Annotated in this window: 34 protein-coding genes and 1 pseudogene (1 of these 35 only partly in view); 15 read left to right on the top strand and 20 right to left on the bottom strand. The window is 71.6% G+C overall.

What is annotated here, in order from left to right; all coding sequences use genetic code 11:
• Positions 1 to 341 precede the first annotated feature (341 nt).
• On the bottom strand, positions 342 to 1,349 hold the full coding sequence (locus HNR57_RS20375) for a stage II sporulation protein M (protein ID WP_184561425.1): 1,008 nt from the start codon (positions 1,347 to 1,349) through the stop codon (positions 342 to 344).
• A gap of 128 nt (positions 1,350 to 1,477) precedes the next feature.
• On the opposite strand from HNR57_RS20375, the gene HNR57_RS20370 reads away from it, so the two are divergent.
• On the top strand, positions 1,478 to 2,446 hold the full coding sequence (locus HNR57_RS20370; protein WP_184561424.1) for an RDD family protein: 969 nt from the start codon (positions 1,478 to 1,480) through the stop codon (positions 2,444 to 2,446).
• A 38-nt stretch (positions 2,447 to 2,484) separates the two neighbouring features.
• On the opposite strand, the gene HNR57_RS20365 is transcribed toward HNR57_RS20370, so the two are convergent.
• The 10 genes and pseudogenes from HNR57_RS20365 to HNR57_RS20325 form a co-directional block, all read right to left on the bottom strand.
• Complete coding sequence (locus HNR57_RS20365; RefSeq protein ID WP_184561423.1) at positions 2,485 to 3,099, bottom strand: hypothetical protein; 615 nt, start codon at positions 3,097 to 3,099, stop codon at positions 2,485 to 2,487.
• A 134-nt stretch (positions 3,100 to 3,233) separates the two neighbouring features.
• Positions 3,234 to 4,691, bottom strand: a complete 1,458-nt coding sequence (ahcY, locus tag HNR57_RS20360) for an adenosylhomocysteinase (protein ID WP_184561422.1) — start codon at positions 4,689 to 4,691, stop codon at positions 3,234 to 3,236.
• A 325-nt stretch (positions 4,692 to 5,016) separates the two neighbouring features.
• Positions 5,017 to 5,991 carry a cation diffusion facilitator family transporter gene (locus tag HNR57_RS20355; RefSeq protein WP_184561421.1) on the bottom strand — a complete coding sequence of 325 codons (975 nt, stop codon included), beginning with the start codon at positions 5,989 to 5,991 and terminating at the stop codon, positions 5,017 to 5,019.
• A 154-nt stretch (positions 5,992 to 6,145) separates the two neighbouring features.
• Positions 6,146 to 7,297 carry a mannose-6-phosphate isomerase, class I gene (gene manA / locus HNR57_RS20350; RefSeq protein ID WP_184561420.1) on the bottom strand — a complete coding sequence of 384 codons (1,152 nt, stop codon included), beginning with the start codon at positions 7,295 to 7,297 and terminating at the stop codon, positions 6,146 to 6,148.
• A 52-nt stretch (positions 7,298 to 7,349) separates the two neighbouring features.
• The gene (locus HNR57_RS20345; RefSeq protein WP_184561419.1) at positions 7,350 to 8,477 is read right to left on the bottom strand and encodes an SIS domain-containing protein; all 1,128 of its coding nucleotides are present in this window, start codon (positions 8,475 to 8,477) and stop codon (positions 7,350 to 7,352) included.
• 111 nt (positions 8,478 to 8,588) lie between these two features.
• Positions 8,589 to 8,759 (bottom strand): Trm112 family protein, encoded by a 171-nt coding sequence (locus tag HNR57_RS20340; RefSeq protein WP_184561418.1) that lies wholly within the window; start codon positions 8,757 to 8,759, stop codon positions 8,589 to 8,591.
• A 70-nt stretch (positions 8,760 to 8,829) separates the two neighbouring features.
• Positions 8,830 to 10,194, bottom strand: a complete 1,365-nt coding sequence (locus HNR57_RS20335) for a phosphomannomutase/phosphoglucomutase (protein ID WP_184561417.1) — start codon at positions 10,192 to 10,194, stop codon at positions 8,830 to 8,832.
• A 103-nt stretch (positions 10,195 to 10,297) separates the two neighbouring features.
• Positions 10,298 to 10,606 (bottom strand): annotated as a pseudogene (locus tag HNR57_RS20330) (L-lactate permease); the annotation flags it as partial.
• Complete coding sequence (locus HNR57_RS40305; protein WP_281403894.1) at positions 10,588 to 10,710, bottom strand: hypothetical protein; 123 nt, start codon at positions 10,708 to 10,710, stop codon at positions 10,588 to 10,590. The gene HNR57_RS40305 and the pseudogene HNR57_RS20330, both read right to left, overlap by 19 nt.
• Before the next feature lie 94 nt (positions 10,711 to 10,804).
• Positions 10,805 to 11,227: a DUF3499 domain-containing protein gene (locus tag HNR57_RS20325; protein ID WP_184561416.1), complete on the bottom strand. Its 423-nt coding sequence runs from the start codon at positions 11,225 to 11,227 to the stop codon at positions 10,805 to 10,807.
• Between the two features lie 294 nt (positions 11,228 to 11,521).
• Here HNR57_RS20325 and HNR57_RS20320 point away from each other — a divergent pair, with 294 nt between their 5' ends.
• Positions 11,522 to 11,977 (top strand): metallopeptidase family protein, encoded by a 456-nt coding sequence (locus HNR57_RS20320; RefSeq protein ID WP_184561415.1) that lies wholly within the window; start codon positions 11,522 to 11,524, stop codon positions 11,975 to 11,977.
• Positions 11,978 to 12,001: 24 nt separating this feature from the next.
• On the opposite strand, the gene HNR57_RS20315 is transcribed toward HNR57_RS20320, so the two are convergent.
• From HNR57_RS20315 to HNR57_RS20305, 3 genes are all read right to left on the bottom strand, one after another.
• Positions 12,002 to 13,534 (bottom strand): DUF5719 family protein, encoded by a 1,533-nt coding sequence (locus HNR57_RS20315; RefSeq protein WP_184561414.1) that lies wholly within the window; start codon positions 13,532 to 13,534, stop codon positions 12,002 to 12,004.
• A complete protein-coding gene (locus HNR57_RS20310; protein WP_184561413.1) occupies positions 13,531 to 17,262 on the bottom strand; it encodes a glycosyltransferase family 2 protein in 3,732 nt (1,243 codons plus the stop codon). Before HNR57_RS20310 ends, HNR57_RS20315 begins: the two co-directional genes overlap by 4 nt.
• A 162-nt stretch (positions 17,263 to 17,424) precedes the next feature.
• Positions 17,425 to 17,688 carry a WhiB family transcriptional regulator gene (locus HNR57_RS20305; RefSeq protein WP_010034659.1) on the bottom strand — a complete coding sequence of 88 codons (264 nt, stop codon included), beginning with the start codon at positions 17,686 to 17,688 and terminating at the stop codon, positions 17,425 to 17,427.
• Positions 17,689 to 18,346: 658 nt separating this feature from the next.
• On the opposite strand from HNR57_RS20305, the gene HNR57_RS20300 reads away from it, so the two are divergent.
• The 4 genes from HNR57_RS20300 to HNR57_RS20285 all read left to right on the top strand — a co-directional run bounded on the left by HNR57_RS20300 (position 18,347) and on the right by HNR57_RS20285 (position 22,245).
• Positions 18,347 to 18,853 (top strand): cysteine dioxygenase, encoded by a 507-nt coding sequence (locus HNR57_RS20300; protein WP_184561412.1) that lies wholly within the window; start codon positions 18,347 to 18,349, stop codon positions 18,851 to 18,853.
• A gap of 35 nt (positions 18,854 to 18,888) precedes the next feature.
• Positions 18,889 to 19,848, top strand: a complete 960-nt coding sequence (cofD, locus tag HNR57_RS20295) for a 2-phospho-L-lactate transferase (protein ID WP_184561411.1) — start codon at positions 18,889 to 18,891, stop codon at positions 19,846 to 19,848.
• Positions 19,845 to 21,164 (top strand): coenzyme F420-0:L-glutamate ligase, encoded by a 1,320-nt coding sequence (locus tag HNR57_RS20290; RefSeq protein WP_184561410.1) that lies wholly within the window; start codon positions 19,845 to 19,847, stop codon positions 21,162 to 21,164. The genes cofD and HNR57_RS20290 overlap by 4 nt, the downstream gene beginning before the upstream one ends.
• A 79-nt stretch (positions 21,165 to 21,243) precedes the next feature.
• Positions 21,244 to 22,245: a DNA-3-methyladenine glycosylase family protein gene (locus HNR57_RS20285; protein WP_184561409.1), complete on the top strand. Its 1,002-nt coding sequence runs from the start codon at positions 21,244 to 21,246 to the stop codon at positions 22,243 to 22,245.
• Positions 22,246 to 22,450: 205 nt separating this feature from the next.
• Here HNR57_RS20285 and manB read toward each other — a convergent pair whose 3' ends face one another.
• Complete coding sequence (gene manB, locus HNR57_RS20280) at positions 22,451 to 23,533, bottom strand: mannose-1-phosphate guanylyltransferase (protein WP_184561408.1); 1,083 nt, start codon at positions 23,531 to 23,533, stop codon at positions 22,451 to 22,453.
• Positions 23,534 to 23,677: 144 nt separating this feature from the next.
• Positions 23,678 to 25,159 carry a peptidoglycan recognition protein family protein gene (locus HNR57_RS20275; RefSeq protein ID WP_184561407.1) on the bottom strand — a complete coding sequence of 494 codons (1,482 nt, stop codon included), beginning with the start codon at positions 25,157 to 25,159 and terminating at the stop codon, positions 23,678 to 23,680.
• Positions 25,160 to 25,308: 149 nt separating this feature from the next.
• On the opposite strand from HNR57_RS20275, the gene HNR57_RS20270 reads away from it, so the two are divergent.
• From HNR57_RS20270 to HNR57_RS20250, 5 genes are all read left to right on the top strand, one after another.
• Complete coding sequence (locus HNR57_RS20270; protein ID WP_184561406.1) at positions 25,309 to 26,079, top strand: TIGR03089 family protein; 771 nt, start codon at positions 25,309 to 25,311, stop codon at positions 26,077 to 26,079.
• A 193-nt stretch (positions 26,080 to 26,272) separates the two neighbouring features.
• A complete protein-coding gene (locus tag HNR57_RS20265) occupies positions 26,273 to 27,376 on the top strand; it encodes an LCP family protein (protein ID WP_313674186.1) in 1,104 nt (367 codons plus the stop codon).
• Between the two features lie 242 nt (positions 27,377 to 27,618).
• On the top strand, positions 27,619 to 29,361 hold the full coding sequence (locus HNR57_RS20260) for an LCP family protein (protein WP_184561404.1): 1,743 nt from the start codon (positions 27,619 to 27,621) through the stop codon (positions 29,359 to 29,361).
• 232 nt (positions 29,362 to 29,593) lie between these two features.
• On the top strand, positions 29,594 to 31,339 hold the full coding sequence (locus HNR57_RS20255) for an LCP family protein (protein ID WP_184561403.1): 1,746 nt from the start codon (positions 29,594 to 29,596) through the stop codon (positions 31,337 to 31,339).
• Between the two features lie 224 nt (positions 31,340 to 31,563).
• Positions 31,564 to 33,225: an LCP family protein gene (locus HNR57_RS20250; RefSeq protein ID WP_184561402.1), complete on the top strand. Its 1,662-nt coding sequence runs from the start codon at positions 31,564 to 31,566 to the stop codon at positions 33,223 to 33,225.
• A 134-nt stretch (positions 33,226 to 33,359) separates the two neighbouring features.
• Here HNR57_RS20250 and HNR57_RS20245 read toward each other — a convergent pair whose 3' ends face one another.
• Entirely contained in the window at positions 33,360 to 34,397 is a 1,038-nt protein-coding gene (locus tag HNR57_RS20245) for a glycosyltransferase family 2 protein (RefSeq protein ID WP_184561401.1), read from the bottom strand.
• A 127-nt stretch (positions 34,398 to 34,524) separates the two neighbouring features.
• Here HNR57_RS20245 and HNR57_RS20240 point away from each other — a divergent pair, with 127 nt between their 5' ends.
• A complete protein-coding gene (locus HNR57_RS20240; RefSeq protein ID WP_184561400.1) occupies positions 34,525 to 36,003 on the top strand; it encodes an LCP family protein in 1,479 nt (492 codons plus the stop codon).
• A 7-nt stretch (positions 36,004 to 36,010) separates the two neighbouring features.
• On the opposite strand, the gene HNR57_RS20235 is transcribed toward HNR57_RS20240, so the two are convergent.
• Positions 36,011 to 36,568 carry an acyl-CoA thioesterase gene (locus HNR57_RS20235; RefSeq protein ID WP_184561399.1) on the bottom strand — a complete coding sequence of 186 codons (558 nt, stop codon included), beginning with the start codon at positions 36,566 to 36,568 and terminating at the stop codon, positions 36,011 to 36,013.
• A 119-nt stretch (positions 36,569 to 36,687) separates the two neighbouring features.
• Between HNR57_RS20235 and HNR57_RS20230 the strand changes: the two genes are divergently transcribed.
• Positions 36,688 to 37,983 carry an LCP family protein gene (locus HNR57_RS20230; protein WP_184561398.1) on the top strand — a complete coding sequence of 432 codons (1,296 nt, stop codon included), beginning with the start codon at positions 36,688 to 36,690 and terminating at the stop codon, positions 37,981 to 37,983.
• Between the two features lie 60 nt (positions 37,984 to 38,043).
• Here the strand turns inward: HNR57_RS20230 and HNR57_RS20225 are convergent, their stop codons facing one another.
• The gene (locus tag HNR57_RS20225) at positions 38,044 to 38,409 is read right to left on the bottom strand and encodes a four-helix bundle copper-binding protein (RefSeq protein ID WP_184561397.1); all 366 of its coding nucleotides are present in this window, start codon (positions 38,407 to 38,409) and stop codon (positions 38,044 to 38,046) included.
• A 253-nt stretch (positions 38,410 to 38,662) separates the two neighbouring features.
• On the opposite strand from HNR57_RS20225, the gene HNR57_RS20220 reads away from it, so the two are divergent.
• Positions 38,663 to 39,856, top strand: coding sequence for a phospholipase D-like domain-containing protein (locus tag HNR57_RS20220; RefSeq protein ID WP_184561461.1), 1,194 nt, complete (start codon positions 38,663 to 38,665; stop codon positions 39,854 to 39,856).
• Between the two features lie 40 nt (positions 39,857 to 39,896).
• Here the strand turns inward: HNR57_RS20220 and HNR57_RS20215 are convergent, their stop codons facing one another.
• A complete protein-coding gene (locus tag HNR57_RS20215; protein WP_184561396.1) occupies positions 39,897 to 41,054 on the bottom strand; it encodes an acyl-CoA dehydrogenase family protein in 1,158 nt (385 codons plus the stop codon).
• Between the two features lie 188 nt (positions 41,055 to 41,242).
• Here HNR57_RS20215 and HNR57_RS20210 point away from each other — a divergent pair, with 188 nt between their 5' ends.
• On the top strand, positions 41,243 to 41,986 hold the 5' portion of the coding sequence (locus HNR57_RS20210) for a UDP-glucose dehydrogenase family protein (RefSeq protein WP_184561395.1). It continues 600 nt past the right edge of the window; the window shows 744 of its 1,344 coding nt (coding positions 1-744); its start codon is at positions 41,243 to 41,245; its stop codon lies off the right edge, out of view.

Raw genomic sequence — 41,986 nt, 5'->3', positions numbered from 1 at the left:
CTTGCGTTTCCGACTCTATCAGATCTTTCCGATCCGATTTCCTCGGTGCTTTCCAGGTTCCCGCTTCCGCGTTTCCCTTTCCGGCGGTTCCGACTTTATCAGAAGTTTCGGGCCGGACTGACCGGCCGCTCATTTCCGATTCATCGGGAGAGGCTTCAATGAAATCAGGGTTTCAAGAAGCAAGTAGATGTTCACTCTGACTGGTCTGGGGCTATGGCCCATCTCCAGGCAACTGTTCTAATCTACCTCCCCGCACTCGCCGTGTCAACGGCTCCTGTGGGGCGAAGAGGAGACTAGCAGCTGAACGGAGGTGGTCGCACATCCGCCTGCGGGCGGGACGATCAGGCGGCTGTGGGGACGGTCGCGCTGCGTTCCGCTGCCTCGACGTCCCCGGTCTCTCCCGCACGGGCGGCACGGCCGCCCAGGACGTAGACGTAGGCCAGGAAAGCCACTTCGGCGGCGATCCCGATGGTGATGCGGGCCCAGGTGGGGAGGCCGGACGGGGTGACGAAGCCTTCGATGGCGCCGGAGACGAAGAGGACGAGGGCCAGGCCGATGGCCATGCCTATGGCGGCCCGGCCTTCTTCCGCGAGCGCTGTCCGCCGCGTCCGGGGGCCGGGGTCGATGAGGGTCCAGCCCAGGCGCAGGCCGGTGCCGGCCGCGACGAAGACCGCGGTCAGTTCGAGGAGGCCGTGCGGGAGCACCAGGCCCAGGAAGGTGTCGAGGCGGCCGGCCGAGGACATCAGGCCCACGCCGATACCGAGGTTCAGCATGTTCTGGAAGAGGATCCAGAGGACCGGGAGCCCCAGGAAGACCCCCAGGATGAGGCACAGGGCGGCGGCCCAGGCGTTGTTCGTCCAGACCTGGGCGGCGAAGCTCGCCGCCGGGTGGCTGGAGTAGTACGTCTCGTACTGGCCGCCAGGGCGGGTCAGCTCGCGGAGTTCGCTGGGGGCCGCGATGGAGGCCTGTACTTCGGGGTGGGTACCGATCCACCAGCCCAGGAGGGCCGCGACGGCCGTCGACAGAAGCGCGGTGGGTACCCACCAGTGGCGCGACTTGTAGACGGCGGCCGGGAAACCGTGGGCCAGGAAGCGTGTGACATCGCGCCAGGAGGCGCGTCGGGTGCCTGTCACGGCACTACGCGCGCGTGCCACGAGTTGGCTGAGCCGACCGGTCAGTTGTGGGTCGGGGGCACTGGACTGGATCAGGGAGAGGTGCGTCGCCGTGCGCTGGTAGAGGGTGACGAGTTCGTCGGCTTCCGCGCCGTTGAGGCGGCGCTGGCGGCGGAGCAAGGCTTCGAGGCGGTCCCACTCCGCTCGGTGGGCGGAGACGAAGACGTCGAGGTCCATCGGGGTGCCTGCTCCTCGGCTGGTCGTCGGAGGCTCGTCGTGGATCAGCTTGTCGTACTACGGTGCGATGCGCCCTCAGCTTGGCAGACTGGCCCTGTCGGGGGCAGGGCAGGGGAAGGACGGCAGGCGTGAGTGAGCTGGTGACGGGCGAGGCTGTGGCATTGGAGCTGCGCCCCGCGAGGCTGCCCAGCAGGGCGCTGGCCGTACTGCTCGATCTCTTGGCGGCCATGGCGGTCTACGTCGCGGTGACCATCGTGCTGGTCACCTCCACGGCTTCACTCGACGAGGCGGCGCAGACGGCGCTGTCCATCGCGTCGTTCGTTCTCGTCCTGGTGGGCGGGCCGATCGCGGTGGAGACGCTCAGTCACGGGCGGTCGCTCGGGAAGATGGCGTGCGGGCTTCGGGTGGTGCGGGACGACGGGGGTCCGATCCGGTTCCGCCATGCGCTGGTGAGGGGCTTGATCGGCGTGATCGAGATCCTCATGACCTTCGGGATCGTCGCCTGTATCGCCTCGTTCGTGTCGGCGCGTGGGCGGCGGCTCGGGGATGTGTTCGCGGGGACGCTGGTCGTGCGGGAGCGGATTCCGGTCACACGGACCGGCTTTGTGCCGCCTCCTCCGCCCTGGCTGGCGGGGCGGTTCTCGGGGCTCGATCTGTCCGCGGTGCCCGACGGGCTGTGGCTCGCCGTCCGGCAGTACCTGACGCGCATGCAGCAGCTGGATCCGCAGGTCGGCTGGTCGATGGCGGAGCGGCTGGCGTCGGATCTCGCCGAGCGGACGGGCGCTCCGGTGCCGCAGGGTGTGCCGCCGGCGGCTTATCTGGCCGCGGTCGTGCAGGAACGGCAGGCGCGGGAGGCCCGGCGGGCCTTCGGGAGCGACTCGGCCCCCGCTGCCGCGTCCGCCGCGGCTCCGGCGACGAGCGGCCCGGCGGGTACGGGCAAGCCACCGGCTGTGGGCGAGACACCTGTCGGCCCTGCGCGGCTGGTCGGGGCGCCCGAGGTGGTCGCCGAGCCGTCCGGCGGGGAGCGGCGGCCCGCGGAGTCACCGGGTGTTCCGGCGGGCGAGCGGCCCGGCACCGGGTTCGTGCCACCGGCGTAGGAGAGGGCGGAGCAGGCCTGCCGGGCTCGGCTGCCTGCTCAGGTGAACACCGACGGCGGTGACTCCAGGTCTTCGAGCTCGATGCCGGGGGCCGCGAGTACCACGTCCCCGGCGATGTGCACGGTGTGCTGCTCGCCCGTGTCCAGGGCTGTGACCTGGTATTCGTCCACGGTCAGGGGGTCGTTGTCAGTGGCGTGTGCTTCGCTTTTCAGCAAGGTCCAGGACTGGTCCACGGTGCGTGGGGCGAGGACCGGGTCCGTGAAAGCGACGAGGCGTACGCGGGTGGCTGCCGTGGAGGGGGTGAGGCGCAGGAGGCGGGCGGTGGCGACGAGGAACGCCGGGGACGTGCCGGTGAAGGCGTGGGCGCGCACATTGCCTTCGGTGGCCTCGGTCCCGGTGGGATCGGTGCGGACCCAGGTGACGCCGTCGAGGGCGGCGCCGCGGACCTGCCAGGCGGCGGCGTGCAGTTCGAGGCGGAGGGGGCGGCCCAGTTCGTCGAGGGTGAGGTCGACGGAGCCGTGGTGATCGCCTGCGGGGGTGGTCAGCTGGGAGACGTAGCGCCAGCCGGAGGGGCCGGGGGCGCACTGGAAGTGCTCTTCCGCGAGGGGGGTGTGATCGTGCGGATCGTGGAGCGAATAGCGGCCGCGGGGCATGGGGGTCCTGGGTCTTGACGGGCTGGACCGGTCGCCGGTCCGTCAAACGGGGCAGGCCCCCGGCACGGGGGTGCGGGGGCCTGCCTCGGAGATCTGAACCGGTAGCCGGCTGACCGGCAGCGGTGCTGCTCAGCTCAGTAGCGGTAGTGGTCCGGCTTGAACGGGCCCTCGACCTGCACGCCGATGTACTCGGCCTGCTCGGGGCGGAGCGTCGTGAGCTTCACGCCGAGCGCGTCGAGGTGGAGGCGGGCGACCTTCTCGTCGAGGTGCTTGGGCAGCACGTAGACGCCGGTCGGGTACTCGTCGGGCTTGGTGAACAGCTCGATCTGGGCCAGGGTCTGGTCCGCGAAGGAGTTGGACATCACGAACGACGGGTGGCCGGTGGCGTTGCCCAGGTTCAGCAGGCGGCCCTCGGACAGGACGATGATCACCTTGCCGTCGGGGAAGGTCCAGGTGTGGACCTGCGGCTTGACCTCGTCCTTGACGATGCCGGGGATCTTGGCGAGGCCGGCCATGTCGATCTCGTTGTCGAAGTGGCCGATGTTGCCGACGATGGCCTGGTGCTTCATCTTGGCCATGTCCGAGGCCATGATGATGTCCTTGTTGCCGGTCGTGGTGATGAAGATGTCGGCGGTCTCGACGACGTCTTCGAGGGTCGCGACCTGGTAGCCGTCCATCGCGGCCTGGAGGGCGCAGATCGGGTCGATCTCGGTGACGATCACCCGGGCGCCCTGTCCGCGCAGGGACTCCGCGCAGCCCTTGCCGACGTCGCCGTAGCCGAAGACGACCGCGGTCTTGCCGCCGATGAGGACGTCGGTGGCGCGGTTGATGCCGTCGATGAGGGAGTGGCGGCAGCCGTACTTGTTGTCGAACTTCGACTTGGTGACGGCGTCGTTGACGTTGATCGCCGGGAACAGCAGGACACCGTCGCGCTGCATCTCGTACAGGCGGTGGACGCCGGTCGTGGTCTCCTCGGTGACGCCGCGGATCTCGGAGGACAGCTGGGTCCACTTCTGGGGGTTCTCGCCCAGGGTGCGGGTCAGCAGTTCGAGGATGACGCGGTGCTCGTCGGACTCGGCGGTGTCGGGCGAGGGGACCTTGCCGTCCTTCTCGTACTCGACGCCCTTGTGGACGAGGAGGGTGGCGTCGCCGCCGTCGTCCAGGATCATGTTGGGGCCGCCAGTGGGGCTGTCCGGCCAGGTCAGCGCCTGCTCGGTGCACCACCAGTACTCGTCCAGGGTCTCGCCCTTCCAGGCGAAGACCGGGACGCCCTGGGGGTTGTCCACGGTGCCGTTCGGGCCGACGGCGATGGCGGCGGCCGCGTGGTCCTGGGTGGAGAAGATGTTGCAGGAGGCCCAGCGGACCTGCGCGCCGAGGGCGACCAGGGTCTCGATGAGCACGGCGGTCTGCACGGTCATGTGCAGGGAGCCGGTGACACGGGCGCCTGCGAGGGGCTGCGCCTCGGCGTACTCCTTGCGGATCGCCATCAGGCCCGGCATCTCGTGCTCGGCGAGGGTGATCTCCTTGCGGCCGAACTCGGCCAGGGAGAGGTCGGCGACCTTGAAGTCCTGTCGGTTCTCGACAGTCGTCATTGCGAGCTGCTCCTCGGGGTTGGGTCGAGGGTGGGTACGGCTGGTCTGCGCGGCGGCGGACACAGGAGTGCCCGAAAGAGGACACAGGCATGCCCGCGTACGCGCAGCGCAGTCCGTCGGAGGCCCTCTCTCCCTCGGCCGGTCCGCGTGGGGACCGCCCGACCGCCATCAGCAGCGACGTCTGGCTCCGTCCCAAGCTACACCGGGGGCGGGGGCGAACCCCAGCCCGCCCGTGAATCCCTCAAGCGATCGTCCGGCGGGTCCGGGGACGGCGACGGGGCCCGCCGGGTGGTCCGGCGGGCCCCGTGGGCGCGAGCGGCGGAGGTCAGTGGGCCGCGGGGGCCGGGCCTCCGGGGGAGGCCTCGGGGTCGGGGCCCTTGGCCGCCTCGGCCTCGCTGTAGACGTCCGGTTCGAGGTAGATCACGCGGGCGATCGGGACGGCGTCGCGGATGCGGGCCTCGGCGGCGTCGATGGCGGCGGCGATCTCGGTCGCCGTGTCGTCGTGCTGGACGGCGATCTTGGCGGCGACGAGGAGTTCGTCGGGGCCGAGGTGGAGCGTGCGCATGTGGATGATGCGGGTGACGGTGGTGCCGTCGACGAGCGCGGCTTCGATCTTCTGGGTCTCCTCGGTGCCGGCGGACTCGCCGAGCAGCAGCGACTTGGTCTCGGCGGCGAGGACCAGGGCGATCACGATGAGCAGGATGCCGATGCAGAGGGTGCCGATGCCGTCCCAGACGCTGTCGCCGGTGAGCAGGGCGAGGCCGACACCGCCGAGGGCGAGGATGAGGCCGACGAGGGCGCCGAGGTCCTCCAGGAGGACGACCGGGAGCTCCGGCGCCTTGGCGTGGCGGACGAACTCCTTCCAGGAGCGCTGGCCGCGCAGGGCGTTGGACTCCTTGATGGCCGTGCGGAAGGAGAAGGTCTCGGCGATGATCGCGAAGACCAGGACGCCGACCGGCCAGTACCAGTTCGTCAGCTCATGCGGGTGCTTGATCTTCTCGTAGCCCTCGTAGAGGGCGAACATGCCGCCGACCGAGAAGAGGACGATGGAGACGAGGAAGGCGTAGATGTAGCGCTCGCGGCCGTAGCCGAAGGGATGCTGCGGGGTGGCCTCGCGCTTCGCCTTCTTGCCGCCGACCAGGAGCAGCGCCTGGTTGCCGGAGTCGGCGAGTGAGTGGACGGACTCGGCGAGCATCGACGACGAGTTGCTGAAGATGAACGCCACGAACTTCGCTACCGCGATCGCGAGGTTGGCGGCCAGTGCCGCCACGATCGCCTTGGTGCCGCCTGACGCGCTCATATGTTCGCGATGTCCCTTCGTACGCCGTTTCTCAGGGCCGGGACGCCGCCGTGTGCGGCGTCCGTGGCTTTGCCCGTGCTTGACGGTGGGCCATTGTTGCAGCCCGTTCCGGCCGCGGTGTCTCAGGTCACCAGCACGGGGGGCGTCGAAACGGTCAGGCGATGACGGTGGCCCGGAAAAGCGTTCCCGTTCCGGACACTTCGGCCTTTTCGCCGGCCGGGACGAAGACGGACGCGCCGGGGGTCAGCTCGTGCTCGCCGACGCGGACCGTACCGGCCGTGCAGAGCAGGATCTGCGGGGTCGGGCGGGTGAGGTCGTGGGCGGTGCCGGCTTCGGGCAGGACGTAGCGGGAGAGGCGGAACTCGTCGATGGGGGTTTCGTAGACCTCTTCGCCGTCCGGGGAGGCCTCGGGGCGCAGGACGCCGGGGTCGCTGGGGAGGAAGCGGACGATGCGCAGGAGTTCGGGGACGTCGACGTGCTTGGGGGTCAGGCCGCAGCGCAGGACGTTGTCGGAGTTGGCCATGATCTCCACGCCGAGGCCGTTCAGGTAGGCGTGCGGGACGCCGGCGCCGAGGTAGAGGGCCTCGCCGGGCTGGAGCCGGACGTGGTTCAGCAGCATCGCGGCGATGACGCCGGGGTCGCCCGGGTAGTGGTGGGCGATGTCGGCGTAGGGGGCGTAGGCGCCGCCGAGGCGGTCGCAGGCGGCGGCCGCTTCCGCGACGGTCCGGGACATCTCGTCGGGGTCGGCGGTGAGGATCGCCGTGAGGACCTCGCGCAGGGCGGCGTCCTCGGGATGGGCGTGCAGCAGGTCGACGTAGGGCTTGAGGGAGTCGACTCCGAGGTCGTCGAGGAGGGCCGCGGCCTCCAGCGGGGCGCGGAAGCCGCACAGGCCGTCGAACTCGGTGAGGGCGCAGATCAGTTCGGGCTTGTGGTTGGCGTCCTTGTAGTTGCGGTGCGGGGCGTCCACGGGGATGCCGCGGCGTTCCTCGTCCGCGTAGCCCTCCTTCGCCTGGGCGAGGTCGGGGTGGACCTGGAGGGAGAGCGGGGCGCCCGCGGCGAGGAGCTTGAGGAGGAAGGGCAGCCGGGGGCCGAACTTGGCGACGGCGGCGGGTCCGAGTTCCTTCTCGGGGTCGGCGCCGACGACCTCGACGAGTGTGCCCCGGTCGGTGCGCGAGGGCGCGCCGGGGTGGGCGCCCATCCACATCTCCGCCTGCGGTTCGCCGGTCGGTTCGACGCCGAGCAGCTGCGGGATGGCGGTCGGGGAACCCCACGCGTAGGGGCGGATGGTGTTGTCGAGGCGGTCCATGGGTTCTCTCTGGGTGTGCGGGGTGCGGGCGCTCAGGGTGTCCCGGGCAAGATCAGGCCCTCGAAGCGAGCGCCAGGTAAACCGCGGCGAAATCCGTGATGGCGATCAGTTCCGCGAGGGTCTCCAGTTCGTCGCCGGCCTCCGGTTCCAGCTCGCTGATCGGTGTGTCGTGGCTGAGGGCGAGGTCGCGGGCGCCGGGGGCGGCGGTGAGGCCGCCGATGGGGCGGTCGCGGAGCAGGACCACGCGCGCGTGCAGGGCGGGTGGTTCCTCGACGCGGTCGCGGAAGAAGTCGTCGGGGTCGGCGCTGGCGGCCAGTGGTCCGGCGAGCAGGGCGCCGTGGGCGGCGAGCGCCTCGGGGAGTTCGGCGACGACCGCGGGGGTTCCGGACAGTTCGGCGAGGGCGGCGGCGAAGCGGCGGCCGGCCGGGCCGGCCGAGACGCCCTCGGTCCAGACGACCGGGAGTGCGTCGGCCAGTTCGGCGGCGAGGGTCTTGGCGGCGTTGCTGTACGTGGCGATGGCCGGGCCGCAGCGTTCGGCGACGCGGTCGAGGCGGTCGGCGACCTTGCCGAGGGCGTCCGGCGGGGCGGCGAGCACACCGGTGCGGTCCAGGAGCGCGAGCAGCGGGGTGAGCAGGGCCCACAGGACGCCGGGGGCGGACGCGGCGAGGGGCTCGTCCTGGTCGTACGGGGCGGTCGCCATGGGGACGAACAGGCCGTGCGCGCCGGCGACGGCGTCGGCGAGCGGGGTGCGGGCGGGGGCCACGGCGACGACGGTGCAGCCCCGGCGGTAGGCCTGCTCGGCGAGGAGGGACAGGCCGGGTTCGGTGCCGTCCGGGGTGGTGATCAGCAGGAGGTCCACGGAGCCGACCCAGCCGGGCAGTTCCCAGCGCAGGGCGCCGGCGGCGGGGGCGACGCCGGTGGGGGCGAGGCGGGTGACCGGGCTGCCGGCGCCGGCGAGCGTGCCGATGAGGTCGGCGGCGTGGGTGGCGGCGGCACCCGGGCCGGCGATGAGGACCGCGCGGGGGCGGCCGTCCGGCTTGAGGTCGCCCACGCCGGCCTCGGCGGCGTGGCGGGCGGCGGTGCGGACGCGGGCGCCGGCTTCTGCGGCGCCGCGGAGCAGTCCGCGGTGGTCGGCCTCGGCGAGGCCCTCCGGGGAGTCGAGCAGCGATTCGTCGAGCATGGGCGGCAGCTTCCCATCGCCGGGGTCCGTTGTCGGGTGTCCTGGATCGTGCCCGCTGTGCCGGGGGCTATGTGCACCGGGGTTTTGCGCTGGTGCGTGCGCCCCCGCCGGTCACGCGGGTCGGCGGGCCTCGTCGACGAGCAGGACGGGGATGCCGTCGCGGACGGGGTAGGCCAGGCCGCAGCTGCTGTCGGTGCAGATCAGTTCGGCTTCCTGCTCCTTGAGGGGGGCGTGGCAGGCCGGGCAGGCGAGGATTTCGAGGAGGCCGGATTCGAGGGGCATGAGGGGTTCCTCCGAGGTGCGGGCGCGTGGGGTCGTGCCTGGTCAGGTTACCGCCGGTGCGGGTGGGGCCTCAGCTCCTGATGATTCCCAGCACCTCGTCGCGCACCCGGGCCATCGTCGCGGCGTCCCTCGCCTCCGCGTTCAGGCGCAGCAGCGGTTCCGTGTTGGACGGGCGGACGTTGAACCACCAGTCGGCGGAGGAGACCGTGAGGCCGTCGAGCTCGTCGAGGGTGATGCCCTCGCGGGTGCCGTACGCGGAGCGGATCGCGGCGAGGCTGGCCTGCTGGTCGGCGACGGTGGAGTTGATCTCGCCTGAGCCGGCGTAGCGGTCGTACTGGGCCACGAGGGAGGAGAGGGGGCCGTCCTGGCCGCCGAGGGCCGCCAGGACGTGGAGGGCGGCCAGCATGCCGGTGTCGGCGTTCCAGAAGTCGCGGAAGTAGTAGTGGGCGGAGTGCTCGCCGCCGAAGATCGCGCCGGTGCGGGCCATCTCGGCCTTGATGAAGGAGTGGCCGACGCGGGTGCGGACCGGGCTGCCGCCGTTCTCCTCGACGACCTCGGGGACCGACCAGGACGTGATCAGGTTGTGGATGATCGTGCCCTTGCCGCCGTGCCGGGCCAGTTCGCGGGAGGCGACGAGGGCGGTGATCGCCGACGGGGAGACCGGTTCGCCGCGCTCGTCGACGACGAAGCAGCGGTCGGCGTCGCCGTCGAAGGCGAGGCCCAGGTCGGCGCCCTCCTCGCGGACCCGCTTCTGCAGGTCGACGAGGTTGGCCGGGTCGAGGGGGTTGGCCTCGTGGTTGGGGAAGGTGCCGTCGAGCTCGAAGTACATCGGGACCAGGTCCAGGGGCAGGCCGGCGAAGACCTCGGGGACGGTGTGCCCGCCCATGCCGTTGCCCGCGTCGACGACGACCTTCAGGGGGCGGTTGGAGGTCAGGTCGACCAGGGAGCGCAGGTGGGCCGCGTAGTCCGACAGCGTGTCGCGGCCGGTGATCGTGCCCGCCTTCGCGGCCGGCTGCGGGGCGCCCGACTCGCTCCATCCCTCGACCAGTTCGCGGATCTCGGCAAGGCCGGTGTCCTGGCCGACCGGGGCGGCGCCCGAGCGGCACATCTTGATGCCGTTGTACTGGGCCGGGTTGTGGGAGGCGGTGAACATGGCGCCAGGCAGGTTCAGCGCGCCCGAGGCGTAGTACAGCTGGTCGGTCGAGCAGAGGCCGATCTCCGTCACGTCCGCGCCCAGCGCGGCCGCCCCGCGCGCGAAGGCTCGCGACAGGCCCGGTGAGGAGGGCCGCATGTCGTGCCCCGTCGTGATGGCGCTCGCGCCGGTGACCCGTACGAAGGCCGCTCCGAAGAGCTCGGCCAGGGACTCGTCCCACTGGTCGGGGACGACTCCGCGTACGTCGTACGCCTTCACGACCTGCGACAGATCAGCAGCCACGGCCAACCTTCCTGAAAAAGTACCGTCGGTCCGCACAAACTACCTCCGCCCACCGACAGCGCGCCGGGCGGACGCCGAGAGGACTCCCAGCCGTAACCTCAGGTCAGGGCAGCATCCAGCCCAGGACCGGGGTGCTCTGGCCCACCACGATCAGGCACATCACCAGCAGCAGGCCCAGGCTCCACGGCAGCACCTTGCGCAGCAGGTCGCCCTCGCGGCCGGCGAGTCCGACGGCCGCGCAGGCGATGGTGAGGTTCTGCGGGGAGATCATCTTGCCGAGGACGCCGCCGGAGCTGTTGGCGGCGGCCAGCAGCTCGGGCGAGAGTCCGGACTCGCGGGCGGCGGTGACCTGGAGGGCGCCGAAGAGGGCATTGGCGGAGGTGTCCGAGCCGGTCACGGCGACGCCGAACCAGCGATCACCAGGGGCAGGGCCCCACCAGGGGCGGAGAGGCCGAGCGAGCCGGCGACGGGTTCCAGTTCCTGGACGTACACGGGCGCCTCCCCGGTTTCCGTCATGCGAAAGCGATTTCTCGCGTCCTCAAAACGGAATGGCCATGTCCGCGCCGAGCTCGCGTCAGTGGGTGCGCGGGGGGAGAAACCGGGGGTGCGGTCAGTTGTCGGGCGACCGCAGGACCCGCAGATGGCCGCGTCGCGCGACCTCCCTCGGGTCGGCCCCGCGGCCTCCGCCGCCGGCCTCGGCCGCCCGCTGCTGGGGACGGGCCGCCTCGCGCACGGCGTTCGCAAGCGCTTCCAGGTCGTCGCCGCTCGGGCGGGCCGGGGCCGAACCGTCGAGGAGCCGGACGACCTCCCAGCCACGCGGGGCGGTGAGGCGCTCGGAGTGCTCGGCGCACAGGTCGTAACAGTGGGGTTCAGCGTAGGTGGCGAGCGGGCCGAGGACCGCGGTCGAGTCGGCGTAGACGTACGTCAGCGTCGCGACGGCGGGACGGCCGCAGGCGGTGCGCGAACAGCGACGTACAGGGCTCACGACGTTGGACGGTACCGCACTCTTGAGCGGGCCGCGACGACTCTCCACCAGGTCACCCCACCGTGTCGTGCTGTGAGACGCCCCACACACGCCTGCGGACGCACCCTGCTGACCAGCCATGACATCGCCGTCCAGGGTGTCGAACGGTCCCGCAACCGGTCAAGAGTCAACACAAAACCCTCAATTGCCGTGAGATCACCGGTCTCGGCGGGATACGGATTTGAGCCCAACCTTGGCTTGAATGGTCATGTAACGACATGCCGTGCGGCGCGGCCGGAAGCCGTCCGTGCCGCCGTGCGGTGCCGGGCGCGGGGGCGCGGCGGGGACTACCCTTCACCAGTGATGGACAAGCCCGTAACGCCCCGTGCCGCCGCCCCCGGGCCCCGCCGTCGTGATCGCCACGGACGGGGCATGCGCGGCCCCATCGCACCGCCGCAGGTGCCGCTCGCCGCGAGCCGCGCGGACGCGTTCGCCGATCTGGTGCAGGACTCCGTGGAGCGTCTGGAGCGGCGGTGGCCGCAGCTCGCCGACATCGACTTCCTCGTCCTGGAGGTGCCGCGGCTCGACGGGCCCGGCCAGGCCTGGAACGACGAGGCGGTTCCGCTCGGCGGCACGATCAGCGCACGCGAGGGCCGCCCCGCGCGCGTGGTCGTCTACCGGCGGCCCGTCGAGATCCGCACCAAGGGGCGCGACGAGCGGGCGGCGCTGGTGCACGAGGTCGTCGTCGAGCAGGTCGCCGAGCTCCTCGGGCTGACGCCGGAGACGGTCGATCCGCGCTACGGCGAGGACCAGGGCTGAGCCGGGCCCCCCGGCCCGCCCGGCCTACCTCTGGAGCACCGACAGGTCTTCGTCCGCCTCCGGTACGGCCACCATCCCGCGGTCGTCCGGCAGGGTCTGCACGGTGAAGGCGGGGACACCGTCCTCGTTCGCCGCGAGGGTGCGGGCCCCGTAGACCGGACCGCCCGAGACCGGCTCGACCGTGAGCGCGTACGTGCCCTTCAGGCCACCGGGGACCGGGGGCTCGACGTCCTGGGTCGTGCCGGCCTTGATCGTGTACGTCTTCGACACTGGGGTCCCGCCCTCGCTGCCGGCCGAGGCGGTGACCTTGACCGTGGCGGCGGTGCGGGGGGCCGTCAGGGACAGGGTGCTGTCCTTGCCGCTGTTGTCCGCGGACGTCGCGCGCGTGCCGACGGGGCGGCCGGCCGGGATGAACGCCGTCTCCTGCTTGTCGCCCTTGCCGCGGACGACCCGCAGGGCCGCCACGACCGGCACGGACCGGTCCGTCGGCGTCAGCACCAGGGAGCCCGCCTCGCCGCGGGTGACGTCGCCCAGGTCGACGGCGGTCGTCATGCCTCCCTTGACGTGCACGGTCTCGTGACCGGCCGGGGTGATCAGCCCGGAGGGAGAGGCCAGGCGCACCTTCAGGTCCGCGTCGGCGTCGGCGGGGGTGAAGGCGACCAGGCGCACGGCGGTGGCGTCCTTGGGGATGCCGGGCAGGACCAGGCTGCCCGACGGGTCCGCGGACGCGGCCAGCCAGTCACCGCCGATCTTGTCGTCCAGGGCCTGCACGGCGGCGCCCACGCGTCCGCTGCGGACGTTGACGTGCACGGTGAGGTTGGTCTGCCGCTCGTCGGTGAGGGTGGACAGCAGGACCGGTTCGCTGGAGTGCGGCCCGACCGTGATGCCCTCCCCCACCGCGGACTTCAGGGCGCCGTCCTTGCCGTAGAGCTCGATGTCGACCACGGCGGCCGAGTCGTCTGGGTTGGTGAGGTGGACGTAGTCGGTGCGGTCGGCGTCCGTGCTGGCGCCGGGGAACCAGAAGTCGGTGTCCGGAGCCATGCAGTTGACGCCCTGCAGGCCCCGCCCCGTCCCCGCGGCGACCTCGGTCGTCTCCTGGACGGTCCAGCCGGGCGCGAACCTGCCGTCCGCGGTCCCGACGAGGGCCGGCGCGTCGCCGCCGGAGCTTTCGCCGGTGACCGGCTTGCCGGGCTCCTTGGGAGTCAGCACCGGTTGTGCGGACTTGTCCTTGCCGGACTTCCCGTCGTCCTTGGCCGTGCCTTCGTCCTCGCCCTCGGCCGCGGCGTCCGCCGACTCCTCGGCGGCCGCGCGCAGTTCGGCCTTGCCGCCGCTTCCGGTGCCCTTCGTGACGGGCGTGAAGGAGGTGTAGGACGTCTCCGCGAGGTCGGACGTGCTGGGCGCCGGGCACACCAGGCTCGTGCGCTCCACGGGCAGTTGGGCGGCCGCCTTGGCGGCGGTGTCCGTGCCCGGGGCGTCCGGAGCGGACAGCGCGGCGAAGCCGGTGACGGCGGCGAGCGCGGTCGTGCCGGCGATCAGGGACAGGGTGGTGCGGTTCACTGCTGGCTCCCGTCGGGACGCTCACTGCCCGTGCCGTGGGGGTGGTGCTGCTGGCCCGGGTCGTACGGCGTGCCGTAGCCCTGCTGGTAGGCCTGGTCGTACGCCGCCTGGTCGTAGCCGGCCTGGTCGTACGGCGGCGTGTGGCCCTGACCCTGGCCCTGGCCGCCGTACGCGTACGGGTCGTACTGGCCGCCCTGGTACGGGTCCGCCGGGTACTGCTGTCCGTAGGCGTCCGCCGGGTACTGCGCGTTCTGGTACTGGTCGCCGTGGTTCGCGTACTGGCCGCCCTGGTAGCCGGCGTTGTCCCTCCCCCAGGCTCGAACATCCTCTCCCGGGGGGACCCCCACCCCGTGGTTCTGCTGCTGGGGCACGGCCACCGGCGGCTGCTGCGGTTGCGGGGGCGGGAACTCATCGGGTCCGGCGGGCCCGGCGGCCTCTTCGGTCTCGGCCTCCGCCTGGGCGCGCAGGCGGCGGGCGCGGCGGCCCTCGCCGGCGACGGCCTGGGCCGGGACGGCCGGCTCGTCGGGGAGGTCGTCGTCGATGTCGCGGCGCCGGCCGGGCAGGGCGAGCACCACCAGGACGACGGCGAGCAGGCCCTGGACCCACAGCCAGGCCGTGTGGCCGATCGGGTCGTCGTAGGTGACGTCCAGCCTGCCGCCACCGGCGGGGAGTTCGAAGCCCTGGGCCCAGCCGTCGACCGTGGTGCGGGTCAGCGGCTTGCCGTCGAGCGTGGCGGACCAGCCGTCGGAGGCCGAGTCGGCGAGGCGCAGCACGCGTCCGCCCGCGCCGGCCGGGATGGTGGTGTGGATGTCGACGGGTCCGGCGGCGACGGGCTGCGGGGTGCCGGATCCGGAGGCGGGGGCGATGGTGGCGCGCGCCACCTCGCGGTTGACGCGCCACAGGGCGCCGCCGGCCTGCTGGCTGAGGCGGGTCAGGCCGGGCGTGGCGTCGAGGACGCGGGTGACCTCGCGGGGCGCGCCCTGGTGGACGAGGACGTAGCGCACGGCGAAGCCGCCGAGCTGGTCGGCCTGGTCGGCACCGGAACCGGCGACCAGGTTGGCGACGACCTTGTCGAGCCTGCCGTTCTCCCCGTCGGCGGCGGCGATCTCGCCGTCGCCGAGGCGGGCGCCCGAGCCGCGGACCAGCATGTAGCCGACGCGGGCGCCGGAGTCGCTGTCGAGGACGAGCGTGCGGGCCTGGTCGCGGGTGCCGCTCTCCTCGGCGACGAACGCGGGGACCTGGGTCGGATCGCGTCGCTCCAGCGGGCCGTCGGCGCCGCGGATCATCCAGCCGGCGGCGATGAGCAGCGGGCCCGCGGCTGAGGCGAAGGCGATCAGCACGGCGACCGGCTGGCGCCAGCCGAAGCTCTGCTCGGCCACCCGCGCGCGTGCCCCGTCGGCGCCGAGCGCGGCGGCGGCCAGCAGGGCGATGCCGTAGACGAGGGTCGCCGGGCCGGCCCAGGTGGAGCTGTTGGACAGGACCGCGAAGACGAAGCCGACGAGGGCGACGGTCCAGGCCGTCCAGATGCCCGCCTGGCGTTCCGAGCGCACCAGGGCGGCGAGGGCGGCCAGCACGATGCCGATGAGCATGAGGCCGCTGACGGTGCCGGGGCCGCCCGGGCTGGCGCCGAGCAGGTCGAGGGCGGAGGCGGCCGAGGGGCCGTAGTCGAGGCCCGCTTCCTTGAGGAAGCCGAACGGGAGCAGCGTCAGCGACCAGGGCGCCAGGAGCAGCAGGGGGGTGCCGAGCTGGGCGAGGAACCGCAGCCCGTAGGCCGTGATGTCGCTCCGGCGCAGCGCCAGCAGTCCGATGCCGAGGAGCAGCGCGATGGGCCACACGATCGGCGTGAAGGCGGTGGTGATGGTCAGCAGCAGCGCGTACGCCCAGGTGGCGCGCCAGCTGCCGCGGGCTCCGGCGGAGTTCGCCAGGCCGCCGGCCGCGATGCCCGCGCGGGCGATGAGCGGCAGCAGCACGGCCAGGACGGCGGTGCCGATGCGGCCGCCGGCGAGGGCGCCGGTGGCGGCGGGCAGGAACGCGTAGACGACGGCCGCCCAGGCGCGCAACAGCCTGGACTCGACGAGCGGGCGGGAGGCGAAGTAGGCGGCGACGCCGGCCAGGGGCACCGAGCCGACGAGCAGGACCGTGACGGCGAGGCCGGTCGAGCCGAACAGCAGGGACGCCAGCATCGCCACGAGCGCGACGTACGGCGGCGCGGACGAGGTGCCGCCGGCCCCGACCGGATGCCAGGCGTCGAGGTAGCGCGACCACAGCTCGGCGGAATCGGCCGGGGCGGGCAGCAGGGCGCCGCCCGCGAGGGCGCCGCCGCCCAGGAGCTGACGGCAGGCGAACAGGGAGACGAGCAGCAGCACCAGGAAGAGCACCGGGCCGGGCTTGCGCGCGATGCGCTTGAGCCGGGCGAACTGCTCGATCTCCAGGAAGTCGGCGTCGTCGCCGCCGGGGCCCGACTCGACGGCGCCGCCGTGCCGTCCGGCGCCGGCGGCGGCCTCCGGGTCGGAGCGGCCGACGAGGCTGCTCGCGACCTGCTCGACGGTGACGCGGACGGTCGCGCCGGGCGGCGGGAACAGCGCCCGCAGCTCGTCCTTGTCGATCTGGGGTGCGCCTCTGGCGCGCCGCCCGGCGAGGATCCGCTCGGGCCTCAGCAGCGTGCCCAGCAGGCCGCGGATCTCGTCGACGGCCTGTCCGGGTACCTTGCCGACCAGGTAGGCCACGGTCCGCAGCAGGGTGCCGAGCACGATCCGCAGCATCACCCAGGGGAGCACGGCCGTACGCGAGTTGACGAGCAGGGTGTAGACGGCGCCGGCCTTGTCGACCTTGTGCGGGGAGGCCGCCGTACGGCCCATGCAGTCGACCGTGCGGCGCTCGCGGCTGGACGCCTCGGCGTGGCGGACGACCGCCTCGGGGGCGATCAGGACGCGGTAGCCGGCCGCGTGCGCGCGCCAGCACAGGTCGACGTCGTCGCGCATGAGGGGCAGGTGGCGGTCGAACCCGCCGAGCTGCTCGAAGACGTCACGGCGGACGAGCATGCCGGCGGTGGACACCGAGAGCACGGTACGGACGTGGTCGTGCTGGCCCTGGTCCTGCTCGCGGCGGTCCAGGCCGGTCCAGCGGCGGCCGGAGTTGGCGATGGAGACGCCGACCTCCAGCAGCTGCCGCCGGTCGTACCAGCCGCGGAGTTTGGGACCCACGACGGCGACGTCCTCGCGGCCCAGCTCGTACTCGTTCTCCACGACCCGCAGCAGCTGGGCCAGGGCGTCCGGGTCCGGGGCGCAGTCGTCGTGCAGCAGCCACAGCCACTGCACCGGTTCGCCGTGCGGGAGCTCGGGCAGGTCGTAGGCGTCGTCGCGCCACGAGCGCGTGACGGGGTCCCAGCCGCTGGGGCGCTTCAGGTACGGCAGCTCGTCCGGGGTGAGGACCGGGGCGGTGCGGCCGCACTCCTCGACGGCCTGGCCGAAGCCGGTGCGGCGGGCCAGGTGCAGCACCCGGTCGGCGCCGAGGGCGTCGGTGACCAGCTGGGCGGAGGCGTCCGCGCTGCCGGTGTCGGCGCCCATCGCGTACTGGACGGGCCGCTCCTGGCCGAGCAGCCCGGCGAGCGCCTCGGGCAGCCAGCGGGCGCCGTCGTGGGAGACGAGGACCGCGGTCACCACATGACGCGGGAACTCAGGTGTGGCAGCGGCGTCGTGATGAGCTGCCGAGTGGCTGTGCACGGACATCGAGGTACGGGCCCCGGTTCGGTGGACTGCGGTGGACGCCCGTGCCCAAAGGGGGCGGCGGGGCGTCTCGGACGAGCGCCCACACTATCGGCTGCGCAGCAAGCGGCCCGCCGCCTGTGGATAACCCACGGACGACGGGCCGTTCACGCAGAGGGTGGGGCGTCAGACGGCCGCCTTCTTCAGCCGGCGGCGCTCCCGCTCGGACAGGCCGCCCCAGATGCCGAACCGCTCGTCGTTGGCGAGGGCGTACTCGAGGCACTCGGAGCGGACCTCACAGGCGAGGCAGACCTTCTTGGCCTCCCTGGTCGAGCCGCCCTTCTCGGGGAAGAAGGACTCGGGGTCGGTCTGGGCGCACAGCGCGCGCTCCTGCCAGCCGAGTTCCTCGTCCGCGTCGTCGACCAGCAGTTGCTGCACCGTCTCGGTCATGTGCGCCCCTCGTCTGTCTTCGCGTCCCCGTGATCTAGCCGTTACCGATTCCGGCTGAACGACACGAGTGAAATTACAAGTGTGCTGCTCCGGGCGAGTCAAGCCGAGATCTGCTATTGAGCCCCTTATTCACTCTGCGGAACCAAGCCCATGCGGAAAGTGTTCAAATCACCATAAAACCTGACACACAGACGGAGCCCCTGAGGGCTCACACCTTCCGACGGACCCCTCGCAGACCTGTACGGAGAAGGACGCCCAGGAGTTCGATCTCGTTCCGACACGCACGTCGAAGCGAAACGGATCACAGTCGGATCACGACTACGCAACGGGGTTTGTGCGCCCGGTTGGACGCCATGTGTCCCGGGCGGGCCATGAACAAACCTTTCATCTGAGCGATCGACCGGATGAGGTGAACCACATCCCACATACCGGGTGTCGAGTTGACAGTGAAGGTGTGAACCGGTGTCCTTGTGGGCATGCTCGCGAACTTGGCACCCACGTCGACCCGCACCGCCGGGTCCCACGGTGCTGCCCGCGCTCGCTGTAGCTGTTGCTGTCCCAGCTGTTGAGCCACACCCGCTCCAGCTGAAGGCCGAGCCACCCGTACCTCGGCTCCCGTTCCCCTCTGACCTTCCTTCACTGAGGAACCACGCACCCCATGAACAGCGACAGCGACCTCCAGATCGCCGGCGACATCCTCGAAGTCACGCACCTCCTCCAGACCCCCCGCGAGCACCCGGCCACCGTCGCCGAGTTCGTCGGACTGGCCCGCTCCCTCGCCGAGGACCGCTCCCAGTGGGAACACCTCGTCCGCTACGACGCCACCAGCCGCTGGTACCACCGGCTGCGCACCGGACCGGGCTACGAGGTGTGGCTGCTGTCCTGGGTGCCCGGGCAGGGCAGCGGGCTGCACGACCACGGCCGCTCCTCCGGTGTGCTGACCGTCCTGGACGGCACCCTGACCGAGCGCACGGAGCGGGGCACGCGCGCCTTGCGGGCGGGCGCGCAGCGCGTGTTCGCGCCGGGGTACGTACACGAAGTCGTCAACGACGCGCTGGAGCCGGCCGTGAGCCTGCACGTCTACTACCCGGGCCTCACCGAGATGCCGATGCACACGGCCCCGCACTGCGAGGCCCGGGCCGTCCCGGGCGCCCTGACTGCCTGACCCGGATGTCGTAGCCGCCTGCAAGACTGTCGCCCATGCGCATTGTGGTTCTGGCAGGCGGCATCGGCGGTGCCCGGTTCCTGCGTGGTCTGAAGCGGGCCGTCCCGGACGCGGACATCACGGTCATCGGCAACACCGGGGACGACATCCACCTCTTCGGGCTGAAGGTCTGCCCGGACCTCGACACGGTGATGTACACGCTCGGCGGCGGCATCAACGAGGAGCAGGGCTGGGGGCGCGCCGACGAGACCTTCCACCTGAAGGAGGAGCTCGCGGCGTACGGAGTCGGGCCCGAGTGGTTCGGTCTCGGCGACCGGGACTTCGCCACCCACATCGTGCGGACGCAGATGATCGGCGCCGGGTACCCGCTGAGCGCGGTGACGCAGGCGCTGTGCGACCGCTGGAAGCCGGGTGTCCGGCTGATCCCCATGTCCGACGACCGCGTCGAGACGCATGTGGCCGTCGAGATCGACGGTGAGACCAAGGCGATCCACTTCCAGGAGTACTGGGTGCGGCTGCGCGCCTCGGTGCCCGCCCGGGCGGTCGTGCCGGTCGGCGCCGACCAGGCGAAGCCCGCGCCGGGCGTCCTGGAGGCCATCGCCGAGGCGGACGTGATCCTCTTCCCGCCGTCCAACCCGGTCGTGTCGATCGGCACGATCCTCGCCGTGCCCGGCATCCGGGAGGCGATCGCCGACGCCGGGGTGCCGGTCGTCGGCCTCTCCCCCATCGTCGGAGACGCGCCCGTGCGGGGCATGGCCGACAAGGTCCTCGCCGCCGTGGGCGTGGAGTCGACCGCGACGGCGGTGGCCGAGCACTACGGCTCGGGCCTGCTGGACGGCTGGCTCGTGGACTCGGTGGACGCCGCGGCGGTGGAACGGGTCGAGGCGGCCGGGATCCGCTGCCGGGCCGTGCCGCTGATGATGAGCGACGCCGACGCGACCACGCGGATGGCCCAGGAGGCACTGGCGCTGGCCGAGGAGGTGCGGGGGGCGTGAGCGGTGAGACGCAGGGAGCCGCCGGCTACCGGGTGTGGGCCCTGGGCGGGATACCGGAGGTCACGGCCGGGGACGACCTGGCCAAGCTGATCGCTGACGCCGAGCCCGGCCTGGCCGACGGGGACGTGCTGCTCGTCACCTCGAAGATCGTGTCCAAGGCGGAGGGCCGGATCGTGCGGGCCGCCGACCGGGAGGCCGCGATCGACGCGGAGACGGTCCGGGTCGTGGCCCGGCGCGGCGCCCTGCGGATCGTGGAGAACCGGCAGGGCCTGGTCATGGCCGCCGCCGGGGTCGACGCGTCCAACACCCCGTCCGGCACGGTGCTGTTGCTGCCCGAGGACCCGGACGCCTCCGCCCGCGCCATCCGCGACGGACTGCGCGACACCCTCGGCGTCGACATCGGCGTCGTCGTCACCGACACCTTCGGCCGGCCCTGGCGCGCAGGGCTCACCGACGTCGCGATCGGGGCCGCCGGAGTGCGCGTGCTCGACGATCTGCGCGGCGGCACGGACGCGCACGGCAATCCGCTCAGCGCCACCGTCGTCGCCACGGCCGACGAACTCGCCGCCGCGGGCGACCTGGTCAAGGGCAAGGCCGCGGGGCGGCCCGTCGCCGTGGTGCGCGGGCTCGCGCACCTGGTCGCGCGGGAAGACGACGGCGAGGGAGCGCGGGCCATGGTCCGCGGCGCGCGGGACGACATGTTCCGCCTCGGCACCTCGGAGGCGGTACGGCTGGCCGTGACCCAGCGGCGCACGGTCCGGTCCTTCACGGACGAGCCCGTCGACGCGGGTGCCGTACGGCGGGCCGTGGCCGCGGCCGTGACCGCCCCGGCGCCGCACCACACCACGCCGTGGCGGTTCGTGCTGCTGGAGTCGCAGGAGTCGCGCACACGGCTGCTCGACGCCATGCGGGACGCGTGGATCGCCGATCTGCGGCGGGACGGCAAGAGCGAGGAGTCCATCGCCAAGCGGGTCCGGCGCGGGGACGTGCTGCGCAACGCGCCCTACCTCGTCGTCCCCTGCCTGGTCATGGACGGCTCCCACACGTACGGCGACCTGCGGCGGGACGGCGCCGAGCGGGAGATGTTCGTGGTCGCCGCCGGGGCCGGCGTGCAGAACTTCCTGGTCGCGCTGGCCGGGGAGCGGCTGGGTTCGGCATGGGTGTCGTCGACGATGTTCTGCCGGGAGGTGGTGCGCGAGGTGCTGGACCTGCCCGCGGACTGGGACCCGATGGGGGCGGTGGCGGTCGGGCATCCGGCGGAGGAACCGCGGGCACGGCCCGGGCGGGACGCGGGGGCGTTCATCGAGGTGCGGTGAATCGAGGTGCGGTGACAGGTGCCGGGCGGCGCCTACGCTCGTAGGGCTGCTCCTCTCAAGGACTCCAGGGACGTCATTCATGGCAGGACGGTTCGCTCCGCGGCCCACGCGTACGACGGTGCGCGGAGGGCATGTCGCGGTACCCCCGGGTGTGCCCCGGCAGGCGACGGGGCCGGGGCGGGTGCGCGCGTGGGTGCCGGACGGGCCGCTGGATCTCGGCCTGGTGCTCGGGCCGCTGCGGCGCGGGCCCGGCGATCCGACGTTCCGGGCGACTCCGGACGGGTCCGTGTGGCGGACCAGCCTCACTCCGGCCGGGCCGGGGACGCTACGGGTGTGCGCCTACGGCGGTGGGGTGCGCGGGGAGGCCTGGGGGCCCGGGGCGGAGTGGCTGCTGGAGGGGTTGCCGGAGCTGCTCGGGGCCGCGGACGACCCGTCGGCGTTCGTGCCGCGGCACCGGCTGCTGGCGTCGGCCCGGCACCGGCGGCCGGGGTTGCGGCTGACGCGCAGCGGGCTCGTGCTGGAGTCGCTGATCCCGTCGATCCTGGAGCAGAAGGTCACGACGGACGAGGCGTACCGGGCGTGGCGGCTGCTGGTGCGGAAGTTCGGGGAACCGGCGCCGGGGCCCGCACCCGCGCGGATGTACGTGATGCCGGCGCCCCGGACGTGGGCGCTGATCCCGTCGTGGGAGTGGCATCGGGCCGGGGTCGACAACAAGCGGGCGTCGACGATCCTGCGTGCGGTGCGGGTCGCCGCGCGGCTGGAGCAGGCGGTGGGGATGGAGCCCGGGGCGGCCCGGGCGCGGCTGGAGCTGGTGCCGGGGGTCGGACCGTGGACCTCTGCGGAGACGGTGCAGCGCAGTCATGGGGCGGCGGACGAGGTGACGGTGGGGGATCTCCATCTGCCCGGGATCGTGGGGTGGGCGCTGGCCGGGGACCGGGACGCGGACGATGCGGCGATGCTGGAGTTGCTGGAGCCGTATGCGGGGCAGCGGCATCGGGCGGCTCGGCTGATCCTGCTGAGCGGGAGGGTGCCGGCGCGGCGGGCGCCGAAGATGCCTCGGTGGGATATCGGCCAGTTGTGAAGTGTCGGGGTTGAGGTGCTCGGCGTTGACCGGGGGACGGTGCTGTGGGCTTCGGGTGCTCGGCGTCGGTGCTGAGGGCGGGTGGGTCCGCAACCCGGCGGAGCGGGGTCCCCCCAGCTCTCGACTTCGCTCGAGCAGGGGGACCCCCACGCCCACCCGTGCCGCCCCTAGCAGCACGCATGCCCGCAGCGGACCCCGTCCCGTCCTACTGGTCCGAAGAGAAGCGGACCGCTCCCGCCGGGATGCGGGCGTCGCACCATATGCGGGCGCCCTCCAGGAGTTCGTTGTCGGGGCCGATCACCGCGCCGTCGCCTATGACCGTGCCCGTGAGGACCGAGCGTTGGCCGACGCGGGCCCGGGTGCCGATCAGGGAGTCGGTGATGACCGCGCCCGGTTCGATGACCGCGCCGGGCAGGATCGTGCTGCCGAAGATCCGCGCGCCCTCCGCCACGAACGCGCCCTCGCCCACCACCGTGCCGCCCGACAGCTTGGCGTCGGAGGCGACCTGGGCCGTCGGCAGGACCAGGCGGTCGCCGCAGCGGCCGGGGACCGCGGGCGACGGGGCCCGGCCCAGGACCAGGTCCGCCGAGCCCCGGACGAAGGCCGCCGGGGTGCCCAGGTCCAGCCAGTACGTCGAGTCGACCATGCCCTGGAGGTGGGCGCCGGCCGACAGCAGGCCCGGGAAGGTCTCGCGTTCCACCGACACCGGCCTGCCGAGCGGGATCGCGTCGATGACCGAGCGGCGGAAGACATACGCCCCCGCGTTGATCTGGTCGGTGACGATCTCCTCGGGGGTCTGCGGCTTCTCCAGGAACGCCAGGACCCTGCCCGTGTCGTCCGTCGGGACCAGGCCGTAGGCGCGCGGGTCGGTGACCTTGGTGAGGTGCAGCGAGACGTCCGCGCCCGTGGTCTCGTGGGTGTCGACCAGGGCCCGGATGTCCAGCCCCGTCAGGATGTCCCCGTTGAAGATCAGGACTGGGTCGTCGGGGCCGGAGTGCAGCCGTGAGGCCACGTTGCGGATGGCGCCGCCCGTGCCGAGCGGCTCCTCCTCGGTGACGTATTCGAGGTGGAGCCCCAGCGCCGAACCGTCACCGAAGTACGGCTCGAAGACCTCGGCCAGATAGGACGTGGCCAGGACGATGTGCTCGACACCGGCCGCTCTCGCTCTCGCCAGCTGGTGCGTGAGGAAGGGCACCCCGGCCGCCGGGACCATGGGCTTGGGCGTGTGCACCGTGAGCGGGCGCAGCCGCGTGCCCTTGCCGCCGACCAGGAGGATCGCTTCTGTCACGTGTCGTCTCTGCTTCCTGCCGGGACCGGCCGAACTGTCTTTCGGCCGGTCAGTGTATGCAGACCGTTCCGTGGCGCCTTCGCTGGCCGTGCGGCATTACGTCCCATGCCCCCGCATGCCCCCCGACGGCGGTCGAACGTGTACTCAGCGGCCCTGGTAGCGGGCCGCCTTGGAGCGGGCCGAGCCGAGTTCTCCGTAGAGCTTGCGTCCCGGGCACTCGGTCGCGAAGCCGTCCCGGTGCCCCGAGATCACGTTCAGCCGTACCTTCTTACCCTTCCGGTAGAGATTGCTGCCGGCCGACTTCAGGTACGTCTTTCCCTTCGGGTTCATCCGGTACAGCCCCAGCTTCCAGGCGGTCAGCCGGGCGATGGCCGTGACCGCCGACTTCGACGGCTTGGTGGCGCCGTACGACCCGAGGACGGCGATCCCCATGCTGTTGCTGTTGAAACCAAGCGTGTGTGCGCCGAGGACCGGTTTCGCCACGCCTCCGGCGCGGCCCTCGTAGATCTTTCCGCACTTGTCGATGAGGAAGTTGTAGCCGATGTCCCGCCACCCCATGCTCTTGACGTGGTAGCGGTAGATACTGCGGATGAGTGACGGGACTTGCGAGCAGCGGTAGTTGTTGCCGCTGGCCGTGTGGTGCACGAAGGCCGCCTTGACCTTCTTCGTGTACCGGAAGCCGCTCTCCCGCAACCCCTCGTTCGCCCCCCAGCCGCGCCGCGTGACGATACCCGGGCGCGGGCCGACGTAGGGCTTGGCCTGCCGCTGCCGCTCCGTCAGCCCGTCGGGGTCGAGGGCGAAGTACTCCTGCTCGGTCTCGGCGTGGCTCAGTGCGGCGATCTCGGTGGCGCCGAGGGGGGCGAGGTCGGCGTTGGCGGCAAAGGCCTCGGTGAGGGCGGACGCCTCGGCGTTCAGGCCGCCGGTGCGGGGGGCGTCCGCGGCGGCGCCGTGGAGTTGGTCGCCGTCCTCTCCGTCCTCGCCGGGGTCGACGAGTTCGAGGCGGAGGCCCGAGGGCAGCGGGGGGGTCGCGGGCAGTTTGCGGGCGCCCGGGGTCGGCTCGGCGGAGTCCGCCGCCGGGTGGCCGGACTCGGAGCGGACCCGGAGTTCCACGCCGTCGGAGTCGCCCACCCACAGCGGGGCCGTGGCACCGCGGACGCGGCCCGAGGCTCTCTCGGCGGTGTCCGGGTCGGCGGCGTGGTCGGCGTTGTGGGTCTCCACGTCCTGCCAGCCCGACCAGATGCCGGTGCCGGCGGCGCGGGTGCGGACCTGGACGCGGCCGTTCAGTTCGGCTTCGGGGTCGTCCCAGACGACGCCCACGAGCGAGAAATGGCGTACGGCCCGGCGGGGCAGGCCCTGCTCGGCGGAGGAGGCGGAGGGGGTGGCTCGGTCGCGGGTGAGGGGTTCGAGAGGGAGGGACTGGGTGCTGCCGGCGGCGTACGGCTCGGCCGCCCGCCGGCCGGACGGGGCCGTGACCGGGGTACCCGCGAGGGGTACGGGTCTCGCCGTCGGCGCGGCTTCCGTGGACGGCACCGGTCTCGCCGTTGCCGCGAGGGCGGGAGGGGTGAGGGGAAGGGCCAGAGCGGCCGCACAGGTGACACCGATCGAGGAAGCAAGGAATCCACGCATGCCCCTGATCTTGGACATAGTCATACAAGTCTGTCCATTTGGTATTTGACGGACTGTCGGCCGGGTTCGGCCGAACCGGTGGCGGATGCCCGGCGGGGCGGTGGCCGGGCCGTTGGGCGCAGGGTCGTGCGCCGCGTACGCTTGCGCGGATGAACGCCACCGATCGCACCCCTGCCGACCTGCTGGGTTCCGCGCTCGCCGCGGATCCGGGACGTCCCCTGGTGACCTTCTACGACGACGCCACGGGCGAGCGTGTCGAACTGTCCGTGGCCACCTTCGCCAATTGGGTGGCCAAGACCGCCAACCTCCTCCAGGACGAGCTGTCCGTCGAGCCCGGCGACCGGGTGGCGCTGCTGCTGCCCGCGCACTGGCAGACGGCGGTGTGGCTGCTGGCGTGCGCGTCGGTGGGCGTTGTCGCGGACGTGTCCCGGGATGCCCGGGCGGCCGATGTCGTGGTGAGCGGGCCGGACCGGCTGGAGGAGGCGCGGGCCTGCTCCGGCGCGCGGATCGCGATGGCGCTGCGGCCGCTCGGCGGGCGGTTCCCGCAGGTTCCCGAGGGGTTCACCGACTACGCGGTGGAAGTCCCGGGGCAGGGTGACCGGTTCGTGCCGTACGCGCCCGTGGACCCGGAGGGGCCCGCGCTGATCGTGGCCGGGCGGGAGTTCAGCGGGGCCCAGGTGGTCGAGCGGGCCCGGGCCGAGGCGACGGGTCTTGGCCTGACCGGGCCGGGGTCGCGGATCCTGTCGGGACTGCCGTACGACACGTGGGACGGGCTGAACGCGGGGCTGTACGGCCCCCTGGCCACGGGCGGTTCCGTGGTGCTGTGCCGGCATCTGGAGCAGGCCGGGGAGGGCGTGCTGGACAAGCGGGTGGAGAGCGAGCGGGTCACGACGATCGCCCGCGGCACCTCGGGCCGGTAGCCGGGCCCCTCCCCCGTACGGCCCATCCCCACCCACCCCCCGCCCTCCGTTCGCGCCATGGTCGTAGGAGCAGTGCGCGCGGGGCGTTCCTACGTCAGGAGGGGTGGTTGCTTCCGTGGGCTACAGGGTCGGTCCGGGCGCAGGGGCGTCCGCCAGCGGGCGGGGGCTCGTGCGGCGGCGCCGGCGGCGGTGGGTGCGGATCACGGCGTTCGGGGTCACCGGTGTCCTCATGGCCGCCGGCGGGGTCGGCTGGGCCGTGTACGCGAAGCTCAGCGGGAACATCACCCCCGACGAGGCGGCCGCCGCCGAGCTCGCCCGCTACGACAGGGAGCGGCCCACTTCCCTGGTCAAGGACGCCCGGAACATCCTGCTGATCGGGTCGGACTCGCGCGAGGGCACCGACAACGCCCGTTACGGGCGGGACTCCGGCACCGAGCGGTCCGACACCACGATCCTGCTGCATCTGTCCGCCGGCCGGGACAACGCCACCGCCGTCTCCATCCCCCGGGACCTGATGGTGAACCTGCCGGCCTGCCGGCGTCCGGACGGGTCCCGCAGCGTGCCCCGGTTCGCCATGTTCAACCAGGCCTTCCAGCTCGGCGGCTCGGCCTGCACCATCCGCACCGTGGAGAAGCTGACCGACATCCGCGTCGACCATCACGTCGTCGTCGACTTCCACGGCTTCAAGGAGATGGTCGACGCGGTCGACGGCGTCGAGGTGTGCCTGCGGCAGCCGATCAACGACCGGGCCGCCAAGCTGCGGCTGCCCGCCGGGCGCGTGACGCTGAACGGCGAGCAGGCCCTCGGCTACGTGCGCGCCCGCAAGACCCTGGGCGACGGCAGCGACACCGAGCGGATGGAGCGCCAGCAGCGATTCCTCGGGGCACTCGTCAACAAGGTGCGCAGTAATGACGTCCTGCTGAATCCGGCGAAGCTGTATCCCGTGCTGGACGCCGCCACCTCGTCCCTCACCACCGACCCGGAACTGGCCAGCTTGCGTGGTTTGTACGCACTCGTGCGCGGCCTGCGCGACATCCCCATGGAACAAGTGCAATTCCTGACCGTCCCCCGGGAGTCGTATGCCTACGACGCCAATCGCGACCAACTCGTGGAGCCCGCCGCAAAGCGGCTGTTCGAGCGGCTGCGTACGGACACACCGGTGGTCGTGGAGGACAACGGCCCCCGTGAGGGGGCGTACGGGGATTCGTATCCGGGTCCCTTTCACGAGCCCACCGTCACCGTTTCTCCTCCACCGACGTTTCGGGGGAACACGGCAGCCGAGGACACCTGTGGGTAAAGCGGGCACCAAGGCAGCGCCAAGGCAATGAACTCTTCACCAGGGAAATGGGCGAATTGCCCAGCTGTAGGGACGTGCAATGGGTCACCGTCGTCGCTCGGCACCGAAAGGGACGGTTAGTGTGAGCGATCCGGTGCGCCCGGCTCTGAGGGAAGGTCCCAGGTCGCGCACTGTGTGACCGAGACCCGGGCGCCTTGCAGGGGGGAAGGCGCCGCGTGCCCCGACGGAGGAAACAGGCAACCGTGGACGCGCAAGGCCGTGGGCGGGCGGACGACATCGATCCCGCAGACCAGTGGGTGCTCAACCCGGACACCGGTGAATACGAACTGCGACTGGGGACTTCCGCGCCGCGGTCGGGTGTCCCCTCGCCCCGCAAGCCACGGCCCTCCGAGGCGGCCCCGCCGGCCCGTAGCCGCAACGAGGCGCCCGGCCGGTCCCGCCCCGAGACGCCCGGGCGTGCGGTGCCGTCGCCGCGCAGGCGCCGCGGGGCGCCGCAGGAGCCGCTGCCGGGGCGGCGCGGACGGCGCCCCGGCAAGAAGGCCTCCAAGGGCCGGAAGGTCCTGCTGTGGACCGGCGGCGCGATGGCGTTCGTCCTGGTCGCCGGGGCGGGTGGCGCGTACTTCTACATCGAGCACCTGAACGACAACATCGCATCCGTCTCCGACGACGGCGCGAGCACCGGTGGCTTCAGCAAGGACAAGGCGATCAACATCCTGCTGATCGGCACCGACAAGCGCACCGGCAAGGGCAACGGCAGCTACGGCGACGCGGGCAGTGTCGGGCACGCCGACACCACGATCCTGCTGCACGTCTCCAAGGACCGTTCGAACGCGACCGCGCTGAGCATCCCGCGCGACCTGGTCGTCGACGTGCCGGACTGCCCGACGACACAGGAGGACGGCACGCAGAAGATCATCCCCGGCACGCAGCAGGTCCGCTTCAACACGAGCCTCGGCCAGGACGGCCGTACGCCCAGCTGCACGATGCGGACCGTGACCGAGCTGACCGGCGTCAAGCCCGACAACTTCATGGTCGCGGACTTCAACGCGGTCAAGACGCTGACCAGCGCGGTGGGCGGGGTCGAGGTCTGTGTGGGCAAGGACCTCGACGACCCGGACTCGCACCTGAAGCTGTCCAAGGGCATGCACACCATCGAGGGCGAGCAGGCGCTGGCCTTCGTGCGCACCCGGCACGCCGTCGGTTTCGGCGGCGACCTGAGCCGGATCGGGCTGCAGCAGCAGTTCCTGAGTGCGCTGATGCGCAAGCTGAAGTCCAACGACACCCTCACCAGCCCGTCGAAGATGCTCGACCTGGCCGAGGCGGGCACGAAGGCGCTGACCGTCGACTCGCAGCTGGACAGCATAGGCAAGCTGAAGGACCTCGGCCTGGAGCTGGGCAAGCTCAACACCGAGAACCTGACCTTCACCACCATCCCGGTGATCGACAACCCGGCGGAGAAGGTCAAGGCCACGGTCGTGCTCAACGAGTCGACGGCCCCGCAGGTCTTCGACATGATCAGGAACGACGTCTCCTTCACCGCCGTCAAGGAGCGGAAGAAGAAGGAGGCCGCCGCGGTCGCCGCCCGGCTGAAGGGCACCAAAGCACCGGCCTCCGAGGTCCGGGTGCGGATCCTCAACGGCGGTGCCGTCGCCGGCAGTGCCCAGGAGACGCTGAGCTGGCTGCAGAACGAGGAGGGCGTGACCAAGTCGGAGAACGCCGGCAACGCGCCTGCCCCGCTGGCGAAGACGACCCTGGAGTACGCGCCCGACCAGGCCGACCAGGCCCGCCGCCTCGCCGACCTCATGGGTCTGTCCGGGGCGGCGATGAAGCCGGGCGAGAGCGTGACCAACGACCAGGGGCTGCCTGCGATGACGCTGACCCTCGGCAAGGACTTCGAAGGGGCGGGGGTCTCCCTCACCGCGCCCACCAAGGCACCGGAGGGAGTGCAGAAGTCCACCGCGGACAAGGTGGAGTGCGCCAAGTAACGCGCATTCACTTCGCGTTCGCCCACCTTCCTTCAAACAAATGGGTGGGATTGCCCAGTTGTGAGAACGTGCAATTTCTCACCCACGTCGCTTGACGCCGAAGTGTGCGGATAGTGTGTGCGATCCAGTGCTCTCACCCATGAGCTCCGTCCTGGGGGAGTGCACTGCTTGACCAGCAACGTGCGCCGTCCGGGGGAGGGCGCCGCGTGGCCCGACGGAGGAACAGGCAACCGTGGACGCGCAAGGCCGTGGGCGGGCGGACGACGTCGATCCCGCAGACCAGTGGGTACTCAACCCGAACACCGGCGAATACGAGCTGCGACTGGCCCCTTCCGCAGCGCAGTCGTCCGTACCCGGCCCACGCGGTTCCGGTGGCCGTGGCACGGCCGGTGCGGCAGGAGCCCGCCGGACCACCCCCGCCCGGCGTCCCGGGGCCACGGCACCCGGCGATGAGACCCCTGCCCCGCGCAGACGCGCCACCGCCCCGGCCGACGCGGCCGCGAGCCGGCGCGGACGCCGCCCGGCGCCGAAGAAGGCGAAGGGCAAGAAGGTCCTGATGTGGACCGGCGGCTCCCTGGCGTTCGTACTGATCGGGGCGAGCGGGGCCGCGTACCTCTACTACGAGCACCTCAACGGCAACATCACGTCCGTCTCCGACGACGGCGCCGGCACCGGCGGATTCAGCAAGGACCGCGCGATCAACATCCTGCTGGTCGGCACCGACAAGCGCACCGGCAAGGGCAACGAGGGCTACGGCGACAAGAACAGCGCCGGGCACGCGGACACCACGCTCGTCCTGCACGTCTCCAAGGACCGTACGAACGCGACAGTGCTGAGCATCCCGCGCGACCTGATCACCGACATCCCGGACTGTCCGACGACGCAGGAGGACGGCTCGGAGAAGGTCATCCCGGGCACGCAGCGCACCCGCTTCAACAACAGCCTCGGGCAGGAGGACCGCACGCCGAGCTGCACCATGCGCACGATCACCGAGCTCACGGGGCTGAAGATGGACCACTTCATGGTGGCCGACTTCAACGCGGTCAAGACGCTGACCAGCGCGGTGGGCGGGGTCGACGTCTGTCTGGCCAAGGACATCAAGGACCCCGACTCCAAGCTCGACCTGCCCAAGGGCGAGCACACCATCGAGGGCGAGGAGGCGCTGGCCTTCGTCCGCACCCGGCACTCCGTGGGCTTCGGCGGTGACCTGAGCCGGATCGAGCTGCAACAGCAGTTCCTGGGCTCGATGCTGCGCAAGCTGAAGTCCAACGACACCCTCACCAGCCCGTCCAAGATGATCAAGCTGGCGGAGGCGGGCACCAAGGCGCTGACCGTCGACTCCCAGATCAGCACAATCAAGAAGCTGGCCGATCTCGGGGCAGAACTGGGCAAGTTCGACACCAAGAACCTCACGTTCGCCACCGTGCCCGTCGTCGACAACCCGGCGGAGAAGGTCAAGGCCACGGTGGTCCTGAAGGAGCCGCAGGCCCAGCAGCTGTTCGCGATGGTCCGCGACGACGTGTCGCTGAGTGACGTGAAGCAGCAGAAGAAGAAGGAGAAGGCCGCCGAGGCCGCCCGGCTGAAGGGCACCAAGGCACCGGCCTCCGAGGTGCGGGTGCGGATCCTCAACGGCGGTGCCGTCGCGGGCAGCGCCCAGGAGACCCTCAGCTGGCTGCAGGTCCAGGAGGGCGTGACCAAGTCCGAGAACGCGGGCAACGCCGAACAGCCCCTGGCCAAAACCACGCTGGAGTACGGGCCCGACGAGGCGGACCAGGCACGCCGGCTCGCGGAGATCATGGGCCTGTCCGGGGCCGCGCTCAAGCCGGGCAAGAGCGTGACCAACTCCCAGGGCGTGCCCGCGATGACCCTGACCCTCGGCAAGGACTTCGAGGGCGCGGGCGTGCCGCTCACCACTCCGGCGAAGGTGCCGGAGGACGTGCAGAAGGCCACGGCCGACAAGGTCGAGTGCGCGAAGTGACCTGACCGTCCCGTCCTGCGTCTAACAGGCGGACGGAGCATGCCCGGACGAATCGGCCGGGTGTACATCCGACCGGGCATGTCAGTGGTCCAACCAGTAGCGGGGACGGCCGTGCGCCGCGGAACACCGGGGGAACCCGTGTTCCGGGCGGGCACGGGGCGCCCGCGATCCGAACGACGCGGGGCGGACCCGTGGGTCGGCCGTAGGGGTGGGGAGGCAGGGGCATGGCGCAGAGTGACGTGCGCGGCGGCAGCACCCGGCGCGAGCCGGGCGGCGGCCTGGCCCAGGACGAACGTCCGGGGACGGGGGCGTCCACCGCGGGCGGGGACGCGGGAGGCGGGGGCGGCCAGGGCCGTCGGCGCGGGCGGCGGCGCGGCGGCGGACGCCGGATAGTGCGCTGGTTCGCGCTCGTGCTGTCCGTACTGATACTCGGGACGGCCGGTGCCGGATACCTCTACTACCGCCACCTCAACGGCAACATCGACAAGGGCAAACGCAACAGCGGCGAGTCCGACGTCGAGAAGACCGGGCCCAACGCGGCGGGCCAGACCCCGCTGAACATCCTGCTGATCGGTTCCGACAGCCGGAACTCCGCGGAGAACGTCAAGCTCGGCGGCAGCAGGGACAACGTCGGCAGCAAGCCCCTGGCGGACGTGCAGATGCTCCTGCACGTCTCGGCGGACCGCGAGAGCGCGTCCGTGGTGAGCATCCCTCGGGACACCCGGGTGGACATCCCCAAGTGTGTCGACCCCGACACCGGGGAGACCTACCCGGCCAAGAACACGATCATCAACGAGACGCTCCAGCGCGGCGGCCCGGGCTGCACGCTGGCCACCTGGCAGAACCTGACCGGCGTGTACATCGACCACTGGATGATGGTCGACTTCGCCGGAGTGGTGGACATGGCGGACGCCATCGGCGGTGTCCCGGTCTGCGTCAACCAGAACGTGTGGGACCGGCCGCTGCCCGGCCAGGGCGGCGGCTCCGGACTGAAGCTGAAGGCCGGCACGCACAAGGTGCAGGGCAAGGAGGCGCTGCAGTGGCTGCGCACCCGCCACGCCTGGGGCAGTGACCCGCTGCGCGCCAAGGCGCAGCACATGTACATGAACGCGATGATCCGGACGCTGAAGGAGCAGAACGTCTTCACCGACACGGGCCGTCTGATGGGCCTGGCCGAGGCGGGCACGAAGGCGCTGAAGGTGTCCGAGGAGATCGGCACGGTCAAGGAGCTGTACGACGTCGGCATGCAGCTGAAGTCGGTCCCGACGAACCGCATCACGATGACGACGATGCCGTGGATCGAGGACCCCCTGGACCGCAACCACCTGGTGCCCAAGCCGGGGGACGCCGACAAGATGTGGGCGATGCTGCGCGACGACGTCTCCTTCGACAAGGGCGGCAAGGCGCGCGCGGCCACCGCCTCGGGCCCGTCCCCGGCCTCGGTGCAGGCCACGGGTCCGGCCGCCGCGCCCGCCGCGGGGCTGTCGGTCACCGTCGTCAACGGGACGGCGAGCGACGAGCGGCCCGCCGTTCCGCAACGGGCCACCGCGATCGTGGCGGCGCTGCAGCAGGAGGGCTTCACCCAGGCCGTCGCCGCGAGCCGGCAGGATCCGCACGCCCGGACGCAGGTGACGTATCCGAGGAGCACGGGCGAGCAGGGCCGCGCCAACGCGCTGTCGGTGGCGGAAGCGGTAGGCATCCCGAGCAGCCAGGTGCGGGCCACGGACGATGTCACCACCACGCTGACGATCGGCAGCGACTGGCGGGAGGGCACGGCCTACCCGAAGCAGAAGGCTCCCGAGGCGGGCGATCTGCCCGACTCCGCGGACGCGCTGAGCGCGGACAAGACGGAGTGCATGGACGTGTACAAGCCCTACCGGTGGTGAACATCTGCGCGGCATGACAGAGGCACAGGGCCTCCGGCGGGTACAGCGGCCCCGGCTGCTGATCACCGCACACCGGCGTCCGCGCACGCCATGGGCCCCTCCCCGTCCGGGGAGGGGCCCATGGCCGCGTCGGGTCAGCTCGCGGCGGCGTCGGCGCGCACCGCGGGGCGCCGGGAAGCGATGACCTTCTTCGCCAGCGTCCGCGGGCTGGTCAGGAAGCCCCAGCCCCACGACATGTGCATCGTGGCCAGCGCCACGGGAATCTGCAGTCGCGCCTTCAGCGGCAGGCCCTTGCCCGCCGGGAGCGAGCCGAGCAGGATCGCCGCGAGATAACCGCCGGGCACCAGGAAGCCCCACGGGGTCAGCAGCGCGCCCACCAGGATCCCGGCCCCGATCGCGCACACGGCGGTCGGCGGGGCGAGGTAGCGCAGGTTGATCGAGCCCTCGTGGAAGCGGGCCACCACGTGCCGCCAGCGGCCGTAGTCCTTGTACTGCTTGGCGAGCGCCTTCACGCTCGGCCGCGGCCGGTACGACACCTTCAGCTCGGGCGAGAACCAGATCAGCCCGCCGGCCTCCCGGATGCGGAAGTTCAGCTCCCAGTCCTGGGCGCGGATGAACTCCACGTTGTAGCCGCCCTGCCGCTCCAGCGCCTCGCGCCGGAACACCCCCAGATAGACGGTCTCGGCCGGGCCCGCCTGACCACCGGTGTGGAAGGCGGCGTTGCCGACCCCGATCTTCGAGGTCATCGCGGCGGCGACCGCGTGCTCCCAGTCGTTCTCGCCCTCGGCGTGCATGATGCCGCCGACGTTCTGCGCGCCGGTCTCCTCCAGGAGCCGCACGGCGGTCGCGATGTAGTTCGGCGAGAGCATGCCGTGCCCGTCGACGCGGACGACGATCGGATGCCGGGAGGCGTTGATCGCCGCGTTCAGCGCCGCGGGCGTACGGCCGGTGGGGTTGGGGACGGTGTGGATGCGCGCGTCTTCTGCCACGAGCTCGGCGGCGATCTCGTCCGTGCGGTCCGTGGACGGACCGAGGGCGATCACGACCTCCATCTCGCCGGCGTACTCCTGCGCGAGGATCGCTTGGACTGCTCCCCGCAGATGCCGCTCCTCGTTGAGGACGGGCATGATCACGGAAACGGCGGGGTGCCGCACGTCGGGATTGGCGTTCATAGGGGGCTCACGTTACCGCGAACGGGGGACACCGGTGCGCGCCGCCGGGGCGGTGGCGCAGGCCGCAGATCGTATCGGCCTACGGTTTCACGGATCCCACGTACGGCCGTCGTCCCGGAGGTGCCCCATGCCCACGCCGCCGCGGTCCCCTCGGTCCACCGCCGCTCCCCGCCGCCCGCAGCCCCCCACCCCCCGCGGTGCTCCGCGCAGGCCGGCACCAGTCGCGCGGCGGCCGCGCTGGGGCATGCGGGCGGTCACCACGCTGTCCGTGGTGGTCCTCGCCTCCGCCGGCATCGGGCACGCGGTGATGACCAGCCTGGACGCGGACATCACCCGGGTCGACCCCTTCAAGGACATGAAGAACCGCCCGCAGGCGGGCCACGGCATGAACATCCTGCTGGTCGGCACCGACGGCCGAGAGAAGATCAGCAAGGCGGAGCGCCACAAGTACCGGCTGGGCGGGGCCCCCTGCCACTGCACCGACACGATCATGATCGTGCACATCTCCGGGGACCGGAAACGGGCGAGCGTGGTGAGCCTGCCGCGCGACTCGTACGCGGTGATGCCGGCGCACGTCGACCGGGTCTCGGGCAAGCGGCACCACGGGCACCCGGTCAAGCTGAACGCCGCGTACGCCGAGGGCGGGCCGCAGCTGACCGTCCGCACGGTCGAGAACATGACGAAGGTGAAGATCGACCACTACGTGGAGGTCGACTTCACCAGCTTCATGAAGACGGTGGACGTGGTCGGGGGCGTGCCGATCTGCACCGCCGATCCCCTGAAGGACAGCTACACCGGCCTGAACCTCCCGGCCGGGCGGCACACGCTCGCGGGCGGGCAGGCGCTCCAGTTCGTCCGCGCCCGCCACGTCGACGGGGCGTCCGACCTCGGCCGTATGAAGCGGCAGCAGCGCTTCATGGCGGCGCTCGTGGAACGGCTCACCTCGTCCGGGATCCTGCTCAACCCGATGAAGTTCCGGGACGTGACGCGGGCGGTACTCGGCTCGGTCCGGGCCGACAAGGGCTTCGGCACGGACGAGATGCTGGAGCTGGGCCGCGCCATGCGGAACTTCTCCCCCTCCTCCTCGGAGTTCACGACCGTTCCGATCGGGCGGATGGGCTACGCCGTGAAGGGCGTCGGCTCCACGCTGAAGTGGGACCCCGAGAAGTCCGAGCGGCTCTTCCACGCCCTGCGCCAGGACCAGCCGCTGTCGGTGCACCGGTCGCGCGGTGCGGCCCGGATCGTCCCGGTCGCCCCGCAGCAGATCCGCGTCCAGGTGGAGAACGGCACGCGCACGGCCGGCCTGGGCCGCCGGGTGGACGCGGCCCTGGCGTCGACCGGCTTCCGCACGACCAAGGCCCCGGTGAGCTCCGCCTCCCGCGATGTCAGGCGCACGATCGTCGCCCACGACCCCCGATGGGACCGCTCCGCGAAGTCCCTCGCGGCGGCTCTGCCGGGCAGTGAGCTCCGGGTGGTCAAGGGCCTGGGCCCGACCCTGAAGGTGATCGCCGGAGCGGACTTCGAACGCGTGCGGAAGGTGCGGGCCGAGGACCCGGGTCAGGGCGAGTTCGGGGTGGTGCAGGGCGACGAGGTGGCGTGCTCGTAGGCGCGCGTCAGTCCTCGAACCCCTCGGCCGCCCGCTTCTCCCGCAGGTCCATGATCGCCCGGCGCCGGGCCAGGCGGTGGGTGCGGCGGATCTGGGCCTCCTGATAGCGGCGCTTGTCGCGCTCGGTCTCCGGGAGGACCGGCGGGACCCGGCGGGGCTTGCCGTCGGCGTCGACGGCGGCGAAGACGAGGTACGCCGAGCCGACCTGCGTGGGCGGGGCGGACTCGTTCCAGCGTTCGGCCAGGACCCGGACGCCGACCTCCATGGACGTGCGGCCGGTCCAGTTCACCTGCGCCTTGACGTGCACCAGGTCACCGACGCGGACCGGCTCAAGGAACGCCATCTCGTCCATGGACGCGGTGACCGCCGGGCCGCCGGAGTGACGTCCGGCCACGGCTCCCGCCGCGTCGTCGACCAGCTTCATGATCACCCCGCCGTGCACGGTCCCCAGAAGGTTCGTGTCGTTGTGGGTCATGATGTGGCTGAGGGTGGTGCGGGACGCCGAAGTCGGCTTGCCCGGGATTTCCGGACTGCCGGAATCCGCAGCTGGGGCCTGGTCTGTCATGGCCCCTACCTTATGCCGACGCGGTATGAGGGGGATTTGTGTCAGCTTCGCCACAGCCGTGCTCTGATTTTCCGACGACTCTTGTATGGCGCACTACGTGGACCTGCACACTGGGGCGCATGAATGACTGGCCCGAGGGATTTTCCGGCGACAACCGCGGCAGCCGATACGGACGCGGCAGCTCGAGCGCGCAGCCCGAGAGCGCCCGTGTCATGCGGCAGGTCCGCCGCGGTCCGGCGGCATCGCCCGGGCAGGCGGGATACGGCGGCGCCCCGGCGTACGGCGGCGGAGTGCCCCCGCAGCCGTCGTACGTCGACGGCGGCGGCCACGGCGACCCGTACGACAGCGGCTACAACACCGGCCAGGTCTACGGCTCCCCCGGCGGCAGAGGCCCCGGCGGTCCGGGCGACGGCAGGTACGAGCCGCGGCCCGCGCCGAACTGGCGCCGCCGCATCAAGGTGACGGCCATCACGCTGGTGACGCTGCTGGTCGTGACGAGCGTCGGCACGTACTTCTGGGCCGACTCCAAGCTCAACCGCGACGTCGACCTGTCGAAGGTCATCGACCGTCCGGAGGCGGGCGAGGGCACGAACTACCTGATCGTCGGCTCCGACAGCCGCAAGGGCATGTCGGCCGAGGAGAAGAAGAAGCTGCACACCGGGTCCGCCGAGGGCAAGCGCACGGACTCGATGATGATCCTGCACACCGGCGGCGGCGCCCCGACCCTGATCTCGCTGCCCCGCGACTCGAACGTCACGATCCCGTCGTTCAAGGGCTCCGACTCCGGCAAGTTCTACCCGGGCACCGGCCGCCAGACGAAGCTGAACGCGGCCTACGCCGAGGACGGCCCGGAGCTGCTGGTCCGCACCGTGGAGGCCAACACGGGCCTGCGCATCGACCACTACGTGGAGATCGGTTTCGCCGGCTTCGCGAACATCGTGGACGCCGTCGGCGGCGTCGAGATGAACATCCCGCAGGACATCAAGGACACCAAGTCCGGCGCGGACCTCAAGAAGGGCGAGCAGACCCTCAACGGCGAGCAGGCCCTCGCCTTCGTCCGCACCCGCTACGCCCTCAAGGGCTCCGACCTGGACCGCACGAAGAACCAGCAGAAGTTCCTGTCGGCCCTGGCCAACCAGGTCGCCACCCCGGGCACGGTGCTGAACCCCTTCAAGCTGTACCCGACCATGAGCGCCGGCCTGGACACCCTCGTGGTCGACGAGGACATGAGCCTGTTCGACCTGGCGTCCATGTTCTGGGCGATGAAGGGCGTCAGCGGCGGCGAGGGCAAGTCGATGAACATGCCGATCGCGGGCAACTCCCCCAACGGCAATCTCCAGTGGAACACCGCGAAGGTGAAGACCCTGGTGAACGAGCTGAAGAACGACGAGCCGGTCACCGTCTCGGGCAACTGAGCGGGCAGACAGCACGAAGGGGGCACCCGGGCGGGTGCCCCCTTCGTCGTGAGGCGGTGCTCACATCGAGGCGGCCGACATCGAGCGGCACATCTCGGCACAGCGGCGGCATGCCTCGGCGCAGCGCATCATCTGCGCGTCCTCCGGCATGGACATACACGCCTCGGCGCACATGTCACAGGCCCGGGCGCACATCGCGCACATCTCGGCCATGAGGGGCGAGCGGCGCATCATCATGTCGGCGCACATGCGCGTCATCTCGGCGCAGTCCATGACCGTGCGCATGATCTGCATCTGGGCCGGACCGCCCATCTGCAGACAGGAGCTCATGGTCTCCTCGCACACGCTGTGGCAGGTCATGCACGCCTGGACGCAGTCCTGCATCTCCTGGCTCAGCGGCGTGGTGGTGGCTGGTTGCTGGGTCATGACGTCCTCCCGGGGAGGCGGGAGCCGCCGATCGGCGCCCGCTCCTCTCGTCCTACGCCTCCGGCCCCATGAGCACCACAGGGCGGAGCCGCCCGAGTGTGATCCGTTCCGTTTGTGAGGCACGACTCAGCGGGCCCTGCGTGAAAGCTCCGGCAGCGGCAAAAAGGGGTTGCAGGCGCGCCGGGGCCCGGCGCGCGCGAGGGCGGGGCGGCCGGAAACCGTGCAGGGGGGAGACCCACACATGACACAGCAGATGTACGACGAACCGCGGACTTCGGCTCCGAGAGACCCCGAGGAGCAGAAGCAGCGGCTGCGCAGACGGCTGGAGCGGCTGCTCGGCATCGCCGCGACCGAGGGCAACGAGCTCGTGCCGTTGCGCAACGGCGACGAGATCTTCCCGGCGATGCTGGCGGCCATCCGGGCCGCGGAGCACACCGTCGACATGATGACGTTCGTGTACTGGCGCGGCGAGGTCGCCCACGAGTTCGCCGCGGCCCTGGCCGAGCGGGCCCGCGCGGGTGTCCGGGTGCGGCTGCTGCTGGACGGCTTCGGGGCGAAGGAGATAGAGCGGGACCTGCTGGACGCCATGGACGAGGCCGGCGTCCAGGTGGCCTGGTTCCGCAGACCCACGCGCCTGTCGCCGATGCGGCAGAACCACCGCTGCCACCGCAAGGTGCTGGTCACCGACGAGCACACCGCCTTCACCGGTGGCGTGGGCATCGCGGAGGAGTGGTGCGGCGACGCGCGGAACCCGGACGAGTGGCGCGACACCCACGTCCAGGTCCGCGGCCCCGCGGTGGACGGCATCGCCGCGGCCTTCGCCCAGAACTGGGCCGAGTGCCACGACGACCTCTACGACGAGCACGACCGCTTCACCGCCCAGGAGCAGCCGGGCCGGGCCACGGTCCAGGTCGTGCGGGGCTCGGCCGCCTTCGGCTGGCAGGACATGCAGACGGTCCTGCGGGTCCTGATCACCTCGGCGCAGGAACGCCTGCGGCTGGCGACGGCCTACTTCGCCCCCGACACCTACTTCATCGACCTGTTGGCCGCGGCGGCCCGCCGCGGGGTCCGGGTCGAGATCCTGCTGCCCGGCCCGCACACCGATCAGCGGGCGTGCCTGCTGGCCGGGCGGCAGCACTACCAGACGCTGGTCGACGCCGGTGTGGACGTGCGGGAGTACCAGCCGACCATGCTCCACACGAAGATCATCACGGTGGACGGGGTCTGCTCGCTCATCGGCTCCACCAACTTCAACCGCCGCTCCATGGAGCACGACGAGGAGGTCGTCCTGGCCGTCCTGGACGAGGACTTCACGGCGGAGCTCGACGCCGACTTCGATGCCGACCGGAAGCGGAGCGAGCCGATCGACCCCTGCCGCTGGAAGCGGCGGCCCCTGCCCATGCGCCTCGCCGAGGCCGCGGTGACCCCGATCCGGCGCTTCCTGTGAGAACGCCGGGGGCCGGTGCGTCCGGCCCCCGGAGGCGGGGCTACGGCAGGTTGCGCGCCATGACGATGCGCTGGACCTGGTTGGTGCCTTCGTAGATCTGCGTGATCTTGGCGTCGCGCATCATGCGCTCCACCGGGTAGTCGCGGGTGTAGCCGTATCCACCGAGGAGCTGGACCGCGTCCGTCGTGACCTCCATCGCCACGTCCGAGGCGAAGCACTTGGCGGCGGCGCCCAGGTAGGTGAGGTCGGCGTCGACGCGCTGGGAGGCGGCGGCGGCCTGGTAGGTCAGGGCACGGGCGGCCGAGATCTTCATGGCCATGTCGGCGAGCATGAACTGGATGCCCTGGAAGTCGGCGATCGGCTTGCCGAACTGCTTGCGCTCCTGGACGTAGCCCTTGGCGTAGTCGAGGGCGCCCTGGGCGATGCCGAGGGCCTGGGCGGCGATGGTGATGCGGGTGTGGTCGAGGGTCTTCATCGCCGTGGCGAAGCCGGTGCCCTCCTCGCCGATCATGCGGTCGGCGGGGATGCGGACGTTGTCGAGGTAGACCTCGCGGGTCGGGGAGCCCTTGATGCCGAGCTTCTTCTCCGGCGCGCCGAAGGAGACGCCCTCGTCGGACTTCTCGACGACGAAGGCGGAGATGCCCTTGGAGCGCTTGGCGGGGTCGGTGACGGCCATCACCGTGTAGTACTCGGACTCACCCGCGTTGGTGATCCAGCGCTTCACGCCGTTGAGGACCCAGAAGTCGCCGTCGCGGACGGCCTTGGTCTTCATGCCGGCCGCGTCGGAGCCGGCGTCCGGCTCGGAGAGGCAGTAGGAGAACATGCCGTCGCCCTTGGCGAGCGGGGTCATGTACTTCTTCTTCAGGTCCTCGGAGCCGGAGAGGATCACCGGCAGCGAGCCCAGCTTGTTGACGGCCGGGATGAGGGAGGAGGAGGCGCAGACCCGGGCGACCTCTTCGATCACTATGACGGTGGCCAGCGCGTCGGCGCCGGAGCCGCCGTACTCCTCGGGTACGTGCACGGCGTGCAGGTCGTTCGCAACCAGCGCCTGGAGGGCCTCCTGCGGGAAGCGGGCCTCCTCGTCCACCGCGGCGGCGTGCGGCGCGATCTTCGCCTCGGCCAGTGAGCGGACGGCGTCACGGAGCATGTCGTGCTCCTCGGACGGGCGGTACAGGTCGAAGTCAGCCGATCCGGCCAAGGTCTCTCACGCTCCAAAACGCTGCGATGGTGGCGCTAACTACCGTTAAGTAATCAAAAGTTTATGGGGTCGCCCACCGGAGGGATACGTGAGCTAGGCGACAGCCGAGAAGTTGCCCAGTGAAGGGCGCCGCCATGCCCCGGCTATGCTCGGGCGCGCACCGCATGCCGTAGACCCCTGGAGCACCCATGGCCCTGAAGATCACCGTGATCGGCACCGGTTATCTCGGCGCGACACACGCGGCGGCCATGGCCGAGCTGGGCTTCGAGGTGCTCGCCCTCGACGTCGTGCGCGAGAAGATCGAGAAGCTGGAGCGGGCCGAGGCCCCGATGTACGAGCCGGGGCTCGAGGACCTGCTGCGCAAGCACGTCGCCGGCATCGACGGCTCCAGCGGCCGGCTGCGCTTCACCCAGGACTGGGCCGAGATCGGTGCCTTCGGCGATGTGCACTTCGTCTGTGTGAACACCCCGCAGCGGCACGGCGAGTACGCCTGCGACATGAGCTACGTCGACTCCGCGATCGCCTCGCTGGCCCCGCATCTGCACGGCCCGGCGCTGGTGGTCGGCAAGTCGACCGTGCCGGTCGGCTCCGCGGACCGCCTCGCGGCCTACCTGGCCGCGCACGCGCCCGCGGGCGAGGACGCCGAGCTGGCATGGAACCCGGAGTTCCTGCGCGAGGGCTTCGCCGTGGACGACACGCTGCACCCCGACCGTCTCGTGGTGGGGGTGCGCAGTGAGCGGGCCGAGAAGCTGCTGCGGGAGGTGTACGCCACGCCGATCGCCGAGGGTTCGCCGTTCGTGGTCACGGACTTCCCGACCTCGGAGCTGGTGAAGACCTCCGCGAACTCCTTCCTCGCCACGAAGATCTCGTTCATCAACGCGATGGCGGAGGTGTGCGAGGCCGCGGGCGGTGACGTCGCGAAGCTGGCCGAG

The organism is Streptomyces paradoxus (assembly GCF_014202475.1).
Taxonomy (GTDB): Bacteria; Actinomycetota; Actinomycetes; order Streptomycetales; family Streptomycetaceae; genus Streptomyces; species Streptomyces paradoxus.
Note: the sequence above shows the minus strand (reverse complement) of the source record. Positions and strands in the feature narration are given on the sequence as shown.

Coding starts and splice junctions, on each gene's coding strand:
- HNR57_RS20235 (WP_184561399.1), bottom strand. CDS start 36,568: ATGACAGACCAGGCCCCAGCTGCGGATTCCGGCAGTCCGGAAATCCCG.
- cofD (WP_184561411.1), top strand. CDS start 18,889: ATGCGCATTGTGGTTCTGGCAGGCGGCATCGGCGGTGCCCGGTTCCTG.
- HNR57_RS20345 (WP_184561419.1), bottom strand. CDS start 8,477: ATGCTCGACGAATCGCTGCTCGACTCCCCGGAGGGCCTCGCCGAGGCC.
- HNR57_RS20245 (WP_184561401.1), bottom strand. CDS start 34,397: ATGAACGCCAATCCCGACGTGCGGCACCCCGCCGTTTCCGTGATCATG.
- HNR57_RS20270 (WP_184561406.1), top strand. CDS start 25,309: ATGAACGCCACCGATCGCACCCCTGCCGACCTGCTGGGTTCCGCGCTC.
- HNR57_RS20305 (WP_010034659.1), bottom strand. CDS start 17,688: ATGACCGAGACGGTGCAGCAACTGCTGGTCGACGACGCGGACGAGGAA.
- HNR57_RS20225 (WP_184561397.1), bottom strand. CDS start 38,409: ATGACCCAGCAACCAGCCACCACCACGCCGCTGAGCCAGGAGATGCAG.
- HNR57_RS20355 (WP_184561421.1), bottom strand. CDS start 5,991: ATGAGCGCGTCAGGCGGCACCAAGGCGATCGTGGCGGCACTGGCCGCC.
- HNR57_RS20275 (WP_184561407.1), bottom strand. CDS start 25,159: ATGCGTGGATTCCTTGCTTCCTCGATCGGTGTCACCTGTGCGGCCGCT.
- HNR57_RS20320 (WP_184561415.1), top strand. CDS start 11,522: ATGGACAAGCCCGTAACGCCCCGTGCCGCCGCCCCCGGGCCCCGCCGT.
- HNR57_RS40305 (WP_281403894.1), bottom strand. CDS start 10,710: ATGACGGAAACCGGGGAGGCGCCCGTGTACGTCCAGGAACTGGAACCC.
- HNR57_RS20220 (WP_184561461.1), top strand. CDS start 38,663: ATGTACGACGAACCGCGGACTTCGGCTCCGAGAGACCCCGAGGAGCAG.
- HNR57_RS20365 (WP_184561423.1), bottom strand. CDS start 3,099: ATGCCCCGCGGCCGCTATTCGCTCCACGATCCGCACGATCACACCCCC.
- HNR57_RS20300 (WP_184561412.1), top strand. CDS start 18,347: ATGAACAGCGACAGCGACCTCCAGATCGCCGGCGACATCCTCGAAGTC.
- HNR57_RS20240 (WP_184561400.1), top strand. CDS start 34,525: ATGCCCACGCCGCCGCGGTCCCCTCGGTCCACCGCCGCTCCCCGCCGC.
- HNR57_RS20285 (WP_184561409.1), top strand. CDS start 21,244: ATGGCAGGACGGTTCGCTCCGCGGCCCACGCGTACGACGGTGCGCGGA.
- HNR57_RS20310 (WP_184561413.1), bottom strand. CDS start 17,262: ATGTCCGTGCACAGCCACTCGGCAGCTCATCACGACGCCGCTGCCACA.
- manA (WP_184561420.1), bottom strand. CDS start 7,297: ATGGACCGCCTCGACAACACCATCCGCCCCTACGCGTGGGGTTCCCCG.
- HNR57_RS20230 (WP_184561398.1), top strand. CDS start 36,688: ATGAATGACTGGCCCGAGGGATTTTCCGGCGACAACCGCGGCAGCCGA.
- HNR57_RS20340 (WP_184561418.1), bottom strand. CDS start 8,759: ATGCCCCTCGAATCCGGCCTCCTCGAAATCCTCGCCTGCCCGGCCTGC.
- HNR57_RS20250 (WP_184561402.1), top strand. CDS start 31,564: ATGGCGCAGAGTGACGTGCGCGGCGGCAGCACCCGGCGCGAGCCGGGC.
- ahcY (WP_184561422.1), bottom strand. CDS start 4,691: ATGACGACTGTCGAGAACCGACAGGACTTCAAGGTCGCCGACCTCTCC.
- HNR57_RS20375 (WP_184561425.1), bottom strand. CDS start 1,349: ATGGACCTCGACGTCTTCGTCTCCGCCCACCGAGCGGAGTGGGACCGC.